The sequence below is a fragment of the Parasphingorhabdus sp. genome (assembly GCF_036964565.1).
Lineage (GTDB): Bacteria > Pseudomonadota > Alphaproteobacteria > Sphingomonadales > Sphingomonadaceae > Parasphingorhabdus.
Genome location: NZ_JBALTN010000004.1, coordinates 112,928 through 167,180, shown reverse-complemented (window position 1 = coordinate 167,180; position 54,253 = coordinate 112,928). Strand labels below are relative to the sequence as shown.

Here is a 54,253-nt window from a genome sequence, read left to right as displayed (position 1 = left end):
TTGAAATGGACGGCGATGATAAAAAGGCTGTGCCGCTGAAGGTGGTTCCGGCCGAGGGAGAAACCAAGGAATGATTTCCGGCAAGAAACTTATCGCCAGCCTGCTGGCCCTGTCGCTGCTCTCCGGGTGCGGCATATTGGGCGGCGGCGACGGCGAAGACAAAAAAAGCACGCCCACTCTCGGCAAGCGTACCCCGATCCTGAGCGGTGAAAGCGGCGCCGAAGTCGATCCTGCGCTGGCTTCGATCTCCGTGATCCTGCCCGCTCCGACGGCCAATAGCGAGTGGGCCCAGTCCGGCGGCAATGCAAGCAAATCGATCGGCCATGTCGCGCTGCCCGGTGATCTCGCACGGGTCTGGACCGCCAATATCAGCGGCACCTCCAAGCGCGAACGTCTGGCCGCAGCGCCAGTCGTGGCTGGCGGACGGCTGTTCGCGGTCGATACCAAATCAACCGTGCACGCCTTTGATGCCGCCACCGGGGCGAAAGTCTGGTCCACCCAGATCGAGGTCGCGAGCGGCATCCAGGATTCGCGCTTTGGCGGCGGTGCCAGCGTGTTCGAAAATATGGTCTATGTCACCAATGGCGTCGGCGACGTCGTTGCGCTGAACGCAGCGGATGGCAGCCAGAAATGGAAAGTGCGCCCGGCCGGGCCGCTGCGCGGATCGCCGACCATTTCCAATGGCAATGTCTATGTGATGACGCAGGACAACCAGATTTATGCGCTCAACATGCTGGACGGCTCCGTCCAGTGGAACGAAGCGGGGACCGTCGGTCTCGCAGGCATTTTCGGGGTGGCTGCTCCTGCCGCCGGCCAGGGCACCATCGTCGCCGGTTACAGCTCCGGCGAATTGACCGCCTATCGCTATGAAAACGGCCGCAACTTGTGGAACGACGCGCTCGCCCGGACCAGTATCTCGACTTCGGTAGCAACCCTGTCCGACATCGACGCGGATCCGGTGATTGATCGCGGCCGGGTGTTCGCGCTCGGGCAGGGTGGCCGCATGGCCGCCTATGAACTGGTCACCGGCCAGCGCATCTGGGAACTCAACATTGCCGGGATCACCACGCCGGTGGTCGCGGGCGAATGGGTCTTCGTGCTGACCGACGACGCCAAGCTGCTCTGCATTGCGCGGCCGAACGGCAAGGTTCGCTGGATCAGCCAGCTTGCCGCCTTCAGGAACGAGGAAAAGAAGAAGGATCCGATCAGCTGGACCGGCCCGATTCTTGCTGGAAACCGGCTGATCGTTGCCAGCACCGAAGGTGATGTGGTGGCGATTTCCCCGGCCGAGGGATCCAGCCAGACGTTGTTCGAACTGGACAACGGCATTTCCCTGCCGCCGATCGTCGCCGGTGGCATGCTCTATATTCTCGACGACAGCGGGCAGATTTCGGCGTACCGCTGAGTATCAGAACCAAAGGACAGGGACCGGCTTCATGCTGCCCAATATTGCAATCATAGGTCGACCCAATGTCGGCAAATCCACGCTGTTCAACCGTCTGGTTGGCAAGAAGCTGGCGCTCGTCGACGACATGCCGGGCGTGACGCGCGACCGGCGCGAAGGCGCGGCCAACCTGCTGGGGCTCGAGTTCAACATCGTCGACACCGCCGGTTACGAGGACGAGGATGCCAAGAGCCTGCCGGGCCGGATGCGCAAGCAGACGGAGCTCGCGGTCGCCGGCGCCGAACTGGCGATCTTCGTGATCGACGGCCGTGCCGGCCTCACACCGCTCGACGAGGAAATCGCGCGCTGGCTGCGCAGCGCAAAGACGCCGGTGATATTGCTGGTCAACAAGGCCGAGGGCAAGGCCGCGGACGCCGGGATCATGGAAAGCTATGCCCTGGGATTTGGCGACCCGATCCCGTTCAGCGCCGAACATGGCGACGGCATGGCCGACCTTTTCCAGGCCATCCAGCCCTATGTCGAGAATTACAAGGCGGCGGCCACCGACGAGCCCACCGATGAATCGGCGCCGCTCAAGCTGGCGATCGTCGGTCGGCCGAATGCCGGCAAGTCGACCCTGATCAACAAGATGCTGGACGAGGACCGGATGATCACCGGGCCGGAAGCGGGCATCACCCGCGACAGTATCACCGTCGACTGGGTCTGGCATGATGACGACCTGACCGAGGAAGAACAGCTCGATGGCATTTCGCCGGACCGTCAGGTTCGCCTGATCGACACCGCCGGCATGCGCAAGCGGGCTAAGGTCAACGACAAGCTGGAGAAGCTGGCGGTCGCGGATGCCCGCCATGCGGTCGACTTCGCCGAAGTGGTGGTGCTGCTGCTCGATGCGACCAAGGGCCTCGAGGCCCAGGATCTGCGGATCGCCGACCATGCGATTCAGGAGGGCCGCTGCCTGATCATCGGGATCAACAAGTGGGACGTCGCCGAAGGGCCGAGCAAGCTGTTCAACGGCATCCGGGCGGCGCTGAACGACGGTCTTGCACAGGTGCGTGACGTGCCGCTGGTCGCCGTATCGGCCTTTACCGGCAAGGGTATCGACCAGCTGATGAAGGCGGCCTTCCAGGCGCGGCGGATCTGGTCGCAACGCGTATCGACCGGCAAGCTGAACCGCTGGTTCGAGGATGCGATCACCGAGAACCCGCCGCCGGCGCCCGGCGGCAAGCGGATCAAGCTGCGCTATATCACGCAGGCCAAGACCCGGCCGCCGTCCTTCGTCATCTTCGGGACCCGAATCGACGATCTGCCCGAGAGCTACCGGCGTTATCTGGTGAACGGCATTCGCCGCGAGCTTGGTTTTGGCGGCGTCCCCGTGCGCCTGATCATCCGGGCGCCGAAAAACCCCTATCACGAGAAAGACTGAGGCTCAGCGCATCCGCCCGCGAAGCGCCTCGGGCCGGTTAATTCTTTTCGGAGCCGGTAACAAAGTTTTTACCGCTTTGGCCCTAGATTGCCCAAGGGTAGCATATCCTCGTAATTTGTCGGGAGCGGCTAGTGGAGCCATTGGACAGTGAATTGATCGACTGGACGGTTTGCGTTGCAACCCGGTCGGCGCTCGGCCCGAATTTTGTACGCATTCTTGGCTATTTTCGCGAAGACGGCACTGAATCCGTTGCCAAGATCGAGGACGCGATGCGGGTCAAGGATCCCGCGTCGATGGTGCTGGCCGCGCACAAGCTGAAGGGCGAGGCTCTGCAGCTCGGCGCCCTGCGGCTCGGATTGACGGCAGAACAGATCGAGATGACCGCACGCGCCTGCGTGGAACATCACGACACGCCGGAGGAAGTGATCGAGCTTGTCGTCGGATTGCAGGCCCTGTTTGACGAAACCCTGGCGATTCTGGAGGAGGAGGCAAGCCCGCTCGTTCAGCAAAGGAACCCGCTGGGCTCTGGCCGCCGTCTCGGCTGAACCAGAGCCGTCCGCCTATTCCGCCGGCTTCGACTGCAGCTGGATGTAATTCTCTATTCCCATGCGTTCGATCATGTCGAACTGCTGCTCAAGCGTATCGACATGGTCTTCCTCGCTCTCGAGGATCTCGGCGAACAGGTCGCGGCTGACATAGTCGCGCACGCTCTCGCAATGTTCGATCGCGTTCTTGAGCATCGGCAGCGCCTCATATTCCAGCTCGAGGTCGGCCTTGAGAATTTCCTCGACCGTTTCGCCGATCTTCAGCCGTCCAAGCAGCTGGAAATTGGGCAGGCCGTCGAGGAAGAAGATTCGCTCGGCCAGCTTGTCCGCATGTTTCATCTCGTCGATCGATTCGTGGCGCTCGAATTCGGCCAGTTTCGACACGCCCCAATTGTCGAGCATGCGGTAGTGCAGCCAATATTGATTGATCGCGGTGAGTTCGTTCTTGAGCGCTTCGTTGAGAAACTCGATGACTTTGGTATCGCCCTTCATGGCAGTGTCCTTTCCGGTTTTCGGCCAGTTGATTGCTGGTCGCTATACAGCAATGACCGGCCAAGCGAAAGGGCGCCTGCGATAAAAAGTCTATCTATTTCAATGATTTGATAACGAGAATGCTAAGCGGTTGCAACTTCGGAGCGAATGATCGTCTGGGCAAAGGCCAGGCATTGCCCGCATTTCGGCTTGCGACCGAGCTGAGCGTAGACCTGCGACGGACGGTCCGCCCCGCTGCGAACAGCGGCTCTCAGGTCTTTTTCCTTGATCGCATTACAGACGCAAACAACCATTTCCGTTCCTCTCGGCGATTCGTATATCGCTATTGAGAATAGATCGCAATAGCGAAAATGCCCTCAATCGAATTTCCTTGGCAGGCGCATCGGCTGCAGGCTCTTTCGCGCCAGGCTCCGCCAGAGCCATTCCAGCGGTCCGTAACGAAAGCGCTCGAGCCAGGGTTTCGACCAGATCAGCATGAGCACCCAGACGCCCGCCACAACCAGATAGAGTTCTGCCCGCCCCAGAGTGCCGAACAGGCCCAGCCCCCAGCCGTAGAAGAGAAAGGTCATCAACAGGCTGGTGCCGAGATAGTTGGAGAAGGCGGCACGGCCGACTGCGGCGATCCGCTGCATCCAGGCAGTCGCGGCACATGTCCGGATCAGACCGATCAGCAGCGCGGCATAGCCCAGCGTCATCAGCATCTGCGAAGGCCAGTTCCATGCATAATGCGCGTTGATCATCAGCAGTATCTCGAAATCCCTCCAAATCAGGCCGACGGCGATGGCCGCGAGGACAAGCCCGCCGATCGCGGTCAACCGCAGCCCCCAGCGGCGATAGTCGGCCGCGCTCCACGCGCCGGTCAGGAAGCCGTTCTTGTACAATGCCATGCCGACCATCATTAGCGGCAGCGTTTCGGGCAGATTGTAGGCCAGAAGGATCAGCGGCTGGAACAGATCATTCTCGATCTTGGCGTGGAGGATTGCAGCAAATCCCGACTGGTGCAGCGCGATATCTGCGGCGATGGCGGTGGCGTCGGGGTCAAAGTCGGCCGCTGCCTGCAGATAACTGTCGATCGTGGCGGCGCTCGCCCCCGGCAGGCCCGCCTGATATTGCAGGTAGAGCAGGCCGCCGAACATGAAGCCATAGCCGACAAAGCCGATGGTGAAGATCAGCAGCGCGCGCCGCATCAGGTCCTCGGCATCCAGATGCCGGAAAAAATAGGCGATACAGCCGACTGCGGCATAGAGAAACAGGATGTCACCGACCCACAGGAGAAAGAAATGGGCGAGCCCGAACGCCGCCAGCCAGGCCATGCGGGAAAAATGGACCGTCGCGGGATTCTGCCCCCCGGTCTCGGCCCGCTCGACGACCAGCATCATGCTGGCTCCGAATAGCACGGTGAACAGGCCCCGCATCTTGCCGTCGACAAATATGTAGGACAGCGCCCAGGCAAGGACGTCGGGCGTATCGGTCCCGCCATAGACCGCGGGGCTGACATAGGCCATTTCCGGCATCGAGAAGCCGACGATATTCATCAGCAATATCCCCATCACCGCAAAGCCGCGCAAGGCGTCGAGTTCGAGATAGCGGGGCATTGGCGCTAGGCTCATGGGTTCGATGTTTGGCATGGGTATACCGTTCGTCCTGAGCCTGTCGAAGGACCAGAGCCAGAAGAAGCCCGTGCGACAGGCGGTGCTTCGACAAGCCCAGCGCGAACGAAATGCTGTAAAATCAAAGGATTCACAACCAGCTGGCGATCTGGTCGAGCGGCTTCTTGATCGTCGCATGAACCGGAATGGTGGCGTCGGCTGCGGGCTTGCCGACGACCAGCACCATCATCGGTTTCTCGTTTGGTGGCCGCTCGCAGAGCCGGTTGAGGAATTTCATCGGATTGGGCGTGTGGGTCAGCGTGGCCAGCCCTGCATCATGCAGCGCGGTGATCAATATTCCGGTGGCAATGCCGACGCTTTCGCTGACATAATAATTCTGCTTCATCTCGCCGGGGTTCATGCCGCCCTTGCGCTGGCCGAAAATGACGATCAGCCAGGGTGCGGCCTCCAAAAACGGCTTGTCGGCATCGGTGCCCAGCGGCGCCAGCGCCTTGAGCCATTCTTCGCTGCCCTTGCTCGCGTAAAAGGCGCGCTCTTCTTCCTCGGCGGCAGCGCGCAGCGCCTTTTTTCGTTCCGGGGACGCGATCACGGCAAAATGCCAGGGCTGGTGATTGGCTCCGTTGGGCGCGGTGCCCGCGGCGAGAATGGCATTTTCGATGACCGCGCGAGGCACGAGCTCCTCGCTGAAATAACGACAGGTCCGGCGCGTTCCGATCGCCTCGTAGAAGGCCCGCGAGCGGGCAACCCGCTCGGCGTCGGAATAGGTCGGGAGATCGGTATAGGGCAGCGTGTCGTGGGGCTTCAAGTTCCTGTCTCCGGCGTCCGGTTCTGGGCAAGCTTTTTCAAGTTCGGGACCGGACGATGATTAGCGGAGCCGGCTTGTGGTGGAAAGCGATGAATCTATATTGACATTAATGTCAGTAAGTCACATATGGGCGGTATGAAAATTGACCATGACTTTGCCGCCCCCGCTGATTCGCAACGACCGTTCATCCATCCGGAACGGCCCGCGGCCCGCTTTCGTCCGCTGAAGGCGCTGCATCATTTCCGCGAGCTGATCAAGGACAAGGAAGATACCGAGCAGGTGTTCCATATCTTTGAATCGCTGCCGCGTCCCGGCTTCCGCAAGGATGCCAGGGCCTTTGTCGAGAGCGACAGGGGCAGGGCACTGCTGGCCAGCGAACCGGAGCTGGCGCCGATGCTCGACGACCATGACCGCCTGCGCGAGATGCCCGAGGGCAGCCTCGCTCATGCCTATTGCGATTTCATGGAAAAAGAAGGCCTGAGCGCCGCCGGACTGATCGCCGAATATGACCGGTTCAGCCCGCGCAAATATAATGACCTGATCGAATGGTACGGGTTTCGCCAGCGCGACACCCACGACCTGCTGCACGTTCTGACCGGCTATGGCCGCGACGCGCTGGGCGAGGCCTGTGTGCTGGCGTTCACTTATGGCCAGAACCCGTCCCTCGGCAATATCTTCATCGCCTATGCGGCCGGTTTGAACATGAAGAGGCAGATCAAGAGCGACGCGCCGATTTTCAAGGCGATCCGCGAAGCCCAGAAAATGGGCAAGGCCTGTCCGCGGATCACCGAGGAATCGATTGTCGACCTGCTCGCCCAGCCGCTGGATACCCTGCGGCAGCGCATGCACATCCGGACACCGCATCATTACCACGAAGCCCATGCCCGCTTCCGGGCGCGGGATATCGACCCCTATGACATGCTCGCCCAGCCGGCGTAAATTAGCTTCGGTCCTGAGCCTGTCGAAAGACGCCGCAAGGCGATAAGCGCACGTCGACAAGCGCCGTGCTAACCGATGAGGCGTTCAGCGTAATTCCCTGCGGATCACCAGCTTCAGCCCCGACCAGGTCGCGTCCACTGCGCAGACCTTGATATCGACAAAACCCATGGGCAGGGCGACCTCGCGAATCGTGTCCTCGCTGATGTCGGTTTCGACTCTGGCGGATTTTTTTGGCCAGCTGACCCAGACCTGGCCGGCGGGGTCGATCATCTCGCGCAGCGTGGTCAGCTGCTTTGCCATCTCCGCCCTGTCGCTGACGAAAATATGGGCGCTGTGCAGGCCAGGGGTCGGCACCTCTTCCTCGGACAGGGTAAGCTCGGCCGCTGCGATTTCCGCGCGGACGCTGTCCGGCATATCGGCAAACCAGACGCGCATCCCGTCCTTGAGGGAGAGTTTGTCGGCGAGCGGGGTGTTGGAATAGCCTGAGGTCATGATGGATAGGCAATATCAAGACGCTGCGCCTGTTCCAACAAGTTTCGGTCCTGGGTCAGCAAACACCCATTTTCGACCATGCGCGCCGACACCAGCAAATGGGTGTCGACATAGCCGATTCCGGTTCCCGCGAGACCGGCCCATTCAATAAAGGCCGCCACCTCCGACGGATCGGCCACCGGTGCCGGCTGCAGATCCGCAAGCAATTCCCGGACCGCATCATCTTTCGGCAGGCCGCCCAGCAGCAATTCGCCATAGACAAAGGGATGGAGCAGCCGCCGGACCGATTGCACCGGCGGGCTGTCGAGCAATGTATCGATGCCGCGGAAATGATCGACCCATGTGGATGTATCGATGAGGATCATTTTTGAACTAGTCGGAATTGACGAAGCGCGGCTGCCGGCGGCGGGGTGGTGCTTCCAGATCTGGCAAGCTGCCCTTCAGCCTGGCGAGCCGCTTTTCAGCGCCGATGGCAACAAATTGCTCCAGTGCCAGCCGCAGGATGGTCGCACGTTCGCTGATGCCGGTATATTCCATTGCCCGGTCCATCAGATCATCATCAATGGTAACCGTTGTTCGCATGACATCTTTGATAGCATCATTTGATGCTATTGGCAATCAGTCCTCCATCCAGTCGCGGAAGAAACTTTCATGGGCAGAGCGCAGATCGTCCACCGCGATCGGCTTGCCGTTCAGCACCAGCTTGTCGCCTTTGACCTCGCCAATCTTCTCGAACGGCACCTGCTCGCGATCCAGTTCGGCGTCGGCGCGATAGGTGATGACATAGCGGCCCTGCGCCTCGCTGAAGGCAAAGGCGCTGGTCATCTGGTCGATTTCCGCGCCCAGATTGCCAGCGAGCGCCATTTCGGCCAGCGCCACGGCAAGGCCGCCATCGCTGATGTCATGCACCGCGGTGACCTTGCCTGCGGCGATCAGCTCGCGGATCACTCGGCCCGCCCATTCTTCGTCCTTGAGGTCGACCTTCGGCGGCGGGCCGTCCTGCAGGCCATGGATTTCGCGCAGCCAGGTCGACTGGCCGAGCTCTTCATAATGAAAGCCGATGGTGGCGATATGATCGCCCTCATTCTTGAAACCGATGGTCATCATGGTGTCGAGATCGTCGATCAGGCCGACCGCGCCGATCGCCGGGGTCGGCAGGATCGCATGGCTGATGCCGTCGGCACCGGTGGTCTCGTTATAGAGGCTGACATTGCCGGAGACGATCGGCATGTCGAGCGCCTTGCAGGCTTCCGCCATGCCCTCGATGCAGCCGACAAACTGGCCCATGATATGCGGTTTCTCGGGATTGCCGAAATTCATGCAGTCGGTGGTCGCAAGCGGCTTGGCGCCGACCGCGCAGAGATTGCGATAGGCCTCGGCAATCGCCTGCTTGCCGCCTTCATAGGGATCGGCCTTGCAGTAGCGCGGCGTGCAGTCGGTGGTGATGGCGAGGCCCTTGTTGGTGCCGTGCACGCGGACCACTGCGGCATCGCCGCCGGACCGCTGGGCGGTATCGGCACCGACCTGGCTGTCATATTGTTCCCAGATCCAGCGGCGCGAAGCCAGCGCCGGGCTGGCCATCATCTTCACCAGGTCTGCCCCGATATCGTCACTTTCGGGGATATCCCCAAGCGGCTGGATATTGACATGCGCGGCATATTCCTCGCGGGTCAGATGCGGCCGGTCATAAAGCGGCGCGTCGTCGGCGAGCGGGCCGAGCGGAATGTCGCAGACGGTTTCGCCCTTGTGGGTCAGCACCATCCGGCGCGTGTCGGTAACCTCGCCGATCACCGCGAAATCCAGCTCCCATTTGGTGAAGATCGCCTCGGCCATCTCTTCCCGGCCGGGCTTCAGCACCATCAGCATGCGTTCCTGCGATTCGCTGAGCATCATTTCATAAGCGGTCATGCCGGTTTCGCGGCACGGCACCTTGTCCATGTCGAGGATGATGCCGACTTCTCCATTGGTCGCCATCTCGACGCTGGAGCTGGTCAGGCCGGCCGCGCCCATGTCCTGGATCGCGACAATCGCGTCGCTCGCCATCAGTTCGAGGCAGGCCTCGATCAGCAGTTTCTCGGTGAACGGATCGCCGACCTGCACGGTCGGGCGCTTCTCGTCGCTGTCATCGTCAAATTCGGCGCTCGCCATGGTCGCGCCGTGGATGCCGTCGCGGCCGGTCTTCGACCCGACATAGACGATCGGATTGCCGACGCCGCTGGCTGCCGAATAGAAAATCTTGTCGGCATCGGCGACGCCGACGGTCATCGCGTTGACAATGATATTGCCGTCATAGGCGGGATCGAAATTGGTCTCGCCGCCGACCGTTGGCACCCCGACGCAATTGCCGTATCCCCCGATCCCGGCAACCACGCCCTTGACCAGATGCTTCATCTTCGGATGGTCGGGCCGGCCGAAGCGCAGCGCGTTGAGGTTCGCCACGGGCCGCGCACCCATCGTGAAGACATCGCGCAATATGCCGCCAACGCCGGTTGCCGCACCCTGATAGGGCTCGATATAGGACGGGTGGTTGTGGCTCTCCATCTTGAAGATCGCTGCCATTTTTTGTCCATCAGGGCCGTCGCCAATATCGATCACCCCGGCATTCTCGCCAGGGCCGCAGATCACCTGCGGTCCGGTGGTCGGCAGCTTCTTGAGATGCAGGCGCGACGACTTGTAGGAACAATGTTCCGACCACATCACCGAAAATATCCCGAGCTCGGTGATATTCGGCTCGCGGCCGAGCGCGTTCAATATGCGCTGATATTCCTCCGCGTTGAGGCCGTGCTCGCGCACGGTTTCGGTGGAGATCTGGGGCTCTGCGATCAGCGTGTCTGTTGTCATGCAGACCCTTTAACGAGGCACAGCAATTTCGACCAGAGGGAATTGATGTTTCGTGGCGCTGCTTTATGAGGTCTGTATCCCCGCCTCCGCAGGAGCTTGATCATGGCAAAGACGATTGAACTGATTTTCGATTTCGTGAGTCCCAACGCCTATCTCATCTGGTCGCCGCTGCGGGCGCTGGCAGAAAAATATGGCGCGGCCATCGCGATCACGCCGGCCTTTCTCGGTGGCATGCACAAGCTGACCGGCAACGCGCCGCCCTTCGTCCGCGATGCGGAGGTGAAGGGCAAGAATGACTATGCGATGCTGGAAATGAACCGCTTCATACAGAAGCATGGGCTGACCAAATTCCGGATGAACCCGAAATTCCCGCTCAACACCATCACCCTGCAGCGCATGCTGGTCGCGCTGGAACCCGAGAAACAGGCTGGGTTCATCGAGACGTTGCTGCCGGCGATCTGGGAGCAGGGACTGGATGTCACCGACGCCGACACGCTGGGCAAGATTTTGCACAATGGCGGATTCGATGGGCAGGCGCTGCTGGCCATGACCCAGGATCCCGCGATCAAGCAAGGGCTGATCGACAATACGGAAAATGCCGTCGAGCGCGGCGCCTTCGGCATCCCGACGATGTTCGTCGACGGCGAGATCTATTTCGGCAAGGAACGGCTGGGCCAGATCGAGGAGCAGCTGTCCGCGCCATGAAATCGCCCTGCAACGATATCTGCACCATCGATCGGCCAACGGGCCTGTGCGTCGGTTGCGGGCGAAGTTTGTCGGAAATCGGCGAATGGGCATCGGCCAGCGAGGCTAGGCGCCAGGCCATTTTTGCGCTCCTGCCGGCGCGGATCGCGGCGCTCGGCGATAAATTCCGGGGATGAAATGCCCGAACCGGCGAATCCAGCCTAGGCCTTCACGAACCGCAGCACCAGAAACGCGGTCAGCGCCGCCGTCGTGCCGGTCGCGAACGTGCCCCAGATCATGTCGATGATCGTCAGCTTGGTCGACCAGGTCTTGAACACCGCCTGGCTGGTCAGGTCGAAGGTCGCATAGCAGAAGAAGCCCAGCAGCGCTCCGTTGAGCAGCGCGGTGGCCCACTGGCCGTCGACCAGCGCCGGGCGCACGGCAAACCACATCATGCCGCAAAGATAGAGGGCATAGAAGGTCAGCGCCGGCGCCAGCCGGAACTTGTCGGCCATGATGTCGCCGATGATCGGGCGATAGAGCGCGGGCGCCGCATTGCTCAGCCAGAGGGCATCGAGAATCCCGAAAATCAGCGCGGCGATGAAATAGGCAGCAATATATTGGGTCATGTGCGGTTCGTCCTCAAGACTGTTTCAATCTGCGCGTCCGGCCGACCCACCAGGCCGCGAGCGCGGCTATCGAGAAGGCAATCAGTCCGGTCAGCTTCATCGCCATGTCCGCGGATTGCGGTTCCGGCCCGAACCAGTTGACCGACTGCATCGCCAGCAGCAATACGGCCAAAAGGCCAAGCGCATATTTCGACTGGGGGGAAATCGCTTTCGTCCGGATCGCGTAAAAGGCCAGCGCGCCAAAGGTGATGCCCAGCTCCAGCGGCATCTCGATCAGCGGATGGTTCCACAGGCCGAAGCCCAGTTTTGGCGGCGCACCGGCCAGCGTCAGGTCCGGCGCATGGACCAGCAGGTCGAGAAACCAGTGCGACAGCACCACGGCGCCGCCGATCAGCGCGCCGGTCCGGTTGCGCGTGACCAGCCAGATCAGCAGCGCGAAGGCCGCCGCCAGCACCGCGCTGCCGAGCAGGCTGTGGGTATAGGGCATGTCATAAAGGTCGAGCGGCACCATCCGGGTGATCCCGGGTGTGATCCGGAAATTCTCCACACCGACCAGCGCCAGCCCGAAAAATCCGAAATCGAGCAACTGGCCGGCGACAAACAGCGTGCCGAGTCCCGGCGCCCTGGGATGGGCGGCGGCGACCATCGCTGGCGCAAAATGACCGATGAACATCCTTTTCTCCCCCTTTTTGCCAAAGCTACACCGGAAGTTGACGATAGTGAAGCGCCAAGCCCTTGACCGCGGCCCAAAGCCCCGTCATTGAATTTCGCCATGAGCGAAACCCATGAAGACCTGACCGCATTGAGTTTCGAGGACGCGCTGAAGCGGCTCGAAGACATCGTCCGCAAGCTGGAAAGCGGCGACGTGCCGCTCGACCAGTCGATCGAACTGTACAGCGAAGGCGAGAAATTGCGCGGCCTGTGCCAGCAGCGGCTGGAAGCCGCGCAGGCCAAGATTGAGAAGATCACGCTGGACCGCGACGGCAAGCCGCAAGCCACTGCCCCCTTTGACGCGGACTGAAGCGTTGGCGGCCAACAACAATGCGGATCTTTTCCGCGAGATGGGCCGGGTCGCCACCGCGGTCGATCGCCAGTTTGATTCCCTGCTGCAGGTGCCCGACGATGCCCGCAGCCAGCTCTACGAGGCGATGCGCCATGCCGCGATCGGCGGCGGCAAGCGGCTGCGGCCGCTGCTGGTGATGGCGACCGCCGGCCTGTTCAACGTCGATGAATCCTGCGCCATCCGCGCCGCCACCGCGGTCGAGGCGCTGCACGTCTATTCGCTGATCCACGACGATCTGCCCTGCATGGATGACGACGATCTGCGCCGCGGCAAGCCGACCACCCATATCGTCTTTGGCGAGGCGACGGCGGTGCTCGCCGGCGACGCGCTGCACGCGCTGGCCTTCGGCCTGCTCGCCGACGAGCGCACCCACCATGATCCGTTTGTCCGCGCCGAGATGACCGCCTGCCTCGCCCGGGCCGCCGGTCCCGCTGGCATGGCGGGCGGCCAGATGATGGATCTGGTGGCGGAAAATGCCACCTTCGACCTGCAGACCGTCACCCGGCTGCAGCAGCTCAAGACCGGCGCGCTGATCGCCGCCTGCGTCGAGATCGGCGCGATCCTCGGCCGGGTCCCCGAGGAAGGCCGCACCAGCCTGCGCGGCTATGCCCATGACCTGGGCCTCGCCTTCCAGATTGCCGACGACATCCTCGACGTCGAAGGCGACGAGACAAAGGCCGGCAAGGCGCTGCAGAAGGACGCGGAGGCGGGTAAGGAAACCTTTCTCAGCCTGATGGGGCTGGAGCGCGCGCGAGAGCAGGCGCAGATGCTGGCCGACCAGGCGAGGGCCCATCTGAACGGCTATGGCGCGGAAGCCAATCTCCTCCGCGCCATCGCCGAATATACAGTCGCAAGAGACCGCTAGGCGGGGGAGCAATATATGAGAATCGGCGTTTATCCGGGGACATTCGACCCCATCACCCTGGGCCATATGGACATCATCAAGCGCGGCATGCGCCTGGTCGACAAGCTGGTCATCGGCGTCACCACCAACCCGTCGAAATCGCCGATGTTCTCGGACGAGGAGCGGCTGGCAATGGTGCGCCGCGAGACCGCCGAGCTGGGCGACGGCGTCGAGGTCGTCGGCTTCAACATGCTGCTGATGAAATTTGCCGAGAAGCAGGGCGCCAGCGTCATCGTCCGCGGCCTGCGCGCCGTTGCCGACTTCGAATATGAATATCAGATGGCCGGCATGAACCAGCAGCTCAACGGCGATATCGAGACCGTCTTCCTGATGGCCGATGTCTCGCTGCAGCCGATCGCCTCGCGCCTGGTCAAGGAAATCGCCATGTTCGGCGGCGAGATCCACAAGTTCGTGACGCCGCCGGTCGCCGACGAAATCACCGACCGCGTCCGCGCCATCGGCCTCAAGGGCGATCAATAGCCCTCACCAGCAATTCATTGCAGTGAAAGGTGGAATCGTCCAAAGGCGGGTAACGTCTTCCAACCCCTGATACCAAATGAGTATGCCATGCTGCGCAATATCATTCTGACTTTCTCCGCCCTGTTCCTCGCTGCCTCCGCCGCCCAGGCGCAGGACGCGGAACCGCCCGCGCCGGCGCCGGCCTCGGTCCCGGCGGCGGAGAATATCCTCTATCTCGACCTGTCCACCGGCGGCCGTGTAACGATCCAGCTGTTCGCCGATCTCGCCCCCAACCATGTCGAGCGGATCAAGACCCTGGCCCGCCAGGGCTTTTACGACGGCCAGATTTTCCACCGCGTGATCGACGGCTTCATGGCGCAGACCGGCGATCCGACCGGCACCGGCACCGGCGGCTCGGAGCTGCCCGACCTGCAGCCCGAATTCGGCAAGTTCCCGCACGTCCGCGGCGTCGTGTCGATGGCCCGTGCGGCCAGCGAGGACAGCGCCAACAGCCAGTTCTTCATCGTCTTCTACCCGCGCTTCTCGCTCGACGGCAAATATTCCGCCTTCGGCCGGGTCACAGCCGGCATGGAACATGTCGACAAGATCGCCCGCGGCGAGCCGCCGATGAACCCGAGCCGGATCCTGCAGGCCTCAATCGCCGCCGACAACAAGCCGCCGGTGCTGCCGGGCCCCGGCGCCGCCGCAACCGAGGCGCCGATCACCGTCGATGACCTGAACGCGCCGATCAATCCCTAGCCCGTCCCATGCGGGTAGATCGTTTCGACTTTGAACTGCCGCCGGAGTGCATCGCCCTCCGGCCGGCGGTGCCGCGCGACAGCGCCAGGTTGCTCGCGGTCACCGGCGACCGGCTGTCCGACCATAGCGTGACCGATCTCCCCGGCCTGCTCGGCCCGCGCGACATCCTGGTGTTCAACGACACCAGAGTGATCCCCGCCCAGCTGACCGGCACCCGCGGCGACGCCCGCATCGGCGCGACGCTGCACAAGCGCGTCGACCTCCGCCGCTGGCAGGCCTTCATCCGCAACGCCAAACGCCTGCGCATCGGCGAGACCGTCGATTTCGGCAGCGACGTCTCCGCCGAGGCCGAAGCCAGGCTCGACGACGGCAGCTTCATCCTGCGCTTCCTCGGCGACGAGCCGGTCGAACTGCTGCTCGAGCGCGCCGGCACCATGCCGCTGCCGCCCTATATCGCCAGCAAGCGGGCGATCGACGCCCGCGACGCCGACGACTATCAGACGATGTTCGCCAGGGAAAAAGGCGCCGTCGCCGCCCCGACCGCGGCGCTGCACTTCACCGAAGGCCTGCTCGCCAGCCTGGCCGCCGCCGGCATCGGCAGCGAGACGCTGACCCTGCACGTCGGCGCCGGCACCTTCCTGCCGGTCAAGGTCGAGGAGACCGACGACCACCGGATGCACAGCGAATGGGGCAAAATCGACGCCGCCACCGCTGACCGCCTGAACGCGGCGCGGCAGGCCGGCGGCCGCGTGATCGCCGTCGGCACCACCAGCCTGCGCCTGCTGGAGAGCGCCACCGGCCCCGACGGCCTCATCCGCCCGTTCGAGGGCGATACCGATATCTTCATCACCCCCGGCTACAAGTTCCGAGCAATCGACGGCCTGATGACCAATTTCCACCTGCCGAAGTCGACCCTGTTCATGCTGGTCAGCGCGCTGATGGGGCTGGAGACGATGCAGGCGGCTTACGGTCACGCGATCAGGAAAAACTATCGCTTCTACAGTTACGGTGATTCGAGCTTGCTGCTGCCCTGAACCAGTCGTTGGTGATGTGGGTTTGCGCCAAAACTAAATATTGTCAGATACAGAATTCAGTTGAAAAACCATCGAGACAATGACTGTTCGAAATTAACGGAAGCCACCAACCTTTTCGTCGAATGCGGCCACTTCCTTGAGCAAGAATTCTACATCGGAATACTCGTCATCAAACGGGTCTCTTATCCTAGGTAAAGATATTTGAGCACCGCTGTGGACCAAGCCTCCTCTCCGACTACCAAAATTCTCAAGTTGGATCGAAAGAGCCTCATCGACATGGTTTTTGGTTACACCGAGCGGTGAAAAGAGATTTGAAAAATTATCTGGCTTAATTCCATTATTCGTCTGGATTATTTTCTCTTGTGACGCGATGCTAAAGCATATGCAGTACTCTAAAGTCTGTCGATCGCCGGGTTTAGCGATATCTGACGCAATGGTAGCTTTGGAATCGTTGCGAAAGGCTAGTAGTCCTGAGATTACCGTGCCGGCCCTTCCAGACTTTTTCCAATTCTTTTTAGCTCGTGTCAAAATATTATCAGCAACTGATTCGAAGTAACTTTCAAATTCAGCATGCACGAAAGCGACGAATGCTCGGCAGTTTAATAGCTCTTGCCGCGTGTAGCGACCATTAACTCTCTTTTCGAAATTTAGGAATTGTGATTTGAGTAAATCAATATTTCGTTTGAGACTCCGAAATTCGCGCGTAGCCATGTCAGTCTTTAAACTCCAGCCGCGGCACTGTGATTTCCGAAAGCTCTGACAGAATCTGAGCCCATTTGTTGAAGCGGATCAGATTTGCTTCCATTGACTTAGTTGTCCGCTCAATTGAACCCATGAACTCATCGTCTTTGTCGCATAAGTCTTTGAACGCCTGACGGACTTCTGGACCCTTGGTGGCCAGCGCGTCTCGGAGCTCAGGAATGGAGAAATAGTGCAGCATTATATCAAAAATTGCTCGATTTTTCCGACGCTCAAAATTTTCACCATTCCACTTTCGGAGATAATTTTCCTCTCCAAAAACTTCCCTTGTGAATTCAAATGCATTTTCCATTTCGGAGACTTGCTTTTCGATCGTTTGCTTTTTAATTTCCCAAGCATCATTTAAAACCATTGTAGCGTTATCTAAAAACAATTTTAGATTGCCGCGATATTCGTTCGCAAAATTTTTATATGCCAAATAACGAAGTAGTATTTCAGCATCCCGCATTCTAAAGTCAGGTTCTTTTAATTTTAGAGCTGATTTTAGTTCAATAGAATCTGCTGAAGCATCGTCGATATATGAAGAAAATAAACCTGGGTGAAGAGCTTGTCTTAATTCTTGAGGAGAGAGTTGTACGCTTCCTGTATTAATACGTAAAAATACTTCGTATAGGTAAGCCTCACTTTTCCAATTCCGTATAACGACGGTCCTTATCGTCGAGTTCTGAAAGGCCGAAAGATCTTCGGAATCATCTTCCAGTAAATCTGCATAGGTCTTACCATTAAGATCGTGCCTTTCGTTCAATTGGCGCAATTTTAGAGGCTTAAACCCTTCATCCTCTTCTTGCGCGGAAAAGCGCCGTACCGCGAGCAGCCTTTGTTTGCCATCAATCACGATAAAGGAGCCCTTACGATTCTTGTCTTCGGCCAAGATCAATTGCGGGATTGGTAAACCGAGAATTAGCGACTCAATGAACAGACTCTGCTTTTTATCTGTCCAAGCAGAACGCCGCTGAAAGCTAGGATTTAGCTCGATATTTCCACGTTCTAGTTGAGATACGACCGTTTCCGCTGTCCAGTCTGTTGACCACAAAACTGCGCCTTCAGCCCAATCATCTTGATGCTCTAAATCCTCCAGACTTTCGTCTATTTCCTGGTCGTCTAGGGGGTCATCAATCATAGCTGAATCCTCTGCGAAATTTCATGATCACGTATTCATATCCGAGTATGGCCAAGTCAGCAAAAGTTGGTGAAACATCCCCCATGTCACTGAAAAAGATGCCTCTGGATATCGAAGAAGGCTTGCCTGATCTCCGTGACTGAACCTAGTTTCTTCTTAGCATCATTCGTGCCGCCATATCGTATGCGAAGGAAATCTCCCAGTCGTCCAGGTTCGAGTTCGCGAATGCCTTGAACGGAATAAGACTGCAGAACAAAATCGAGAAACTCGCGCATTTCGACTTCGTATCCGTCCATCCCGTTTGTTCTGGCCATATCGACCCGGTCTGTTCGCGCCAGGGGTGCCAGGGTGAAGCGGATGTAGGCCAGCACGTCGAAAATGTCGGAGTTAGGCGCATCTATCAGGCGACGCATATCGTCCAGTCGGTCGCGGTCGTAACCCATTTCGGACAAGCGAGCGATGAAAGCGGTCCGGGCATCGGGATCGCTCCAGACGCTCCGCAATTCATCCTCATCGGCTACCAGACTGCCCAGATCGCCGAAAAGGTTGTCCATGAACTCTTGCGCACTGATCGGTCTGCCATTGAACATATAGGTTGTGGCGGAGATATAGCGAATCTGGCGTTCCTTGCCGTCGGCTAGCTTGACGACTATTTTTTCCTTCATCTCTGCCAGCGGATTAAGATCGCCGGGCTGTTCCGGCGTGAACGGATATTCAACATCATCGACAACCGGCCTTGCTGGGCCACCGACGTCTGGCGGCAGAGGTTCGCCATCCCATTCCGGATCGTTGAAATGCTCATAGGCCTTCACGAAGTCATATACGGTAAAAAAGTCCTTCCCGTCGAAGGTGCGTGTGCCGCGCCCGATGATTTGCTTGAACTCGATCATCGACTTGACCGGGCGCAGCAGCACGATGTTGCGGATATTTCGCGCATCCACCCCGGTCGAGAGTTTCTGCGAGGTCGTCAAAATGGTCGGCAGCGTTTTCTCGTTGTCTTGGAACTCACGCAGATGCTGTTCACCCAGCTTTCCGTCATCCGCCGTCACTCGCTCGCAATAATGCGGATCGGGATTGTCCTTGATCTGATTGATGAAATTGCGCACCCGCGCCGCGTGATCCTGCGTGGCGCAGAACACCAACGTCTTCTGCCGCTGGTCGATCTGGTCCATGAACTCGGAAACCCGACTCTTTTCGCGCTCGTCGATCACCAGCTTGGTGTTGAAATCGGCCTCGCTATATTCCCTCTCCGGATCGATTTCCCCGCTCAATATCTCGTCGTCATCGCTGAAGGTGTAGCTGTCCATCGTGCTGGCCATCTGCCGCACCTTGAAGGGTGTCAGAAAGCCATCGCCAATCCCTTCCTTCAACGCATAGGTGTAAACCGGATCGCCGAAATAGGCATAGGTGTCGGTATTGGCATCGCGCTTGGGCGTGGCGGTCAGGCCTAGCTGAACGGCTGGCGCGAAATATTCAAGGATGCCACGCCAGGTGCTTTCATCCTTCGCCCCGCCGCGATGGCATTCGTCGATGATGATGAAATCGAAGAAGTCGGGCTCATATCCCTCAAAGGTGAACTCGCCCTCGCCTGTCATGAAGGTCTGAAAGATGGTGAAGAAGATGCTGGCGTTCTTCGGTACCTTGCCCTGTTTGCGAATTTCATCGGGGCTGATCCGCATCAGCGCATCGGGCGGAAAGGCGCTAAAGCTATTGTAAGCTTGGTCGGCCAAGATGTTGCGATCGGCCAGAAATAGGATACGCGGACGGCGTACCGGATCGCGGCTGAGGTTCCAGGAGGATTCAAACAGCTTCCATGCGATCTGAAAGGCGATGGAAGTCTTTCCGGTGCCTGTGGCCAGCGTCAACAGGATGCGTTCCTTGCGCTGCGCTATGGCCTCCAGGACGGCTGTGATCGCGTTGTGCTGGTAGTATCGCGGTTGCCACTTGCCGCCATCGGTCTGGAACGGAATGGCGCCGAACCGTTCGCGCCAGTCATTGCCTTGGGGGAAGCATCGCTGCCACAATTCTTCCGGCGTCGGGAATGGAAGGGCCAGATCGCCCTCGCTTCCACTGTGCATGTCAATGCCATACCAGCCGACGCCATTGGTCGAATAGGCGAAACGTGCCTGCAGCATATTGGAATAGTTTTTTGCCTGGCCGACACCGTCGGTATGGCCCAGCCCGGCCCGCTTGGCCTCGATCACCGCAAGCTGCCGCCCGCGATGGCTTAGCACATAATCGGCGGACAAGGCCCCGGCCCGTTCCCCGCCGCCAATAATCCGCCCCGGCGCAATGGTCAGCTCGCGTTGGATGGTCGAGCCTTCGACCACATTCCATCCGGCTTCTTTCAGAACCGGATCGATACGATTGGCGCGGGTATCGGCTTCTGTTTCCTGCATGGGTTCAGGTCAGCTCCCCGGCGAAGGCTTTCTGAAGGAGGGATTGGCGGAGGTCGCCGAGATCTTTGAGCCTCAATTGGCATGCTTCTCGGAGCTTCGAAATCCTGACCTTCAGTCCTTCTAATTCAGTAACCATCGCTTGTTGTCGATTTATGCTTGGCACTGGAATTTCAATGGTTTGTAGGTGCTTTATGGACATTGAAGGGATCAATGATCGTTCGGAGTGCCGCAACAACTCTCCTTGAACAAAGTCAGTAGGGATAATTTCAAATAAATAGTCATTCAAAAGGTGCTCCTCCGACTTGCTCGAAATCTTGCAAAGGGCGACATTAAAGGCCCCTTCAGCCCCTCGAAACACTTCTCCAATATGTCGATAGGCAGACATAAGTATTTCATGCGGCGCAACTTTGTGAAGTTTTGTATTGTCCGGAACATATACTGCATGTTTGTCCGTCTTCCGATCTCGAATTTGATAAAATCGCACATAACCAGTCTTTGGCTTGTAGATGAAGTCCGTTTTTGGTGGATTTTGGCCTCGATCAAGGTTGGCAATTTCGGAAAGTTTGACAAGCGGATGACTATCTGAATGTGAGGCAAACACCCGGGTCGCTGACCTATCAAACAACTCTTCCGCATCCGCCAGATTGGCCTCGGCAAGGGCGCGGGCGCGGTCTAGGGCAGCGAAGGCCTCATTCAGCACCGCAACAATGCGCTTCTGCTCCTCCAGCAAAATATCCGGGAATGGCAGCGATTTGATGAAGGGCAGTTTGATGCCTTGGACCGTCGCTCCCGAGCCGGTCGCGATTATTTTCTCTTCGATACTTTGCAGCCAATAGAGACAAAACCGGCGGTCCACTTTATCTGTCTTGCGTGGGATAAGCGCCCGAATATCCTGGTTGATGGCAGTATCTTGCGCCAGCAAACATGCCTTGCCTAGTCCAACGCGGCTGGCCATGATGACTTCGCCGCTCGGTATCACTCTCGCTGAGGATGCACGCAGTCCCTCCTCTGTAATTGAATGGTCTGTCTGTGAGAGAACATCCGAATGCATGTCCCGGATAGTCGCCCACGGTATGCTGCCATCGAAGTAAGATGCCATCTTCTTTGACGGTGTTCCCCCGCCTAATACTTCAAACACTTCATCTACGGGTTTGGTATTCCACGGTCTTGGTGAATTGATTGTTGCGGGTACGGTCACAACATCCCCCGAATGTCTTCGAGGATCAGCCGTGTTTCATCATCCCGCGCCAGCATATCAGCGATGATCTGCTCCGGTTCGCGCAACGGCTCTTCTTCGGGTGCATGCGGGTTCTTAACCGATAAATCCCAAGTCGCCTTGTCGAGATCATCAACCGCAACAGTCCAGCTTTTCTCGCCACCTGCTTTGTCCGGCTGGAGCGAGACAAACTCCTTGAGATCGTCATCATTGAGCGGATTAGTTTTGCCCATATTGCGGCCCGGATCAAGCTGGTAATACCAGACCTGCCGCGTGGGCGCGCCTTTCTCGAAAAACAGAACCACCGTCTTCACGCCCGCGCCCTGAAAGGTGCCGCCGGGGCAATCGAGCACGGTATGGAGATTGCAGCTGGTCAGCAATTCCTTGCGCAGCTCCACGCTGGCATTGTCGGTATTGCTGAGGAAGGTGTTCTTGATCACCACCGCGCCGCGCCCGCCCGCCTTCAGCTTGCGCATGAAGTGTTGCAGGAACAGATAGGCCGTTTCGCCGGATTTGATCGGGAAGTTCTGTTGCACTTCCTTGCGCTCGCCTCCGCCAAAGGGCGGATTGGCCAGCACGATATCATGCTTGTCCGCCTGACTGATATCCATGACGTTTTCGGTCAGCGTGTTGGTGTGGCGGATGCTTGGTGCCTCGATCCCGTGCAGGATCATGTTCATCACGCCCAGCACATAGGCGAGCGACTTCTTCTCTTGCCCGTACAAGGTCTTGCGCTGGAGAATGTCCCATTCGACAGAGGAAAGATCATCGCGGCGCATGTGGTCCCACGCCTCGCACAGGAAGCCGGCCGAACCACAGGCACCATCATAGATCGTTTCGCCAATCTGCGGATCGACCACCTTGATCATCGCGCGGATCAGGGCACGCGGCGTATAATATTCGCCGCCATTGCGCCCGGCATTGCCCATTCGCTTGATGCGGGTTTCATACAGGTCGGACAGTTCGTGCTTGGCCTCGCTGCTGCCAAAATCGAGCGTGTCGACAATATCGATCACCTCGCGCAGCGAATAGCCGGAGCGGAACTTGTTCACGATCTCTGCGAATATCTCGCCGATCTTGTACTCCAGCGTATCGGCATCGGTGGCGCTGGTCTGAAAGGTCTGGAGATAGGCAAACAGCTTGCCGTTGACGAAATCGATCAGATCCTTGCCGGTCTTGGCCTTGTTATGATCGAGTTCTCCCTTGGAAGTCTTTGGCGATGCCCAGACACCCCAGCGATAGTCGGGATCGAGGATGGCAGTATAGTCCCGGCCTTCCAGCGTGGCTTCGTCCTGCCGCTCGCTTTCCAGATCATCTAGATATTTAAGGAACAGGAGCCAGCTGGTCTGCTCGGCATAGTCGAGTTCTGACGCTAGCCCCTCGTCGTTGCGCATGGCCCGGTCGATATTATTGAATGAGTTTTCGAACATTTGGCGACGCTAGCGAGATTTGAGTTCTGCGCCAAGATTTTCCTAAAGCATTAGGAAGGTTTCGGATTCTGGATTCCAGAATGAAGCACCTAGGGTCATGATCGGATGGCAAATTTGACTAGCTGTCCACCGCATTTTCCAAGGAAAGAAAAAAGAGCACAACAATGGGACATTGATAATGTTCTTTATATGTTCCAACTCGCTCGGATGGACAATCGACTCAGGAACATGGCACTCGAAGCGTTGGAGCAAGTCTGCGCTGAAAGCCGATTGGGTCCAGCCGAAAAGACCAGAGCGCTTGCCTTTGCGCTGGCCTATCTCTTTTCCATCAGTGACCGGGACCGATGGCGATATGATGAGTTCTGGCAGGTGGCAACTGGTCCTCCTGACACCTACAGCGGCTGGTCCCGGTTTAACCTGGTCACGAGATCGATATCGGGAATCTATCACTCAATCGGGTTGACCAGAACAGCCGACATCCAAACCAAGTTTGACGCGATGTATCATCCTGATAGACTGCCTGAGATGTGCAACCACTACCGCAATGATCCTGAGGCGATAGCTACGCTGCAAACGTGGCGAGAGTATATATGAAAAGCAGCACTAATCAGTCCAACAGGTCGCCCATTGAGCAATCCAGCGCGTTTGCGATCCGGCCAACAACCGTGATTGTGCAGTTCTTTGTCCTGCGCTCAATGCCGGAAATATAGGTCCGATCCAGCTCGGCTTCGTGTGCCAACGCCTCTTGTGACCAACCGCGCTCTTTGCGCAGTCGCTTCATATTCACAGCAAGTCTTTGACGAACATCCATCCGCCAGAATGGAACGGAATGTTGATGTTTATACCACGGACTATGAATGTCATTTTTACTGGTATCACCCGAAGCAATCAGTAAACATAAACTCTAGATCAAAGGAAAGCCAATGAAAATGTTTGACCGGCTACGCTCTATATTGAGTCAACAAAATGAGACTCTGGCAAACGCTCGTAAGGCTTGGCGGGACGAGAAATTGGACAATAAAGAGGTCCATATCGATGAGCGTATGAAGGAACTTCTTACTCAAGAACTTATGATCGATACGAAGCTTAAAGAGCTAAGAAGCTTAGAACAAAGGACGTTTTGGCGCAAACTCCGATCTATAGTGCTTATGGCATTTTTTAGCATATCGGGTTTGTTTTTGGGTTTGGCGGTATCTCCTGCTGAAAGTGAGAACACCACGCAACTTAGCAACGTTGTAGCGGACAAAGGTGTTGCCAAAGAAGCCAAACAGCGGGAGATTATCGAGGGCAATGAACTATCCATAATTGATTTGCCGTCTGAACCGCCACATGCACGTAAAAGTTACCCAGACCCCGACAAAGCAGCGGAAGAGGGCAAATATGGAAGCGGTAAAAATTTCGACGTTGGCAGCTATTGTTTGGATGTTGAAAAATATAGCTCAATGTCATTCGAACAATGTCTAGGAACAGCCGTTGTAGCGTTCGCACAATAACTCAGCGGAATGCAAGGAAAAGCAGTTAATTGATGGCGGTGGAGAAGAAATATTCATCCGACATAAAAGTGAGGCGACGCCAGAGCGTTACACCGACATTCGAGACTAACTGGATTTCAAATTACTGCGAATGGACAAGGTCGTCCAGCCTTCGCGTTGGGTTTTCTGCTAACTTTCGAAAGGTGCATCTGAATGGTCTGGGGAGTTTTATTCGTTTTTGTTCTAGGGATTTTAGCCTTTCGCGCAGCAAACCGGGGTAGTGATTTAGCTGTGATTGTGTGGGCTTTGCTCAAATGGCTATTTTTTATCCCCTTGGGGATTTTCTGGGTTTCAATGGTCCTGTTTAAGCTACCTTTGCTACTTCAATGAGCGGGCAATCAGATCACTATATGGCGTCCCGGTTGATCTGGTCGATGGTCTCGATCGTGGGATTGAATTTTACCGGTTTCCTGTGAGCGACGTCAGTCTGCTGAACCTCTAAGCACGATTTCCGCCATCTAACTAGGTGCCGGTGGTAACTGCGAAGAGTCGCGCTGTACGCGTCTGGGTCCCTGCCACCCGCGTCACGCCTAAAGTCAAATGAGGTGTCGATTTTCATTGCCTTATATTCATTGCACCGGGATCGAAATGACTTGTAGTAATAAAATCCATTACTGACAGTCTGGTGGCGATGGAAAAGAGCTAGTTCATCACATTCCGAAAAACCGCCGTGCGCAAGCACGAGTAACTTATATGGTACAATACTATAATTAAAAGTACCAATTAAGTTCTAAATCAACCAACAACCCACACGGGCCCTCGGATGAATTTCCGGGGGCCTTTTTCATGCCCGAAAGGAATTACCCATGATAACCCTACGCACAGCTGCGGCGGTCAAAAGCACCCTGGACCTGCTCGCCGACAATGAATTAAGGCAACTTTTAAATGAGCGCTTGGCGCAACTCGCGGACGCATGGGAAGAAATCGAAATACACTTCCTGATCGTTCAAGCCGGTGACACCATCGGACAAATTGAAGAACTTCTGGGGTGGTCTCCGCTCGTCAACTTTGTGGATCGCACACGCTTCGGTCGACCAGACTTCAGCCCATCAACAGAATATATAGAAGCCCATTCAGGCCTTTTTTGGGAACTGACCTTCATTCTGAGTGAAGATGGCGGCGGGACCAGTATCATTGTCTGTGACGATCCCGAGACGGACGCAGACTTGTCGGCGATGTGCCGAGAGTTCGCGGAGAGCCAACCATGAGCTTCCTCAGCAAGCTGGTGTTTTTCTGCCTGCTCATCGGCCTATTTCAGAAGACGGTCGAGGTACTGTTGGTCGCACTGGCACTGGCTTGGATTTATGGAGCCATTGCAAGGCCCGCGGAAACGTTCACCCTGCTGTTTCTGCTCACACTGGCGGCGTGCATTCGGGCTTATCCCGGCTGGTCACTGATCGGCTTCTTTGCGCTGGCCGTTGTGACGGTCGGCGTTGCGACAGGAAAAACAGGAGAATCGAATCCGTAGGTTGGTGGGGGCAGGGGCGGCAAATTCGGCAAACATTTTCTCGATGGAGCAATTGCTCCGCGTTTCTTGCGGCGATCGTCCAACGGTTTTTGCCCCCCCCCTCCCTCCACCGGCACGACGCAAACTGCAAGATTGATAAGGAGAAAGGCACTTCCGCTAGCTAGTCCCGCATGAACAGCCGTTCGGTAGGAATCGATGCAAGCATAAGGTTTGCGTCATATACGCTTATGAAGCGACATTTCTGCAACACATTGAAATATATGCTAAAAAATGCTTGATCTCTGAGGATGATGGGATTATCTACACCGACGGACGCCAACTTCCCCCGTGAAGAAAAAGCGGCGTCGCTCTACGTTAAGGCCTTTTGCAAGATCTTTGGCGGCTCGGATTTATCCACCGAGTGCAGCAACCGCTTGCATGGCTGAGATTCAATTTCCTTCATGCAAGTTTTCAAACGAAATTTGCATACAAAGGAAATAGTCATGCAAAATAATAGTACCGATCAGGGAGGCAAAGGCTTTCCCGGTCAACGGCGGATAGACCCATTTCGGTTCCCGTCTCCACCACGTCCAGGATCAATCAGCATTCCCACGACAGTAGAGAACGTTGCCTTTTTGGTGGACGAGCTGGGATATACGGTTCGTCAAAATGTGATCAAGAAGACGATAGAGATCACCACGACGGACGAAAACGGCAATAGCGTTCCTGTTCACAACAGTACCATCGCCAGTGCTGCAATCTTCCATGGCATGAATGTGAACATGTTATCGTGGTTCATGCAGCCGATCGCCGAAGCCAATCCATCCAATCCAGCAGCGGAGTGGATCAGGAGCAAGAGTTGGGATGGCGTGGACCGATTACCGGACTTCTATAATACAGTGACCACAGCGGAAGGTTATCCTCCTGGATTGAAGGAGATCTTGCTGTATCGTTGGATGTTGAGCATCGTGGCTGCTGCTTTGGAACCGTTCCGGTTTAAGTCCAGAGGGGTGCTTACCTTTCAGGGCAAGCAGGGGATTGGCAAAACGCGATGGGGCCAGCGTCTGGTCAATGATGAAAAGCTTCGGGCGGACCTTGTGAAAGAAGATCATCACCTCAACCCCACGAATAAAGATTCCGTTCTTGGCGCGATATCGCATTGGATAGCGGAGATTGCGGAGCTGGAGGGATCATTCAAAAGGGACATGTCTAAGCTGAAGGGTTTTATCACCAAAGACTGTGATAAGATCCGAGCACCGTACGGTCGTGAGCCAATTGTTAGTCCAAGGCGAACGGTGTTTTACGGTACGGTAAACGATCCTAAGTTTCTGGTGGACACTACCGGCAATACCCGCTGGTGGACGATACCGGTAACGGCTCTGGATCACACGCATGATATCGACATGCAGCAGGTCTTTGCGCAGCTTGCGATCGATCATGGCGATGGGGTGCAGTGGTGGCTGACCGATGATGAAGAGGCCATGCTGGAACGTCTCAATCGCGATCACCGTGTCGTCAGCGCGATTGGGGAACGGATAGAAGATGTGCTGGATCTGGAACTGAAAACGGACCCGCATAATCCCGCCATGACGCCGACTGAATTTTTGACGACCATTCTCGGCATGGCTCGGCCAACCAATGCGCAGTGCCGTGATTGCGGGGCTGCTTTGCGGGAATTGCTCGGTGATCCGAAACGCATTCAGGGACGTGACAAATGGCGCATACCGCTTCGACGGGGCAGTACCGGGGAAGGGCCACCCCCCGCGCCCGGCGAGGTTTACTAAGCGGATACACTGCGGTTGGTGGGGGCAGGGGCGGCAGTTTTTCCGTCTCTGCTCCCGGCGGTGGCTCAATCTATCTGCGGCTCGGCCAGTTTGGAAAGTTTGCTACCACCTCCCCCCACCAGCCGAAATCTGTCCCGCTGCGCACCCGTTCACCCTGCCGATGGCTGCCGTACCCCAGCCGCCGGTTTGGCTCTGGGCGGGGGCGCTCTGGCGGACCTGCGAACAAATTCACCGACGGATCACCGCGCAGCTGCGGGTCGTCATCACCGTCATAATCAGGAGAATCGTTATGCCTAGACAACAATTCATCATCCGGCCGGACCACGATGGACTGGCCAATATCCGGCAGCGCTACGGGAGAAAAAATCTGACCTCTCGGCGCGCAGTCCATCCCAACACTTCGGCTTCCGAGAGCCGCCAACGCAATCGCCAATTTATGGAGAACCACCATGGCAAAAGTACGACTTGATAATATTACTGTTCAAACGACGTTCTGTCCCGAGGGCAAGAACTATATCCGCCTATACTGCGACCGTATACCCGGCTTCATCTGCGAAATTCGAAGCTCTGGAACGAAGGTTTACGGGTTGCGGTATCGTGACGATCATGGTCGGCAGCGCCAATACAAAATTGGCAATGTCGAGGATGTGTCCTTCGATAAGGCCCGCAAACAGGCGATGAAAATCCGCTCTCGCGTGGTCGTCGGCGACAATCCAGCCGAAGAACGCTTTGTAACAAGGCGCATCTCGACGGTGCAAGAATTGTCAGAGCGATATCTTGCCTATGTTCGTGGTTATAAGCGATCGCATGATATCGATGAGCGCTATTTGCGCATCCATGTCCTTCCGAAATATGGAACCATGAGGCTCGATGAATTGGTCCAGGAAGAAGTGGTCGACTGGCTGAAGTCGAAGGTGGATGGTGGTTATGCGCAATCAACAGTGAACCGCTGGCAAGTGATTCTTTCGCACATGTTCAAGATGGGAAAGAAGTGGGAAATGCCGGGTGCGGAGAAAAACCCGCTCGAAGGTGTTCCTCAAAAGCCGTGTGACAATGAAATCGAAAGATTTCTGACCGCCGAAGAAACGCAGCGATTGCAGGAAGCGGTGGAGGCCAGTCCCAATAAGCAGCTCAAATTCATTGTTGCGATTCTGATTTTAACCGGGTGCAGGAAGCGAGAATTACTTGATGCCACGTGGGATGAGTTTGATCTCGATCGGCAGGCATGGCGTATTCCGATGGAACGCGCCAAAACGTCCAAGGTTCGGCATGTCCCACTGTCAAAAGCTGCCATCGAAGTGCTGCAGCAAATCCCGCGTTGGGAAGGGTGTGATTACGTTGTTCCAAACCCTAAGTATCTCAAGCCGTATTGTTCGGTTTTTCATGCTTGGGACAAGGCCAGAAAACAGGCCGGGTTGCCGGACGTAAGGATGCACGACCTGCGTCATAGCATGGCCTCCAACCTAGTAAATGCAGGCCAGTCGCTATACGTCGTGGCCAAAATTTTAGGCCATACGCAAACCCGCACGACGCAGCGGTATGCTCATCTGTCTCAGGATACACTTCTGGCAGCCGTGGATTCCGCTGCCAGTTCCACAGGGACCGATTGGGCTCGTAGCAAAGTGGTTGCCACTCCATCGTCTGTATAGCTGATCACAGGACCAGCCGCCCCTTGCTCAATTTCGAAAACTATCTTTTTTGAAATTGGGCAAGGGGTGGGTGATTCTGGTGGCGCACAATCTACCGAAAGAATTTTCGCTTTGTATTTTCTGCCACCCGATCAACCGTTGCCGGTGGGAGGTCTGTGGTAAGTGGCAAAATACCGGCCGGAAACCCAAGGTAATCAGTTGAAAAATATCAAGAAAACAGAAATATATCCTGCTCCTGTTCATGCTGGTCAGCGCGCTGATGGGCCTGGAGACCATGCAGGCCGCCTATGGCCATGCGATTGCGGGGGGGTATCGGTTTTATAGCTATGGGGATTCGAGTTTGCTGTTGCCTTGAGCGGCCGACCTGAGTGGTATTGTGATACCCAAGTCCAAATATTCGATCCTCTGAAAACAGGCAAGGAAGTACTCTACTTCCCCCTTTCCTACACCACCCGAAATCGGCTATATTCCCCCTTCGGCCACCACCGCTCGCCAAGCCCCGGCCCGGCCCGCGCGCTGCTTGTCGCCGCCCCGCGCGAAAGGTCACACTCGGCGGCGGGGGACTGGCCGGGAAATGGCGAAATTTGGCGGCTTTCAGCGAAAGGTCACGGAAATTAAAAGCGCATGTTTTTGTCAGGATCGCCGCGGCGGGGCGCGGAATATTTTCCGGCGCGCCGGGGCGCGCGCGGCCGGGCGGGACTGTCGAACTTGCTACTGGCACCGCTGGCGGAATCCGGGCATAGCCGCGGCAATCGGATAAAAACAACGGAGAGATGACCATGGACAGCTACGAACAGAATTACATCAATGGCCAGTGGGTGGATTCGATCGGCGGCACGCCGCACCAGGTCATCAATCCCGCCACCGAGGAACCGGGCACCAGGATCGTGCTCGGCACCGCGGCCGATGTCGATGCCGCCGTGGCCGCTGCCAAGGCGGCGTTCAAGACGTTCAGCCAGACCTCGCGCGAGGACCGGCTGGCGCTGCTCGGCCGGATCATCGAGGAATATAAGAAGCGCATGCCCGATATCGCCGCCTCGCTGGCGGTGGAAATGGGCGCGCCGGTCAGCCTCGGCAACGCCGCGCAGGCGCCTGCCGGTCTCGGCGGCTTTCTCGGCACGGTCGAGGCGCTGAAGAATTTCGAATTTTCCGAACAGCTCGGCGCCAACACCATCGTCTATGAACCGATCGGCGTGGTCGGCATGATCACGCCGTGGAACTGGCCGCTCAACCAGATCGCGCTGAAAGTGGCGCCGGCGCTGGCCGGCGGCAACTGTATGGTGCTGAAGCCGTCAGAGGAATGCCCCGGCAGCGCCGCGATTCTCGCCGAGGTGATGGACGCCGCCGGCGTGCCGCCGGGCGTGTTCAACCTGGTGCAGGGCGACGGCCCGACGGTCGGCGCGGCGATTGCCTCGCATCCCGACGTCGACATGGTCAGCTTCACCGGCTCGACCCGCGCCGGCATCCTCGTTGCCAAGGCGGCCGCCGACACGGTCAAGCGCGTGCATCAGGAGCTGGGCGGCAAGTCGCCCAATCTGGTGCTGCCCGGCGCCAAGCTGGAAGAGGTGCTACCGCCGACCATCGCCGGGGTGATGGTCAACACCGGCCAGAGCTGCATCGCGCCGACCCGGGTGCTGGTCCACAAGGACCAGACCGGCGACGCGATCACGGTGGTCCGGCAGATCGTCGAGAGCCAGCAGGTCGGCGACCCGACGGCCGAGGGCGGGCATCTGGGGCCGGTGGTCAACAAGGCGCAATATGGCAAGATCCAGGACCTGATCCAGTCGGCGATCGACGAAGGCGCGACGCTGGAGGCCGGCGGTACCGACCTGCCGACCAACGTCAACCGCGGCTATTATGTCAAGCCGACCCTGTTCAGCGGCGTCACCCGCGACATGCGGATCGCGAAGGAGGAAATCTTCGGGCCGGTGGTGACGCTGATGAGCTACGACAGTCTCGAGGAGGGAATCGAGATTGCCAATGACACCGAATATGGCCTGTCCGCGGTGATTTCCGGCGACCCGGCGGAGGCCGCCGCGGTGGCACCGCAGCTCAAGGCCGGGATGGTCGTGATCAACAACTGGGGCCCGGCGCCCGGCGCGCCCTTCGGCGGCTACAAGCAGTCCGGCAACGGCCGCGAGGGCGGCGTCTACGGCCTGCGCGACTTCATGGAAGTGAAGTCGATCAGCGGCCTGCCCGGCTAGGGTAAAGGGCGCGGGCGGGGCGGCCCCCGCCGGCCCGAACGGGGTCCGGCGAGGGCGCTGGCAGCCCCTGGTCTGGTTTGGCCTGGCGCCTAGCCTGCGACCGGATCGACCGCGGGCGCGACCGGCGGGTCATTGTCGGCGACGGCGGTGAGCGAGCCGCCCATCGCCTCGCACTCGCCCGGCGCGGTATATTTCCAGGCGTTCCCCTGGTAGTCGAGCACCGCGGTCCCGGCGCAGCTGGTGCCTTCGCCGGCGGCGCAGTCATTCTTGCCGGCGAGGGCGATGCCGTAGCATTTCTCCTTCTCGGCCGCGGCAACCTCGGTCGCTTCGCTGGTCGAGGCTTCGGCGCTGTTGCCGGTCGCTTCGCTGGCGCCGCCGGAGCAGGCGGACAGGGTGGCCGCAGCGATCAGCGCGGCGGCGGCGGAACCAAGTCTGGTGGCATGTGTCATGGGAGTCTCCCGATTTAGGTCTTTGAAAACAGGCTGCCATCCTGCACAGCAACTGGCAAATTCGAACAGGACTCAGCCATGCTTGCACGCCCGACGCCAAAATACAAACCCGAAGCTGTCAAATCCGGTATCACCACCGGGTCAGGCCATGATCATGGCTGAGCGCTTCGCCTTCTCGATCGCCGCCACCGACGGCAAGGCCCGCACCGGCACCATCTCGATGCTGCGCGGCGACATCCGCACGCCCGCCTTCATGCCGGTCGGAACCGCCGCCACGGTCAAGGCGATGAAGCCGGAAAGCGTCCGCGCGACCGGCGCCGACATCATTCTCGGCAACACCTATCACCTGATGCTGCGCCCTGGCGCGGAACGGGTCGCGCGGCTCGGCGGGCTGCACAAGTTCATGAACTGGGACCGCCCGATCCTGACCGACAGCGGCGGCTATCAGGTGATGAGCCTGTCGGAGCTGACCAAATTGAGCGAGGACGGCGTCGAATTCCAGAGCCATCTCGACGGCTCGCGCCACATGCTGACGCCGGAACGGTCGATGGAAATCCAGCGGCTGCTGGGCAGCGATATCGTCATGGCCTTTGACGAATGCACGAAAAATGGTGCCACCCGCGACGAGGCCCTCGCCTCGATGGAGCGGTCGATGCGCTGGGCCAAGCGGTCGCGCGACGGCTTTGACAGTGGCACCGACCATGCGGCGAAAGCGGCGCTGTTCGGCATCCAGCAGGGTTCGCTCGACCGCGACATGCGCGCCGCCTCGGCCCGGGCGCTGATCGACATCGGCTTTGACGGCTACGCCATCGGCGGCCTTGCGGTGGGCGAGGGACAGGAGGCAATGTTCGGCGTGCTCGACTATGCGCCGGACCAGTTGCCCGCCGACAAGCCGCGCTATCTGATGGGCGTCGGCAAGCCCGACGATCTGGTCGGCGCGGTGGCGCGCGGCGTCGACATGTTCGATTGCGTGCTGCCCAGCCGCTCCGGCCGCAACGGCCAGGCCTTCACCGCGCGCGGCGCGATCAATATCCGCAACGCCAAATTTGCCGAGGATCTGGCCCCGCTCGACGAAAGCTGCGCTTGCTCCGTCTGTGCCAGCCACAGCCGCGCCTATCTGCACCATCTGATCCGGGCGAAGGAGATATTGGGCGCGATGCTGATGACCGAGCATAATATTGCCTATTACCAGTCGCTGATGGCCGGCATGCGCGCCGCCATTGCCGAGGGGCGTTTCGCCGCCTTCGCCGACGCCTTCTCGCGCGACTATCTGGCGGACGCCGGCACCGGTTGATTTCGCCTTGCGGGGCCAGTAACAATGGCGCCATGACCGAGACGCTGGCCGAGGGAACCGTCCATCAGGTGGCGGACGACCTGCGCGCTGCCCTTGAGGCAGACACGGAGATCCGCGCGCTGTGGCAAGGCCTCACGCCGCTTGGCCGCAACGAGTTCATCTGCTGGGTAGAAGATGCCAGGCAGGCCAAGACCCGGGACAGGCGGATCGGGCGAACCGTCGAGGAATTGAAGGAAGGCAAGCGCCGGCCCTGCTGCTGGGCGGGCTGCATCCATCGCACCGACAAGGCGCCCGGCGCCTGGCAGCAGGCGGTGCTGATCGACAAGACAAAAGCATAGGCCAATCCCTGCGGTCGATACGGCGAGGCGTGACAAATCCGCGCGAGACCTTAAAGCTCGTCGGATGACCCTATCGTTGCTTCCCCAGCCAGGCCTGCTTTCCGACGCCTTGAGGCGCGCGCGCGAACATGCGCCCTATCTGAAGATGCTGCTCGAAGTGCAGCCGGACCTGGCCGACCTGCTGGCGGCGGAAAATCTCGATGGTGCGTTCGACTATTGCGCGCAGGCCGGAGCGAAAGCCGCCAATGTCCGGCAGAAACTGCGCCAGGAAAAACGGGCGCTGGCGCTGACCCTCGCAATCGGGGATCTGGCCGGGCAGCTGTCGCTGACCGATGTGATCACCCGCTTGTCCGATTTTGCCGATCGGGCGCTGGACGAGGCGCTCGCGGATATCTACGCGACGCGCTATCCCGATGCGCCGCTGGAAGGCTTCTCGATCATCGCGCTCGGCAAGCATGGCAGTCGCGAACTCAACTATTCGTCCGATATCGATCCGATCTTCATCTATGATCCGGAAAAGATTCCGGTCCGCGGCAAGGAAGAGCCCAGCGATGCGGCCCGGCGGATCGGCCAGCAGCTGGTCGAGGCGCTCAACAGTCGCGACGCCGAGGGCTATGTGTTCCGGGTCGACATGCGGCTGCGGCCGTCGCCGGAAGTGAGTCCCGTTGCGCTGCCGGTCGAGGCAGCGATCAGCTATTATGAATCGAGCGCACTCGCCTGGGAGCAGGCGGCTTTCATCCGGTCGCGGGCGGCAGCCGGCGACCAGTCGCTGGGCCGCAATTTTCTTGAGACCATCAATCCGTTCATCTGGCGGCGGTCGCTGGATTATGGCGCGATCCGCAATATCGGATCGGTGACCGCGCAAATCCGCGACCATTATGCCGCGGGGCAGAAATTCGGGCCCGGCTTTGACCTCAAACGCGGGCGCGGCGGGATCCGGGAAACCGAATTCTACGCCCAGATGCACCAGCTGATCTTCGGCGGCCGGCAACCCGATTTGCGCGTCCCGGCAACCCGCGATGCGCTGGCCGCGCTGGTCAAGGCGGCAAGGATCGATGCCGAGAAGGCCAACGTGCTGAGCGAGGCCTATGAAATCTACCGGGTGATCGAACACCGCTTGCAGATGGTCAATGACCAGCAGACCCACAGCCTGCCCGACGGCATGGCGGAGCTCGACCGGGTGGCGCGGCTGCACGGACTCGAAGACGGTCAGACATTGCTCGATCTGCTGGCCCCGCATGTCGATGCCGTCGGCAATATATACGACGATCTGATCGAACCCGAGGATAGCGCGCGCCTGCCGACGGATGAAGGAAAGCTGGCCGCTGCTATAGCCGAAAAAAATCTGGTGGAAGGCGACAGCTTTGTTCAGGCGATCAAGCGCTGGCGGAGCGGCAAGGTAACGGCGCTGCGATCCTCGGCGGCGCAGGAATCGTTCGAAGCAATCTTGCCGGACCTGGTGGACGCGATCGCGACCGCCCCCAATTCGACCAAGGCGCTCGCCCGGCTCGACAGCCTGATCGACAAATTGCCCACCGCGATCAACTTTTTCCGGATTCTCGAGGCGCGACCAGGCCTGCTCCAGTTGCTCAGCCAGATCCTCAGCCACGCACCGGTGCTGGCGGATGAACTGGCCCGGCGAGCGGAACTGTTTGACGGGCTGATCGACACCACGGCGCTCGACCTGCCGCCCTCGGTCGACAGTCTCGCCGCACAATTTTCCCGTACCGAACCCGGCGACGATTATCAGATTCTGCTGGACCGGGTCCGTGAGCGGGTGGGCGAGAAACGCTTCGCTCTCGGCGTGCAGCTGATCGAGGGTCGCCATGATGCGCTCGACATATCGGAGGGCTATGCCCGGGTCGCGGAAGCGGCGATCCAGGTGCTGACCGATGCAACCATTGCCGAATTTGAGCTGGCGCACGGAAAAATCGACGGCAGCGCGCTGACCATCCTGGCCCTCGGTCGCCTCGGCGGCGAAGCACTGACCCATGCCTCGGATCTTGATCTGATTTTCCTGTTTTCCGGCGATCACAGCGCCGAGTCCGACGGGGAGCGCCCGCTGGGCGCAACCCGCTATTATAATCGTCTGACCGCGCGGATCGTGACCGCCTTGTCGGTGCCGACCGCTGCGGGTCCGCTCTACGAGGTCGACACCCGCTTGCGCCCGTCGGGAACGCAAGGGCCGCTGGCGGTGTCGCTGGAGAGCTTTTACAAATACCAGCGGGACAGCGCCTGGACCTGGGAACATATGGCGCTGACCCGGGCGCGGCCGGTCTACGGCAGCTCTGACGCGCGGCAGGGTCTCCGCGAGCAGATGCACGAAATCCTGCGCGATCACCGCGAACCGGAAGAATTGCGCAAGGCGGTCCGGAAAATGCGGCTGGATATTGTCCAGCACAAGCCGCCGAAGGGGCCGCTCGACACGAAACTGATGGAAGGCGGGCTGGTCGACTGGGAATTCATCGTTCATTTTTTGCAGCTGAAGACTGGCGAAGCGCTGCATCCGCAGCTGGGCAAGGCAGTGCGCGCACTGGTTGCCGGCGGTCATCTGGGCGAAGACATGGTGACCGCCCATGACCTGATGACGCGGCTCCTGGTAGCCTTGCGGCTGATGTCGCCGGATTGCGACTATCCTCCGGAAACCAGCCGCGCGCTGATCGCCAAGGCAGCGGGGCAGGCAAGCTGGGAAGCCCTGCTGGATGGCTATGACAAGGCCAGGCAATGCGTTATTGACGAGTGGAATCGGCACCTGCGGCCGGACCCGGATGAAATATTAGGAGATATCAAATGATCGATGTGGGCGACAAAATTCCGGATATGGAGCTGGTGGCACCGGACGGCAGCCCGGTGAAGATATCCGACTATGCCGGCAAGAAACTGGTGCTGTTCTTTTACCCGAAAGCGAGCACGCCCGGATGCACGACCGAATCAAGGGATTTTTCCGCGCTTCTGCCGGAGTTTGAAAAGGCCGGCGCAGCGGTGCTGGGAATGTCTGCCGATTCGCCAAAGCGGCAGCAGAATTTCATCACCAAGCAGGAGCTGACCGTCGATATCGCCTCGGATGAAAGCACCGAATTTCTCGAAAAAATCGGTGTCTGGGCGGAAAAGCAGATGTACGGCAAGACCTTCATGGGCATCATCCGTTCGACCTTTTTGATCGGACCCGATGGCACCGTCCTCAAGGCCTGGCCCAAGGTGAAGGTCAAGGGCCATGCCGAAGAGGTTCTGGCTGCGGTGCAGGCGGCCTAGAATTTCGGCAATGATAGAGCAAGCTGGCGTCGGTGCGGCCGTTCTGCGCGTGCTGCAGACCGCCAATCCGGCCGCAAAGGTCATGGCTGCACGCCATGCCGCCCGGCAGTGGCGACTTGGACGCCTCTCCTTCGATTTCTGTGACAGCATGCCAGACATGCCGGCGCGGCCGGATCGGCCGATCCTGATGCGGCCACGCGATATGCCGAGGCGAGGCACGGGCACCTCGATACCTCGCCGCGTCGCGCTGATTCACGCTTTGGCGCATATCGAATTCGTGGCCATTGACCTTGCGTTTGACATGATCGGACGATTCGGATCGCAATTTCCCCGCGAATTCACCGACGACTGGATGCGGGTCGGTGCGGAAGAGGCCATGCATTTCGTGCTGCTCGACCGGCGCCTGCGGGAGATGGACTGCTGGTACGGCGCGCTTCCCGCCCATGACGGCCTCTGGGACAGCGCCCAAAACACCGCGCATGATGTGTCCGCCCGGTTGGCGATCGTGCCGATGGTGCTCGAAGCGCGCGGGCTGGACGTCACTCCGGAAACCGTGGAACGGTTCAAGCGACAGGGCGACATTCTGACCGCTCGGGTGCTGGGCCGAATCTATCAGGATGAAATCACCCACGTCGGATTTGGCACGAAATGGTTCGAATATGAGGTCCGCAGACGCGACCTGTCGCCACATGACCACTGGCAAAAACTGGTAAAAACCCATTTCAAAGGCGGATTAAAGCCTCCATTCAACGACTCAGCGCGCCGAACAGCCGGTCTGACCCGGGAATATTATTATGGTGTTGAATAATTAAACGGAATGAATTTACAACACCACTCGATCAACAAATGATCGACAGGGGCAAAGGTTCCAAAAAAAATTCAAGCCATGGATTGCATGGGTCGCTAGTAAAAGGTTCGATCATTTTATGAACGAAAACATAGTCGCTTTAATTCGTAAATCTGTGAGCAAGATCACAGCCATTGCATTCCTTGGCTCGGCAATGATTTTTTCCACCGCTGCATCAGCAGAAGCATCCTCCGAAGCCAGCATCCCCGTCGATGTTCTCAAGAGCCAGGCCGCGGAAAGCGCGCTTGGCGAATCGGATCCCGCCTTCAAGATGATTTTCGAGAAGTGGGCCGGACAGGGCAAGCAGGAAGCGGTCAAGCTGACCATTCCATCGCGCAAGCCGGTAACCGACTTTACCCTGACCAGTTCCTACGGCTTTCGTGCCGATCCATTTCGCGGTCGCCGCGCCAATCACAAGGGTCTTGATATGGCCGGACCGATTGGCACCCCGATATATGCTACGGCCGACGGGATCGTCGGTCGTGCGCAGTGGGTGAACGGATATGGGAAGTATATCGAAATCAACCACGGCAACGGGATCCAGACCCGCTATGGCCATATGTCGCGCCTCAACGTCGATGCCAATGCACGCGTCAAGAGCGGCGACCTGATCGGCTTCATGGGTTCCACCGGCCGGTCGACCGGCAGCCATCTTCATTATGAAGTGCGTATCGCCGGAGAAGCCGTCAATCCAATCCCGTTCATGCAGTCCAATGAATTCCTGATCGCCCAGAAGCTGAATTCCGGCGTTGCATTGGGTGGCCCAGCCGAATAAGATAGATTCAACACCTTTGGGAGAGGGTGCATGAAGGGGCGGTCAGAGCTTAGGGCTTGCCGCTCCTTTTGTTTGTCCCTATCTTGAAAGCATGAACCAAGTTCTTGCACCCGTCGAACAGGATATCATCCTGACCCCCAATGCTGCCAAGCGCGTTGCTGCGATCGCTCAAAAACAGGGCAAGTCCGCAATATTGCGATTGGCCGTCGAAGGCGGGGGCTGTTCCGGCTTTCAGTATCGTTTCGGTCTCGCCGACGGCATTGAGGACGATGATGTTGCGGTCGAGGAATCGGGTGTCACGCTCGTCGTCGATGAAATCAGCCTGGATCTCGTGCGCGGCAGCGCGGTCGATTTCGTGGAGTCGCTGGGCGGCAGCGCATTTCAGGTTACCAATCCCAACGCCGCCTCGGGTTGCGGCTGCGGTTCCAGCTTTTCCATTTAAGTGAAGATCGCAAGCTTCAACATCAACGGCATCAAGGCCCGGCTGCCGCGCCTGCTGGAATGGCTCGATGAAACCCGGCCGGATGTCGCGTGCCTGCAGGAAATCAAGACGCAGGACGAGGGCTTCCCGGCCGACAAGTTCGAAGAAATCGGCTATGGCGCGATCTGGCACGGGCAGAAGAGCTTCAACGGTGTCGCGATATTGGCGCGCGACCAGGTACCGGAAGAGGTCAAGCGTGGTCTGGACGGGGAACCGGAAGACGAGCACAGCCGCTATATAGAGGCCAATATCAGCAGCAAGGACGGACAGAAGGTTCGCGTCGCGAGCATCTATCTGCCCAACGGCAATCCGCATCCCGGCCCGAAATTCGATTTCAAGCTGCGCTGGATGAAGCGCTTGCGCGACCGTGCCGCCGAAATCTGGGCCGAAGAGGTGCCGGCGGTGCTGGCCGGGGACTATAATGTGATCCCGCGCGACAATGATGTCTATTCGGTCCGGGCGATGCAGGATGATGCGCTGATGCAGCCGGAAAGCCGGCAAGGCTATCGTCGCATCCTGAATGACGGCTGGACCGATGCGTTGGGCGTGACCTATCCGGCGGGTAAAATCTGGACCTACTGGGATTATCGCAGCGGCGGCTGGCAACGCGACCAGGGGTTTCGCATCGACCATCTGCTGCTCAGTCCGCTGGCGGCCGACGCCCTGAAGAGCTGCGGTGTCGACAAGGAGCATCGCGGTCGCGAAAAGGCCAGCGATCACACGCCGGCATGGGTGGATCTGAATATCTAGACTGTCACCGGTTGGCGAATGATCAAGGCTGGGTCGGACCGACCGTCTTTTGGTAGATCAGATATTCCCGGTTGATTGCGGCGCCGATCGCGTCGGCAATCGCGACCATTCCCTGGTTGTCTTCCAGTATCCAGCCGATCTCCGCATAGCGGGTGCCGAAATCGGCGACCGCGTCGCGGCGGATATATTCGATCATCATGAAGGCCATCTGGCTCGCCAGGCGGGTGTTGTGCAATTCCTTCTTGACGCCCATCAGGGGCACCCGCATCGACTGCGCCTTGGGGAATTTCAGCCACCAGAGCAGCTTCGCCCAACCAAATGGCAGCAGCGAGCCCCCCAGTCCCCGGATCACCTCATTCATGTTGGGCAGGGTCATCATGAAGGCAACCGGTTCGCCGTCGAGTTCGGCAATCCGGATCAGCGCCTCATGGACAATCGGCTTGAGGCTCTTGCCGGCATGATCGATCTCGTGATCGGTCATCGGCACAAACCCCCAGTTGGTCGACCATGCGTCGTTCAGGATGCCCATGATGATTGCGGCATCGCGGTCAAAATGCTTCTTGTCCACCTTGCGGATCACGAGCTTCTTGTTGCGTTCTCCGGAGGCGACAATGCGGTTGATCAGGTCCGGAAATCCGTCCTTTACCGGCAGGTCATAGGTCACCAGACGCTTCGCCACCTCGTAGCCCAGCGCTTCTATCCAGCGCTGATAGGCGGGGTTGTGATGGCCCATCATGATCATCGGGCTCTGCTCGTGACCCTGTGTCAGCAATCCCGGTTCCTCCCAGACGGACAGGCTGAGCGGGGCGAGGACGCGGGTCATGCCCTGATCGCTCAGCCATTGTTCGGCCGCGCGGATAAGGGCATGCATGGCGGCTTCGTCTTTCGCTTCCATAATGCCCCAATTGCCGGTTCCTGGGCCCATGCCCTGCTCGGGCGGTTGCTGGAGCGCCAGTTCGTCGATATGGGCGCTGATCCGGCCAACCACTTTTCCCGCGCGCAACGCCAGAAAAAACTGCACTTTGGCATGTTCGAAGAACGGGTTTTTGCCGGGGGTGATGAGCTTGGAGACTTCGGATCTCAGCGGCGGAACCCAGTGCGGGTCACTGGCATTGAGTTCATAGGCGATATCTATAAACTGTCCGATCTGGGCCTTGGTAGCAACCGGCACGATCACTATATCCTGATTGGCCACCATATTCTGTCCTTCGATATTCACGGCTGGCTGAGACGTTAATCGCGGCGCAATGTCAAGGGCGACAACGTTGCCGCTGTCTTGTCCTTGCCATGATGTCGCCACGATATGCTGCTCTATACAGGCTCAACAAACATGCAGGTATTTATGAGTTCGACAACGATCTTCACGAAAAATGCGCCGGAAACGGCTGCCGATCTGCGCCAGGCCTCCACGCGCATTCCTGTAGCGGAGGACAATGAGCTGATCCGGGCTGCCGCGAAAGTGACCCGCGACCTCAATACGCCCAAGCCGGCCATCTACTGGGCCGACTTCCTAGCGTCGGTGGCCGTCGGCTACGGCGCGCTTGCGGGTGCGATCCTGAGCCCCTCCACGGCGCTTGCCATCGCCTTCGGAGCGGTGGCGATTCTCGCCCTGTACCGGGCCGGAAGCTTCATTCACGAATTGACCCATGTGCGCCGCAATGCGTTGCCCGGCTTCCATTTTGCGTGGAATGCCCTGTTTGGCGTGCCGATGCTGATCCCGTCGTTCATGTACGAGGGCATTCACAGCATCCATCACCGGACCAAGAAATACGGCACGATCGAGGATCCGGAATATTTGCCGCTGGCCCTGATGAAACCCTGGTCGGTGCCGCTGTTCGTGGTCGTGGCGGCGCTGGCTCCGGTCGCACTGCTATTCCGCTACGCGATATTGTCGCCGCTTTCGCTTTTCATTCCGCCGCTGCGCCGTGTCGTCGTGGAGCGCTATTCCGGCCTGATCATCAATCCCGAGTTTCGCCGCAAGCCGGCGGAAGGCGAGCTCAGGCGCCGCTGGATCGCCTGCGAGATCGCTGCCAGCCTGTGGGCTATTGCCCTGATTGTCATGGTCTCGACCGGCATCCTTCCGGTGCGGGCCTTTCTGATATTCATGGCGATCATGTCCGGCAGCGTGATCCTCAACCAGATCCGGACCCTGGTCGCGCACTTGTGGGAGAATGACGGCCAGGAGATGAGCGTGACCGCGCAATATCTCGACAGCGTCAACGTTCCGCCACCGTCAACGCTGCCAGCCTTGTGGGCTCCGGTCGGACTCCGCTATCATGCATTGCACCACCTGCTGCCGGGCGTGCCCTATCACAGCCTGGGTGAAGCGCACCGGCGCATCGCCGCCGAATTGCCGACCGAGTCGCCCTTTTACCGGGCGAACCATGGAAGCCTTCGAACTCTGGTCGTCGGTCTGGTACGCGGCAGCACCGGACGCGCCTGAGCCGGCTATTCTTCGGTTCGGATAAGTACGGTTTCACCGATCAGGAAAAACAGCAGGAACGGTGCCCATGCCGCCAGCAGCGCGGGATAGGCGCCGATATTGCCCATCGCGAGTGCAAAATTGTCCGCCACGAAATAGGCAAAGCCGAGGGCCATGCCGATCACCGCCCTGATGAACAGCTGTCCGGAACGGGCAAGGCCGAACGCCGCGACAGCGCCCAGCAGCGGCATCAGGATCGATGACATCGGCCCGGAAATCTTGTGCCACCAGCCCGCCTCGAGGCTCATCGTCGGGCGTCCCGCGCGCTGCAGTTCTTCAATCGCCCCATGCAAGGCAAATATCGACAGGCTGTCGGCGCTGACATTGCTGAGGGTGAACTGATCCGGCCTGATGGAATCGCCGATCAGCAGTTCCGGCCTTTTCTCCTCGGTGCCGGTGGCCACATCGAACTGGGTGACCCCGGTCAGCAACCATCCTTTACCGGTAAACCGGGCCTCCTCGCCCTGGAGCAGGCTGTTCAGCTCGTTGGCGCTCCGATTGAAAATCCTGACATCTTGCAGCCTCACATTGTCGGCGCGCCCGGTTACCAGCCGCGCGTTGATCAGGTTGTTGCCATCCTTGACCCAGACATTGGTTCGCACGTTGCTTTCGGCCGGAATGGGGCCGAATTCCACTTTTTCCCATTGCGAAAGGCGGGCGGTCGCCGGGGCCACTAGTGTTACATTGAACACGAAGGACAGGACGGCCACGCCCATGCTGGCGACGATAAGCGGAGCGAGTATCTGATGGGCCGAAAGACCCCCGGCCTTCATCGAAATGACCTCGCTGTTCTGGTTCAGCGTGGCCAGCGTGATGATCGTTCCCAACAGCACCGAAAAAGGCAGGAAGCGCGCGATCAGCTGTGGTGCACGCAACGAGACATAGGTCCACAGCTCGGCTTCGCCGTTGCCGGGATGCGCCAGAATTTTGCCGCTTTCTCCGAGCAGGTCCAGTGCCTGCAGGACGAGGACCAGCAAGGCCAAGACCGCCAGCGTGCGGATGACGAACATTTTCGCCATGTAGATGGCAAGCGTGCGGGAAGGGAAAAAGTCCATGGCCGGCTATTCCTCCACCATCGCGCGCTTGCGGTTGAAGCTGAGCAGGCCTTTGAACACCCCGCCGAACTTCGAAAATGCCTTTTCCAGTGCCCCGATCGGCTGGCCACCCGGAACATGGGCGGCGACATGATACATCCAGATGATCAGCGCGGCGAACAGGCAAAAGGGCAGCCAGAGGGCAATGATCGGATCAACGAGCCCGAGGGAACCGATGTCCTCGCCATATTCATTGACCTTGTGATAGGTGACAATCATCACGATCGACAGAAAGACCCCGAGCGCCGAGGTCGAACGTTTCGGCGGAACCGCCAGCGCAACGGCCAGCAACGGCATCAGCAACATCATCACCACCTCGACCATGCGAAAATGGAAATTGGAACGGGTTTCGTTGCGTTCGGCCTCCGGGCGCTTCGTGTCGAGACCGACCCGCACCAGCTCCGGTATCGTATATTCAAGATTCTTGCCTCCCCGGGAGCGAAAGGATTCGATCGTGGGCAGGTCAATCGGCAGGTCATGATTGCTGAAGCTCAATATCCGCGGCTTCTGGTAATTTGGCGCATCATGGATCAGCACCCCATCGGTCAGGCGCAGGATGATCGTGTCGGGGTCGTCGGTCGCCAGAAACTGACCGCTTTTAGCGGTGACCGAGACGGTCTGGCCCGTCTTGCTTTCGGCCCGGACAAACATCCCGCTGAGCTTGGTGCCGTTGTCGCGGCTTTCCTCGATCCGCAGCGTCATCCGGCTGCCGAGACTGGTAAATTCCCCGACCTTGATCGAGGCACCGAGTGCGCCGGACCGCAATTCGAAACGCAATTCTTCGTAATAATAGCGCGACAGCGGCTGGATGAAGCCGACCAGGGCCAGGTTTACCAGCATCAGCGCCGCCGCAAACATGTACGGCACCCGCAGGAGCCGCCCGTAGCCTTGGCCGACGGCACGGAAAACATCGAGTTCGGAACTCAGGGCCAGCTGCCGGAATGCCAGCAATATGCCGAGCAGCAAGCCGATCGGGATGCCCAGCGACAGATATTCGGGAATCAGGTTGGCCAGCATCCGCCAGACGACGCTGACGGGGCCCCCTTCGGCAGCGACAAAATCAAACAGGCGCAGCATTTTTTCGAGCACCAGCAGCATGGCCGCTATCACCAGCGTGCTGAACAGGGGCACGGCAATCAGCCTCGCCAGATAGCGATCAGCGGAAGTCAGCAGTTTCAACTTGTTGTCTCCCTCTCACCATGTTTTCGCCGCAAATCAATTCCATAACAATCTGCGGATCGGGGGCTGATTCTTGACCGTGTCGGAGTGATGGCGCGGGTATAACGACTAGGAGTAACTTCGTCATGTTGAAATTTGCGGCTTCCATCGCATTATCGACCACCCTTTTGCTTTCCTCTGCCCCTGCCTTTGCAGGTGGCCGGGAAATACCCAATGACATGCGCCCCTGCCGGACGGGCAAAGGTCCTGCGGTGAAAGTGGAAATTGCCGGGCTGAAAGAGGCGACCGGCAAGATCCGGGTCCAAAGCTACCGCGGCACCAAGGACGAATGGCTGAAAAGCGGTGCGTGGCTAAACCGCATCGAAGTGCCCGTGACCGCCCAGAAGATGACCTTCTGTCTGCCGTTCGGCAAGACCGGCGAATATGCGATTGCCGTGCGTCACGACCTGAACGGGAATGGCAAGACCGATATTTCCAGCGACGGTGGCGGCATGTCGAACAACCCGAGCATCAGCATCTTCAACCTTGGCAAGCCAAGCTACAAGAAGACCAAATTTGCGCTTGGCAATGAGGTCAAAACCATCAGCATCAGCATGAAATATATGTGATCTATCCTGTGCACTGCGTAATTTGGGGCTAATTTATGGCAAATGTCGCGCTTCTTTCCAATCCGAATTCAACTGGAAATCGGGCGATTTTGCCAGAAGTCAGATCCTATTGCGTCAAGAACAGCGACGTTTTCCACTATGAAGTGGATCATGTTCACGAAATTGCCAAGGCACTGGAAACCATTGCCCGGGTGAAGCCGAAGGTGCTGGTGATCAACGGCGGTGACGGAACCGTGCAGGCTGCGCTGACGGAATTGTATCAGGGCGGCCATTTTGGCGATAACCCTCCACCGGTCGCCGTGCTGCCAAATGGCAAGACCAATCTGATCGCGCTCGATCTGGGCGCCGAGGGCAACCCGCTGAAGGCACTGGAGCGGATCGTCGAGCTCGCCAAGCATGACCTGCACGAGCATCTCGTGTCCCGCGAGCTGATTGCGCTTTCCGATGGCGGCAAGGACAGCAAGGTCGTCCTCGGCATGTTTCTCGGCGGTGCGGGTCTGTCGGAATTCATTCTCTACTGCCGCCACAAGATTTATCCGCTGGGACTGCCCAATGCCGCAGCCCATGTGCTGACGGTGTTCGCCGCGCTCGCCTCGGTCCTGTTCGGGATTCGGGGCAAGTTTCTGCCCAACCGGTCGCGCCCGATCAAGATATCGCTGATCCGCGACGGTCAGTTTCAGGGCAATTTTGCCGTGCTGATCGTCACCACGCTGGAACGGCTGCTGCTGATGAAGCGGTCGATGCGCAACCAGAACGCGATCGGCCGGATGCAGTTTCTGGCGATCGACCAGCGCGCCGGTGCGATTGTCCGTTTTCTGCTGTCGGTAATATTCGGACGGCTCGGCAAAAATGTTCAGAAGGGCATTCATCTGGAACGTGGCGACACGATCCGGATCGAGGGAGAAGGCAGCAACGTGCTGATGGACGGTGAACTCTTCTGCGCCCAGCCCGGCCATCCGATCGTGCTGAAGTCGACCAAGGCAGTTTCCTTCCTTCGGCTGGCCGCTTGAGCTAAGGCGTTTCGCGTGAGCGAACTCGAAACCCTGATTGCAGACGAACTGGCGCAGCCGGTGGATCCCCGCGTTTCGGCTTTTGCCGCATCGATTGCTGCCTCATATGGCGCGGCCGCGCGGGCCGTGCTCTTCTATGGCTCCTGCCTGCGCACCACCGAGCTCGAAGGGCAGATGCTCGATTTCTATCTGATCGTTTCCAGCTACGAGGAGGCCTATGGCAAGAGCTGGCTCGTCGGGGCCAACAGGCGGCTGCCGCCCAATGTCTTTCCCGCCGAACATGGAGGTCTGGTGGCCAAGGTGGCAGTGCTCAGCGACGAGGATTTTCACAGGCTGAACCGCATTGCAGCCAGCGCGGTCAGCGTCTGGGCGCGATTTGCACAGCCCGCGCGGCTGGCATGGCATGCGGATGGGCCGGTACAGGCGCAGGTGGTCGAGGCGATTGCCGGGGCGCCCGTCACTCTGTTCGACCTGACTCGTCCGATGATGGACACGGATACCGAATATGGGATTCTGGACCTCTGGAAGCGCGGCTTTGAGCTGACCTACGGAGCGGAACTGCGGGCAGAGCGAAAGGATCGTTCGGGTTCGGTGGTCGATTCCGATCCCGAACGCTATGCGCGCTTCGGATCAGCCGTCGCCGCCACCATCGCCGAACGGGACCAAGGCCGGGGCAGGGGGCCGACATCCCCTGACTCGCGGAAAGCGGCCGAAAAAAGATGGCGGCAATTGCGGCGCAACGGCAAGCTTTTGACGCTCGCCCGGCTGGCCAAGGCCTCTGCCACCTATGCCGGGGGGATCGACTATCTGGCATGGAAGATCAATCGCCATGCCGGAACCGACTATGTGATCCGGCCGTGGCAACGCAAATGGCCGATTCTGGGCGCGCTGGTGATGCTACCGCGGCTGGTCATGGGTGGGGCAATCAAGTAGAAGGTGACTGCAAGGAGAAGGCATATGCCGCACAGGCTGGCAAGCAATCCGATCCATCTGGGTCTCGGCGCAACCGCAGTGGTTCAGCCCGAAATGACCGGCGGGATGGAATGGTATGCGCAATATGGCGCGCGACACGATGATGACGGTGCCGAGGGCCGACTGGTGGCGATGCACACGTTCACCGAAAGCTGGGATGCCTGGGAAATGCATCCGAACGGTGCGGAAGTGGTCCTGTGTGCCGCAGGTGAAATCACGCTGATCCAGGAAATGACCGACGGGATCCTGCAACGCACGACATTATCGGCGGGCCAATATGCGATCAACGCACCGGGTGTCTGGCACACGGCCGACGTCGAAGGCTCCGCCACCGCGGTCTTCATCACCGCGGGAGAGGGCACCGAACATCGGGAACGATGATGAGCGCTACCGGTCCTTGTAGTCCGGTTTCCGCTTCGCGAAAAACGCCTTTGCCGCTTCCCGGCTGTCTTCGGTCATTGACAGCATCACCTGCTGCCGGTCCTCGATCGCGAGCGCGGCCTCGAAACTCTGTGCATCGATATTGCGGTTCAGGGCATCCTTGGACAGGCGCAGGCCCATGGGCGCGGTGTCCAGCATTTCTCCGGCCAGCGACAGGCCGGTCGCGAGCAGCTTGTCCTCGTCCACGACTTCGCTGATCAGCCCGTATCTTTCCGCCCGTTCGGCATGGATGAAGCGCCCGGTCAGAATCAGTTCCGAGGCGATAGAGGCACCGACCATGCGCGGCAGGAAATAGCTCGACCCCATGTCGCAGCCACCGAGGCCGATCTTGATATAGGCCGCGTTCATCTTCAGGCTGGCCGCGCCATAGCGGACGTCGCTGGCAAGCAGCAGCGAGAAGCCGCCGCCGCAGGCCGCACCCTGCGCCAGCGCGATGATCGGCTGCGGGCATTGCCGCATCAGCTGCATCACTGTCGCGATGGAGCGCTGCGTGTTCCAGACATGCTGGACCTGTCCGCGGGAACCGTCATTCTTCCAGCCGCCAATGTCGAGCCCGGCGCAAAAGGCCCGGCCCTCGGCACGGAAAATCACCACCCGCACATCCAGACGCTTCTGCAGGCCCCGGAAATAATCCTGCAGCGCATAGATCATCGCCTCGTTCATCGTATTCAGCTTGTCGGGGCGGTTGAGCGTCAATATCTCGATCGCGCCGCGCTGTTCGATGAGTATGGGGTTGGTCATAGCTGCTTTCCGATATTGACACAGTGCTTGTAGTTACATATTTGTAGTGCCAAATGAAATGGCGCTGGGATCAACGCAAGGCTGCTGCCAACAAAAGCAAACATGGCGTTTCGTTCGAACTTGCGGCTCTGGTATTTGATGATCCTCTGCACCTGAGTCAACTGGACTCGCATCCAGACGAAAATCGATGGAAAACGATCGGCCGGGTCAGCACGGCAACATTGCTGGTCGTCCATACATATTTTGATGACGAAAGCGGCGGCAGAATCATCAGCGCCCGGAAAGCGACCGCATTTGAGAGAAAGGCCTATGAAGAAGAAACCTGAAAATTATGCTCCCGATTTGGAGAAGCAACTGGCCGCATTGGACGCGATGCGTGAAGAGGATATCGATCTTTCCGACGTGCCCGAGGAGACAAACTGGTTGGCTGCTGAGCGGGGCAAATTCTATCGACCGGTGAAGGAGCAGGTGACCTTGCGGCTGGATGCGGACGTGTTACGCTGGTTCAGGGAGTCCGGCAGGGGCTATCAGACACGGATCAACGCGGCGCTCAGGCAATTTGTCGACGAGGATGATCGCAAGGCGGGATAGGCTAGCCCAACAAATCAGCCAACACACAGGGGTAGATCAGCTAAATCGCGCCAACCGCTTTGCCCGCCGCTTCAAACATCCCCAGGATCTGGTCAACCTGCTCGCTCGTATGTTCCGCGCACAGCGAACAGCGGAGCAGCGTCATGTTCGCCGGGGTCGCCGGCGGTCTCGCCAGGTTCACGTAGAGCCCCTCCGCGAGCAAAGCCTGCCACATCATCGCGCCTTTCTCGAGGTCGGGCATGATTACCGCGATGATGGCGCTCTGCGCCTCGGATGTGCCAAGGGTGAAACCCAGGTCGCGCAGGCCCTGGTGCAGTTTCTTGCTGTTCTCCCAGAGATGGGCGCGCTTGTTGCCGCTGTGCATCAGCTTGCGGATCGACGTGCTTGCCGTTGCCATCACGCTCGGCGGCAGGCTGGCGGTGAACACGTAGGGACGGCAGACCAGCCGCAATATCTCGAATTTCGGATGGTTGGAGACGCAGAAGCCGCCGACCGTGCCGACGCTCTTGCTGAACGTGCCGATGATGAAATCGACGTCGTCGATCACGCCCTGCGCTTCACAGACGCCGCGGCCATTTTCGCCGATGAATCCCATGCTGTGCGCTTCGTCGACCAGCACCATGGCACCGTTTTCCTTGCAGACGCGGACCATCTCCTTGAGCGGCGCAACGTCCCCGAGCATCGAATAGACGCCTTCCAGGACCACCAGCTTGCCGGCTTCTGCGGGCAGCCGTTTCAGCCGCTTTTCCAGCGCCTCGACATCATTGTGGCGAAAGGCGACGATCTCGGCATTTCCCATCGCGCAGCCGTCATAGATGGACGCATGGCTGTCGATATCGAGGATGACATAGTCGCCCTTGCCGGCGAGCGTCGAGATGATACCGAGATTTGCCTGATAGCCGGTGGAAAAGACCATCGCGTGGTCCATCGCGTAAAATTCCCTGAGCGCATCCTCGCAATCCCGGTGCAGGCTGTAGGTGCCGTTGAGCACGCGGCTGCCGGTGGTGCCGGAACCGAATTCCGCGAGCGCCTTCAGGCCGGCTGCGCGCACGTCGTCGTCAAAGGTCATGCCCATGTAATTATAGGTGCCCAGGAGAATGGTTTCCTTGCCGTTGCACACGGCGACGGTTGGCGAGAGCACTTCCTCCATCACCAGCGAAAACGGGTCCTTGACGCCGGTGGCAAGGAGGTTTTCGCGCTCCCGGATGAGCGGATCGAATTTACTGAGTAGATCGGTCATTTTTGCTTCCGTTCTTGCTGAGCCTGCCGGAGTACCAACCACCCGCTCGTGCGACCCTTTGACTAGCTCAGGGCGAACGGGTGTCGGGCGTCAGCTGTCCATCAACTTTGCTACCGCATCGGCCAGCTGGCCGACGTTCTCGATTTCGGCCTGCATGTTCATGGTGATGATGATATCGAATTCATCCTCGACCGCGGCGACAAAATCCATGACCGTCAGGCTGTCCCATTCCAGATCGCCCTGAAAGGTGGTGGCGGCCGACAGATCGACGCCCTTGTTGTTGAAGGGGCCGATCAGTTCGCTGATCTTGGCCATGATTTCATCGCGATTTGCCATTTGTTGCTTTCCTCGTGTCACTGGCCAAAATGCCTTCGCAGACCTTTGCCAAGGGATGCGCCCCAATGGCAAGCGAATAAGGCGCAAAAGCGGCATCAGCTTGCCCAAATGCGTCGATTGTGCCACTTTCCCGGAAGCGGAGGGGGTTACCTATGGTGGAAGACAGAAAATGGCCGGATGACGCGGTTTATGCGCTACGGACGACCCAGCAGCATCATGTCCAGTTGAGCATGATGGCGGACCACAAGGCCAATATGCTGATCGGCGCGACCTTCATCGTTTTCACCCTGGCAATCGGACAAAGCCAGGCCGGCAATCTTTCGCTGCCGCTGCTGATCCTGGCCATCGCCGCCTTTGCATCGGCTGGGCTGGCCGCGATTGCCGTCATGCCATCCTTCACCACCCCCAAGGGCGGGCCAACCAACATGCTGTTTTTTGGCGGCTTCGGCACGCTGTCGGAAGAGGAATTTGTCGACCGCCTGCTGGATCACGAGTTCCAGAGCCAGGAAAGCGTTTATCGCGCAATGCTGCGCGACATCTACCAGATGGGCACCCTGCTGGGGCGCAAGAAATACCGTTATCTCGCCTGGGCTTACCGGATGTTTCTGGCCGGTCTGACGCTCACCTTCATCATCTATGTCTATGAGCAGTTTGCCGGTTCGATCCTCTGAGGCTGATCACAGCCAGTCGTTCTGACGATACCAGCCTGCCGTGTCCTTGAGACCCTGGCCGGTTTCGATCCGGGGCTGCCACAGTTCGACCGGCAGGCGCTTTGCCGGATCAATCGTCCAGTCGTCATGGCAGAAATAATTGACCCGGTCGCGGGTGAGCTTGGCCTTGTCGCCCCTTAGCAGGCGATCGGCCCCTGCACCGAGCCGCAGCAGCGATTTGGGCATGCCCACCGCAGAGATTTTCTTGCCGATTGCCCATCCGATCGCCTGCGCGAAACCAGCCTGCGTCCAGCCCCCGGCAAGGCCGTCGTCAACCTCGAATATCCCGGCGGTCAGGTCGTCCTGTTGGGGCAGGGCGGCAAACAGGGCGCAGCAGAGGTCCTCGACATGAATGACCGACAGCCGCCCGTCGGCATCGGGGGGCAAGGGGACAAATCCCAGTCTCGCCATCTTGAACAGGTCGAGAAACTCGCGGTCGCCTGGTCCATAGACCGCGGGCGGACGGACAATCGTCCAGTCGAGGCCGCTGGTGGCGACGATTTTTTCAGCCTTGGCCTTGGTTTCGCCGTAGACGGACAGCTGCGGCTGGGTGGCGGCCAGCGAGGAAACGTGAAGAAACCGCCGCGCTCCGTCTTGCTTGGCAGCTTCCACCATGGCCAGCGTCCCGGCGACATTTCCGGATTCGAAGCCGCTCCGGTCGGCAGCATTCACGACGCCGGCAATATGCAGAACCATATCCGCGCCCGCACACAATTGGTCGAGGCTTTTGCTGTCGTCCAGTGCGCCAGCGACCCACTGGACACCCGGACGGACATCCTGCCTGCGGCGGGTCAGCGCCTTTGCCTCATAGCCTTCGCGTACAAGCAGATCCAGCATCCTGCTGCCGACAAACCCTGTCGCGCCGGTGATCGCGACTGTCTTTCTTTGCGTATGGGTCATGGTGGCTAGACCAGCACCATCTGGTTGCGGTGAACCACGGCGCTGCGCGGCGCATAGCCGAGCAGGGCTTCCAGCTCCGAACTGCGATGGCCGATGATCTTGGCGCAATCGAGCGCGCCATATTCGGTCAGTCCGCGAGCGATGGTCACCCCTTGCGCATCCCGGATCTCGATCACGTCGCTGCGCTCAAACTGCCCCTCGATGGTGATAATGCCGGCCGCCAGAAGGCTGCCGCCCGACTGCAAGGCAGAGATTGCACCGGCATCAATGGTGATCGTTCCTGCCGAAGTCAGTCTGCCGCCAAGCCAGGCCTTGCGGGCATTGGCGCCGTCTCCTGCCTGGAACAGCGTGCCGACATTGGTCAGGGCATAGCGTTCCAGCGGATGGTCTTCCCGGCCCGATATGATCGACAGCTCGATTCCGGCAAGATTGGCAATTTTTGCGGCTTCCAGCTTGGATGTCATCCCGCCGGATCCCAGTCCGGAAGAGGAGCTGCCGTCTGCCATCGCCATGATCGACGCATCAACGCTTTCCACCAGGCCGATAAACTGTCCGTGCGTTTCGCTGCCCGGCCTCCGGTCATACAGGCCATCGATATCGGATAGCAGCATGACGCGATCGGCTGCCGCCGCTTGCGCCACGCGCGCGGCGAGCCGGTCATTGTCGCCAAAGCGGATCTCGTCGGTTGCCACGCTGTCATTTTCGTTGATGACCGCTATCGCCCGGTTTTCGAGCAGTTTTTCGAGCGTCGCGGTGGCGTTGAGATAGCGTTTGCGGTCTTCCAGGTCATCCAGCGTGAGCAGCATCTGGGCCGCGGTGATGTCATGTTCTGCCAATAGCTCGGACCACAGGCTGCTCAGGGCGATCTGCCCCACCGAGGCCGCCGCCTGGGCATCGGCCAGACTGGCCCGTCCGCCTTTTTCGAGACCGAGCCTGCGCGCGCCAAGGGCAATCGATCCGGAAGAAACGATGATGACATTATGGCCCGCCTGGTGGCGCTTTGCGATATCCGCAACCAGCGTTTTGAGCCATGGCCGGCGCGCCTGTCCGTCCTCGCCGACGAGCAGCGAGGATCCGACCTTGACGACGATCGTTTCCCGCTTTGCGCCATTCACAGCGGCGACCAGTCCTTGGCTTTGTCCTCTTCGCCCGAGGAATTTTCTGGCTGGCCCTTGCGTTCGATCGAGCTGTTTTCGCCCACCGCTTCCAGAATCTTGTCCAGTGCCGCGTCCAGTCCGGCACCGGTCGCGCCCGAAACCGGCAGCACATGCTCCGCTCCGGCCGCCCGCAACTGGCTGGCGATATCGGCCATCAGCTCGTCGTCGAGCAGATCGGCCTTGTTGAGCGCCAGAATCTGGGGCTTTTCCGAAAGGCCGCCGCCATATTTCTCGAGTTCCTTGCTGACCGTCTGCCAGGCCGAGACCGGATCATCACCGGTCGCATCGACCAGATGCAGCAGGATCTTGCAGCGTTCGATATGGCCGAGGAAGCGGTCGCCAATGCCCGCGCCGTCGGCTGCGCCCTCGATCAGTCCGGGAATATCGGCGAGCACAAACTCGCGGCTCTTGTGGCGGACCACGCCAAGCTGCGGATGGATGGTGGTGAACGGATAGGCACCGACCTTGGCGTCGGCGTTGGTCACCTTGTTGATCAGCGTCGACTTGCCGGCGTTGGGCAGGCCGACCAGACCCGCATCGGCGATCAGCTTGAGCCGCAACCAGACGGCTGCTTCCTCACCGAGCTCGCCGGGCTGGTGCTGGCGCGGGGCACGATTGGTCGAGCTTTTGTAGCTGGCATTGCCGCGTCCGCCGATGCCGCCTTCCAGAAAGGTCGCGCGCTGACCCTCCTGCGTGAAGTCGAGCAGCACATGGTCCTTGTCTTCCGACAGGATCTGGGTGCCGACCGGCACCTTGATGACCAGGTCTTCGCCGCCGGCACCGGTACGGTTGCGGCCTGCGCCGCCCCTGCCGCGCGGGGCTCTGAAATGCTGGGCATAGCGAAAGTCGATAAGGGTGTTCAGGCCTTCCACCGCGAGAAAGACGATATCGCCGCCCTTGCCGCCATTGCCGCCGTCGGGGCCGCCATATTGAATATATTTTTCACGCCGGAAACTGACAGCGCCGGGCCCGCCCTGACCGG

62 protein-coding genes and 1 pseudogene (2 of these 63 cut by a window edge) are annotated in these 54,253 nt (G+C 59.1%); 36 read left to right on the top strand and 27 right to left on the bottom strand.

Annotated features, from left to right (window positions below; all coding sequences use genetic code 11):
• The 4 genes from V7650_RS06795 to V7650_RS06780 all read left to right on the top strand — a co-directional run.
• Window positions 1–74, top strand: the 3' end of a protein-coding gene (locus V7650_RS06795) for a tetratricopeptide repeat protein (RefSeq protein ID WP_335655498.1). Its footprint begins 697 nt before the window's first position; the window shows 74 of its 771 coding nt (coding positions 698–771); its start codon lies off the left edge, out of view; its stop codon occupies window positions 72–74.
• The gene (locus V7650_RS06790) at window positions 71–1,405 is read left to right on the top strand and encodes a PQQ-binding-like beta-propeller repeat protein (protein ID WP_335655497.1); all 1,335 of its coding nucleotides are present in this window, start codon (window positions 71–73) and stop codon (window positions 1,403–1,405) included. The genes V7650_RS06795 and V7650_RS06790 overlap by 4 nt, the downstream gene beginning before the upstream one ends.
• A 31-nt stretch (window positions 1,406–1,436) precedes the next feature.
• Window positions 1,437–2,828 (top strand): ribosome biogenesis GTPase Der, encoded by a 1,392-nt coding sequence (gene der, locus V7650_RS06785; protein ID WP_335655496.1) that lies wholly within the window; start codon window positions 1,437–1,439, stop codon window positions 2,826–2,828.
• A 140-nt stretch (window positions 2,829–2,968) separates the two neighbouring features.
• Window positions 2,969–3,373: an Hpt domain-containing protein gene (locus V7650_RS06780; protein WP_442955271.1), complete on the top strand. Its 405-nt coding sequence runs from the start codon at window positions 2,969–2,971 to the stop codon at window positions 3,371–3,373.
• Between the two features lie 15 nt (window positions 3,374–3,388).
• Here the strand turns inward: V7650_RS06780 and bfr are convergent, their stop codons facing one another.
• The 4 genes from bfr to V7650_RS06760 form a co-directional block, all read right to left on the bottom strand.
• Window positions 3,389–3,865: a bacterioferritin gene (gene bfr / locus V7650_RS06775; protein WP_335655494.1), complete on the bottom strand. Its 477-nt coding sequence runs from the start codon at window positions 3,863–3,865 to the stop codon at window positions 3,389–3,391.
• A 122-nt stretch (window positions 3,866–3,987) separates the two neighbouring features.
• Window positions 3,988–4,158 carry a (2Fe-2S)-binding protein gene (locus tag V7650_RS06770; RefSeq protein WP_335655493.1) on the bottom strand — a complete coding sequence of 57 codons (171 nt, stop codon included), beginning with the start codon at window positions 4,156–4,158 and terminating at the stop codon, window positions 3,988–3,990.
• Window positions 4,159–4,221: 63 nt separating this feature from the next.
• Window positions 4,222–5,475: a DUF418 domain-containing protein gene (locus V7650_RS06765; RefSeq protein ID WP_335655492.1), complete on the bottom strand. Its 1,254-nt coding sequence runs from the start codon at window positions 5,473–5,475 to the stop codon at window positions 4,222–4,224.
• A gap of 130 nt (window positions 5,476–5,605) precedes the next feature.
• On the bottom strand, window positions 5,606–6,280 hold the full coding sequence (locus V7650_RS06760; RefSeq protein WP_335655491.1) for a nitroreductase family protein: 675 nt from the start codon (window positions 6,278–6,280) through the stop codon (window positions 5,606–5,608).
• 126 nt (window positions 6,281–6,406) lie between these two features.
• Here V7650_RS06760 and V7650_RS06755 point away from each other — a divergent pair, with 126 nt between their 5' ends.
• Complete coding sequence (locus V7650_RS06755) at window positions 6,407–7,219, top strand: Coq4 family protein (RefSeq protein WP_335655490.1); 813 nt, start codon at window positions 6,407–6,409, stop codon at window positions 7,217–7,219.
• An 84-nt stretch (window positions 7,220–7,303) separates the two neighbouring features.
• Here the strand turns inward: V7650_RS06755 and V7650_RS06750 are convergent, their stop codons facing one another.
• From V7650_RS06750 to purL, 4 genes are read right to left on the bottom strand one after another with little or no spacing between them, the layout of a single operon-like run.
• Window positions 7,304–7,711: a hypothetical protein gene (locus V7650_RS06750; RefSeq protein ID WP_335655489.1), complete on the bottom strand. Its 408-nt coding sequence runs from the start codon at window positions 7,709–7,711 to the stop codon at window positions 7,304–7,306.
• Window positions 7,708–8,076 carry a type II toxin-antitoxin system VapC family toxin gene (locus tag V7650_RS06745; protein ID WP_335655488.1) on the bottom strand — a complete coding sequence of 123 codons (369 nt, stop codon included), beginning with the start codon at window positions 8,074–8,076 and terminating at the stop codon, window positions 7,708–7,710. The genes V7650_RS06750 and V7650_RS06745 overlap by 4 nt, the downstream gene beginning before the upstream one ends.
• Window positions 8,077–8,083: 7 nt before the next feature.
• A complete protein-coding gene (locus V7650_RS06740; RefSeq protein ID WP_335655487.1) occupies window positions 8,084–8,293 on the bottom strand; it encodes a type II toxin-antitoxin system VapB family antitoxin in 210 nt (69 codons plus the stop codon).
• A gap of 36 nt (window positions 8,294–8,329) precedes the next feature.
• On the bottom strand, window positions 8,330–10,552 hold the full coding sequence (purL, locus tag V7650_RS06735; RefSeq protein ID WP_335655486.1) for a phosphoribosylformylglycinamidine synthase subunit PurL: 2,223 nt from the start codon (window positions 10,550–10,552) through the stop codon (window positions 8,330–8,332).
• Window positions 10,553–10,654: 102 nt separating this feature from the next.
• On the opposite strand from purL, the gene V7650_RS06730 reads away from it, so the two are divergent.
• Window positions 10,655–11,257: a 2-hydroxychromene-2-carboxylate isomerase gene (locus tag V7650_RS06730; protein ID WP_335655485.1), complete on the top strand. Its 603-nt coding sequence runs from the start codon at window positions 10,655–10,657 to the stop codon at window positions 11,255–11,257.
• Window positions 11,254–11,433 carry a DUF1289 domain-containing protein gene (locus tag V7650_RS06725; protein ID WP_335655484.1) on the top strand — a complete coding sequence of 60 codons (180 nt, stop codon included), beginning with the start codon at window positions 11,254–11,256 and terminating at the stop codon, window positions 11,431–11,433. The genes V7650_RS06730 and V7650_RS06725 overlap by 4 nt, the downstream gene beginning before the upstream one ends.
• Before the next feature lie 24 nt (window positions 11,434–11,457).
• On the opposite strand, the gene V7650_RS06720 is transcribed toward V7650_RS06725, so the two are convergent.
• On the bottom strand, window positions 11,458–11,865 hold the full coding sequence (locus tag V7650_RS06720) for a DUF2177 family protein (protein ID WP_335655483.1): 408 nt from the start codon (window positions 11,863–11,865) through the stop codon (window positions 11,458–11,460).
• Window positions 11,866–11,878: 13 nt separating this feature from the next.
• A complete protein-coding gene (locus V7650_RS06715; protein WP_335655482.1) occupies window positions 11,879–12,538 on the bottom strand; it encodes a hypothetical protein in 660 nt (219 codons plus the stop codon).
• Window positions 12,539–12,637: 99 nt separating this feature from the next.
• On the opposite strand from V7650_RS06715, the gene V7650_RS06710 reads away from it, so the two are divergent.
• From V7650_RS06710 to queA, 5 genes are all read left to right on the top strand, one after another.
• Window positions 12,638–12,886, top strand: coding sequence for an exodeoxyribonuclease VII small subunit (locus tag V7650_RS06710; RefSeq protein WP_335655481.1), 249 nt, complete (start codon window positions 12,638–12,640; stop codon window positions 12,884–12,886).
• A 40-nt stretch (window positions 12,887–12,926) separates the two neighbouring features.
• Window positions 12,927–13,793, top strand: a complete 867-nt coding sequence (locus V7650_RS06705; protein WP_335655695.1) for a polyprenyl synthetase family protein — start codon at window positions 12,927–12,929, stop codon at window positions 13,791–13,793.
• 15 nt (window positions 13,794–13,808) lie between these two features.
• The gene (gene coaD, locus V7650_RS06700; RefSeq protein WP_335655480.1) at window positions 13,809–14,312 is read left to right on the top strand and encodes a pantetheine-phosphate adenylyltransferase; all 504 of its coding nucleotides are present in this window, start codon (window positions 13,809–13,811) and stop codon (window positions 14,310–14,312) included.
• A gap of 87 nt (window positions 14,313–14,399) precedes the next feature.
• Window positions 14,400–15,050: a peptidylprolyl isomerase gene (locus tag V7650_RS06695; RefSeq protein ID WP_335655479.1), complete on the top strand. Its 651-nt coding sequence runs from the start codon at window positions 14,400–14,402 to the stop codon at window positions 15,048–15,050.
• Between the two features lie 8 nt (window positions 15,051–15,058).
• Window positions 15,059–16,084, top strand: coding sequence for a tRNA preQ1(34) S-adenosylmethionine ribosyltransferase-isomerase QueA (gene queA, locus V7650_RS06690; RefSeq protein WP_335655478.1), 1,026 nt, complete (start codon window positions 15,059–15,061; stop codon window positions 16,082–16,084).
• 93 nt (window positions 16,085–16,177) lie between these two features.
• On the opposite strand, the gene V7650_RS06685 is transcribed toward queA, so the two are convergent.
• From V7650_RS06685 to V7650_RS06665, 5 genes are all read right to left on the bottom strand, one after another.
• The gene (locus V7650_RS06685; protein ID WP_335655477.1) at window positions 16,178–16,795 is read right to left on the bottom strand and encodes a HEPN domain-containing protein; all 618 of its coding nucleotides are present in this window, start codon (window positions 16,793–16,795) and stop codon (window positions 16,178–16,180) included.
• 1 nt (window position 16,796) lies between these two features.
• Window positions 16,797–17,963 carry a DUF262 domain-containing protein gene (locus tag V7650_RS06680; protein WP_335655476.1) on the bottom strand — a complete coding sequence of 389 codons (1,167 nt, stop codon included), beginning with the start codon at window positions 17,961–17,963 and terminating at the stop codon, window positions 16,797–16,799.
• Window positions 17,964–18,049: 86 nt separating this feature from the next.
• The gene (gene hsdR / locus V7650_RS06675) at window positions 18,050–20,362 is read right to left on the bottom strand and encodes an EcoAI/FtnUII family type I restriction enzme subunit R (protein WP_335655475.1); all 2,313 of its coding nucleotides are present in this window, start codon (window positions 20,360–20,362) and stop codon (window positions 18,050–18,052) included.
• A gap of 4 nt (window positions 20,363–20,366) precedes the next feature.
• Window positions 20,367–21,560 carry a restriction endonuclease subunit S gene (locus V7650_RS06670; protein WP_335655474.1) on the bottom strand — a complete coding sequence of 398 codons (1,194 nt, stop codon included), beginning with the start codon at window positions 21,558–21,560 and terminating at the stop codon, window positions 20,367–20,369.
• Complete coding sequence (locus V7650_RS06665) at window positions 21,557–23,008, bottom strand: class I SAM-dependent DNA methyltransferase (RefSeq protein WP_335655473.1); 1,452 nt, start codon at window positions 23,006–23,008, stop codon at window positions 21,557–21,559. Before V7650_RS06665 ends, V7650_RS06670 begins: the two co-directional genes overlap by 4 nt.
• A gap of 105 nt (window positions 23,009–23,113) precedes the next feature.
• On the opposite strand from V7650_RS06665, the gene V7650_RS06660 reads away from it, so the two are divergent.
• Entirely contained in the window at window positions 23,114–23,602 is a 489-nt protein-coding gene (locus V7650_RS06660; RefSeq protein WP_335655472.1) for a hypothetical protein, read from the top strand.
• 13 nt (window positions 23,603–23,615) lie between these two features.
• Here the strand turns inward: V7650_RS06660 and V7650_RS06655 are convergent, their stop codons facing one another.
• The gene (locus V7650_RS06655) at window positions 23,616–23,789 is read right to left on the bottom strand and encodes a helix-turn-helix domain-containing protein (protein ID WP_335655471.1); all 174 of its coding nucleotides are present in this window, start codon (window positions 23,787–23,789) and stop codon (window positions 23,616–23,618) included.
• A gap of 142 nt (window positions 23,790–23,931) precedes the next feature.
• Here V7650_RS06655 and V7650_RS06650 point away from each other — a divergent pair, with 142 nt between their 5' ends.
• Window positions 23,932–24,501, top strand: a complete 570-nt coding sequence (locus V7650_RS06650) for a hypothetical protein (RefSeq protein ID WP_335655470.1) — start codon at window positions 23,932–23,934, stop codon at window positions 24,499–24,501.
• A 385-nt stretch (window positions 24,502–24,886) separates the two neighbouring features.
• On the opposite strand, the gene V7650_RS18205 is transcribed toward V7650_RS06650, so the two are convergent.
• The gene (locus V7650_RS18205) at window positions 24,887–25,099 is read right to left on the bottom strand and encodes a DUF6994 family protein (RefSeq protein ID WP_442955268.1); all 213 of its coding nucleotides are present in this window, start codon (window positions 25,097–25,099) and stop codon (window positions 24,887–24,889) included.
• Window positions 25,100–25,346: 247 nt separating this feature from the next.
• On the opposite strand from V7650_RS18205, the gene V7650_RS06645 reads away from it, so the two are divergent.
• The 6 genes and pseudogenes from V7650_RS06645 (at window position 25,347) to V7650_RS06620 (ending at window position 31,624) form a co-directional block, all read left to right on the top strand.
• Window positions 25,347–25,748, top strand: coding sequence for a hypothetical protein (locus V7650_RS06645; RefSeq protein WP_335655469.1), 402 nt, complete (start codon window positions 25,347–25,349; stop codon window positions 25,746–25,748).
• Window positions 25,745–26,008, top strand: a complete 264-nt coding sequence (locus V7650_RS06640; RefSeq protein WP_335655468.1) for a hypothetical protein — start codon at window positions 25,745–25,747, stop codon at window positions 26,006–26,008. The genes V7650_RS06645 and V7650_RS06640 overlap by 4 nt, the downstream gene beginning before the upstream one ends.
• A gap of 482 nt (window positions 26,009–26,490) precedes the next feature.
• The gene (locus V7650_RS06635; RefSeq protein WP_335655467.1) at window positions 26,491–27,771 is read left to right on the top strand and encodes a VapE domain-containing protein; all 1,281 of its coding nucleotides are present in this window, start codon (window positions 26,491–26,493) and stop codon (window positions 27,769–27,771) included.
• 449 nt (window positions 27,772–28,220) lie between these two features.
• Complete coding sequence (locus V7650_RS06630) at window positions 28,221–29,420, top strand: tyrosine-type recombinase/integrase (RefSeq protein WP_335655466.1); 1,200 nt, start codon at window positions 28,221–28,223, stop codon at window positions 29,418–29,420.
• A 235-nt stretch (window positions 29,421–29,655) separates the two neighbouring features.
• Window positions 29,656–29,775 (top strand): annotated as a pseudogene (locus tag V7650_RS06625) (S-adenosylmethionine:tRNA ribosyltransferase-isomerase); the annotation flags it as partial.
• Window positions 29,776–30,199: 424 nt separating this feature from the next.
• Window positions 30,200–31,624 carry an aldehyde dehydrogenase family protein gene (locus V7650_RS06620; RefSeq protein ID WP_335655465.1) on the top strand — a complete coding sequence of 475 codons (1,425 nt, stop codon included), beginning with the start codon at window positions 30,200–30,202 and terminating at the stop codon, window positions 31,622–31,624.
• Window positions 31,625–31,713: 89 nt separating this feature from the next.
• Here the strand turns inward: V7650_RS06620 and V7650_RS06615 are convergent, their stop codons facing one another.
• Window positions 31,714–32,073, bottom strand: coding sequence for a BufA1 family periplasmic bufferin-type metallophore (locus V7650_RS06615; RefSeq protein WP_335655464.1), 360 nt, complete (start codon window positions 32,071–32,073; stop codon window positions 31,714–31,716).
• Window positions 32,074–32,227: 154 nt separating this feature from the next.
• On the opposite strand from V7650_RS06615, the gene tgt reads away from it, so the two are divergent.
• The 8 genes from tgt to xth all read left to right on the top strand — a co-directional run bounded on the left by tgt (window position 32,228) and on the right by xth (window position 39,810).
• On the top strand, window positions 32,228–33,367 hold the full coding sequence (gene tgt / locus V7650_RS06610) for a tRNA guanosine(34) transglycosylase Tgt (RefSeq protein ID WP_442955267.1): 1,140 nt from the start codon (window positions 32,228–32,230) through the stop codon (window positions 33,365–33,367).
• A 32-nt stretch (window positions 33,368–33,399) separates the two neighbouring features.
• Window positions 33,400–33,705, top strand: a complete 306-nt coding sequence (locus V7650_RS06605) for a YdeI/OmpD-associated family protein (RefSeq protein ID WP_335655463.1) — start codon at window positions 33,400–33,402, stop codon at window positions 33,703–33,705.
• A gap of 64 nt (window positions 33,706–33,769) precedes the next feature.
• Window positions 33,770–36,499 (top strand): bifunctional [glutamine synthetase] adenylyltransferase/[glutamine synthetase]-adenylyl-L-tyrosine phosphorylase, encoded by a 2,730-nt coding sequence (locus V7650_RS06600; protein ID WP_335655462.1) that lies wholly within the window; start codon window positions 33,770–33,772, stop codon window positions 36,497–36,499.
• Window positions 36,496–36,957 carry a peroxiredoxin gene (locus V7650_RS06595; protein ID WP_335655461.1) on the top strand — a complete coding sequence of 154 codons (462 nt, stop codon included), beginning with the start codon at window positions 36,496–36,498 and terminating at the stop codon, window positions 36,955–36,957. The genes V7650_RS06600 and V7650_RS06595 overlap by 4 nt, the downstream gene beginning before the upstream one ends.
• 10 nt (window positions 36,958–36,967) lie before the next feature.
• Complete coding sequence (locus tag V7650_RS06590) at window positions 36,968–37,765, top strand: ferritin-like domain-containing protein (protein WP_335655460.1); 798 nt, start codon at window positions 36,968–36,970, stop codon at window positions 37,763–37,765.
• Between the two features lie 193 nt (window positions 37,766–37,958).
• Window positions 37,959–38,579 carry a M23 family metallopeptidase gene (locus tag V7650_RS06585; protein WP_335655459.1) on the top strand — a complete coding sequence of 207 codons (621 nt, stop codon included), beginning with the start codon at window positions 37,959–37,961 and terminating at the stop codon, window positions 38,577–38,579.
• A 91-nt stretch (window positions 38,580–38,670) separates the two neighbouring features.
• On the top strand, window positions 38,671–39,021 hold the full coding sequence (erpA, locus tag V7650_RS06580; RefSeq protein ID WP_335655458.1) for an iron-sulfur cluster insertion protein ErpA: 351 nt from the start codon (window positions 38,671–38,673) through the stop codon (window positions 39,019–39,021).
• Window positions 39,022–39,810: an exodeoxyribonuclease III gene (gene xth, locus V7650_RS06575; RefSeq protein ID WP_335655457.1), complete on the top strand. Its 789-nt coding sequence runs from the start codon at window positions 39,022–39,024 to the stop codon at window positions 39,808–39,810. It abuts the gene before it with no gap.
• Window positions 39,811–39,832: 22 nt separating this feature from the next.
• On the opposite strand, the gene V7650_RS06570 is transcribed toward xth, so the two are convergent.
• Window positions 39,833–41,008, bottom strand: coding sequence for an N-acetyltransferase (locus tag V7650_RS06570; RefSeq protein ID WP_335655456.1), 1,176 nt, complete (start codon window positions 41,006–41,008; stop codon window positions 39,833–39,835).
• Window positions 41,009–41,152: 144 nt separating this feature from the next.
• On the opposite strand from V7650_RS06570, the gene V7650_RS06565 reads away from it, so the two are divergent.
• Window positions 41,153–42,253: a fatty acid desaturase family protein gene (locus V7650_RS06565; RefSeq protein WP_335655455.1), complete on the top strand. Its 1,101-nt coding sequence runs from the start codon at window positions 41,153–41,155 to the stop codon at window positions 42,251–42,253.
• Window positions 42,254–42,258: 5 nt separating this feature from the next.
• Here the strand turns inward: V7650_RS06565 and lptG are convergent, their stop codons facing one another.
• Window positions 42,259–43,347, bottom strand: a complete 1,089-nt coding sequence (lptG, locus tag V7650_RS06560; RefSeq protein WP_335655454.1) for an LPS export ABC transporter permease LptG — start codon at window positions 43,345–43,347, stop codon at window positions 42,259–42,261.
• Window positions 43,348–43,353: 6 nt separating this feature from the next.
• Window positions 43,354–44,559, bottom strand: coding sequence for an LPS export ABC transporter permease LptF (gene lptF, locus V7650_RS06555; RefSeq protein WP_335655693.1), 1,206 nt, complete (start codon window positions 44,557–44,559; stop codon window positions 43,354–43,356).
• Between the two features lie 131 nt (window positions 44,560–44,690).
• On the opposite strand from lptF, the gene V7650_RS06550 reads away from it, so the two are divergent.
• Genes V7650_RS06550 through V7650_RS06535 form a run of 4 tightly spaced genes read left to right on the top strand, consistent with a single transcriptional unit; the run spans window position 44,691 to window position 47,536 of the window.
• Window positions 44,691–45,173, top strand: coding sequence for a DUF2141 domain-containing protein (locus tag V7650_RS06550; protein ID WP_335655453.1), 483 nt, complete (start codon window positions 44,691–44,693; stop codon window positions 45,171–45,173).
• Between the two features lie 35 nt (window positions 45,174–45,208).
• Window positions 45,209–46,183, top strand: coding sequence for a diacylglycerol/lipid kinase family protein (locus tag V7650_RS06545; RefSeq protein WP_335655452.1), 975 nt, complete (start codon window positions 45,209–45,211; stop codon window positions 46,181–46,183).
• A 15-nt stretch (window positions 46,184–46,198) separates the two neighbouring features.
• Window positions 46,199–47,116 (top strand): hypothetical protein, encoded by a 918-nt coding sequence (locus V7650_RS06540; RefSeq protein ID WP_335655451.1) that lies wholly within the window; start codon window positions 46,199–46,201, stop codon window positions 47,114–47,116.
• Window positions 47,117–47,140: 24 nt separating this feature from the next.
• Complete coding sequence (locus V7650_RS06535) at window positions 47,141–47,536, top strand: cupin (protein WP_335655450.1); 396 nt, start codon at window positions 47,141–47,143, stop codon at window positions 47,534–47,536.
• Window positions 47,537–47,542: 6 nt separating this feature from the next.
• On the opposite strand, the gene V7650_RS06530 is transcribed toward V7650_RS06535, so the two are convergent.
• A complete protein-coding gene (locus V7650_RS06530) occupies window positions 47,543–48,337 on the bottom strand; it encodes an enoyl-CoA hydratase/isomerase family protein (protein ID WP_335655449.1) in 795 nt (264 codons plus the stop codon).
• A 53-nt stretch (window positions 48,338–48,390) separates the two neighbouring features.
• Between V7650_RS06530 and V7650_RS06525 the strand changes: the two genes are divergently transcribed.
• Entirely contained in the window at window positions 48,391–48,663 is a 273-nt protein-coding gene (locus tag V7650_RS06525; protein WP_335655448.1) for a BrnT family toxin, read from the top strand.
• A complete protein-coding gene (locus tag V7650_RS06520; RefSeq protein WP_335655447.1) occupies window positions 48,647–48,928 on the top strand; it encodes a BrnA antitoxin family protein in 282 nt (93 codons plus the stop codon). Before V7650_RS06525 ends, V7650_RS06520 begins: the two co-directional genes overlap by 17 nt.
• A 40-nt stretch (window positions 48,929–48,968) precedes the next feature.
• Here V7650_RS06520 and spt read toward each other — a convergent pair whose 3' ends face one another.
• The gene (gene spt, locus V7650_RS06515) at window positions 48,969–50,168 is read right to left on the bottom strand and encodes a serine palmitoyltransferase (RefSeq protein ID WP_335655446.1); all 1,200 of its coding nucleotides are present in this window, start codon (window positions 50,166–50,168) and stop codon (window positions 48,969–48,971) included.
• 90 nt (window positions 50,169–50,258) lie between these two features.
• On the bottom strand, window positions 50,259–50,504 hold the full coding sequence (locus V7650_RS06510) for an acyl carrier protein (RefSeq protein ID WP_335655445.1): 246 nt from the start codon (window positions 50,502–50,504) through the stop codon (window positions 50,259–50,261).
• Between the two features lie 152 nt (window positions 50,505–50,656).
• Between V7650_RS06510 and V7650_RS06505 the strand changes: the two genes are divergently transcribed.
• Complete coding sequence (locus tag V7650_RS06505; protein WP_335655444.1) at window positions 50,657–51,175, top strand: Pycsar system effector family protein; 519 nt, start codon at window positions 50,657–50,659, stop codon at window positions 51,173–51,175.
• Window positions 51,176–51,181: 6 nt separating this feature from the next.
• Here the strand turns inward: V7650_RS06505 and V7650_RS06500 are convergent, their stop codons facing one another.
• The 3 genes in view from V7650_RS06500 to obgE are tightly spaced (at most 5 nt apart) and all read right to left on the bottom strand, a layout consistent with a single transcriptional unit that may run on beyond the window.
• On the bottom strand, window positions 51,182–52,114 hold the full coding sequence (locus V7650_RS06500) for an NAD-dependent epimerase/dehydratase family protein (RefSeq protein WP_335655443.1): 933 nt from the start codon (window positions 52,112–52,114) through the stop codon (window positions 51,182–51,184).
• Between the two features lie 5 nt (window positions 52,115–52,119).
• Entirely contained in the window at window positions 52,120–53,229 is a 1,110-nt protein-coding gene (proB, locus tag V7650_RS06495) for a glutamate 5-kinase (RefSeq protein ID WP_335655442.1), read from the bottom strand.
• On the bottom strand, window positions 53,226–54,253 hold the 3' portion of the coding sequence (gene obgE / locus V7650_RS06490; RefSeq protein ID WP_335655441.1) for a GTPase ObgE. 37 nt of this gene lie beyond the right edge of the window; 1,028 of the gene's 1,065 nt are visible here — the last part of the coding sequence; its start codon lies off the right edge, out of view; it ends in the stop codon at window positions 53,226–53,228. The genes proB and obgE overlap by 4 nt, the downstream gene beginning before the upstream one ends.

Excerpts from the sequence above, each read along its gene's own strand:
- V7650_RS06585 (WP_335655459.1), top strand. The coding sequence starts at position 37,959 with ATGATTTTTTCCACCGCTGCATCAGCAGAAGCATCCTCCGAAGCCAGC.
- V7650_RS06520 (WP_335655447.1), top strand. The coding sequence starts at position 48,647 with ATGAAGAAGAAACCTGAAAATTATGCTCCCGATTTGGAGAAGCAACTG.
- V7650_RS06740 (WP_335655487.1), bottom strand. The coding sequence starts at position 8,293 with ATGCGAACAACGGTTACCATTGATGATGATCTGATGGACCGGGCAATG.
- V7650_RS06640 (WP_335655468.1), top strand. The coding sequence starts at position 25,745 with ATGAGCTTCCTCAGCAAGCTGGTGTTTTTCTGCCTGCTCATCGGCCTA.
- V7650_RS06755 (WP_335655490.1), top strand. The coding sequence starts at position 6,407 with ATGGGCGGTATGAAAATTGACCATGACTTTGCCGCCCCCGCTGATTCG.
- V7650_RS06600 (WP_335655462.1), top strand. The coding sequence starts at position 33,770 with ATGACCCTATCGTTGCTTCCCCAGCCAGGCCTGCTTTCCGACGCCTTG.
- V7650_RS06620 (WP_335655465.1), top strand. The coding sequence starts at position 30,200 with ATGGACAGCTACGAACAGAATTACATCAATGGCCAGTGGGTGGATTCG.
- V7650_RS06530 (WP_335655449.1), bottom strand. The coding sequence starts at position 48,337 with ATGACCAACCCCATACTCATCGAACAGCGCGGCGCGATCGAGATATTG.
- V7650_RS06745 (WP_335655488.1), bottom strand. The coding sequence starts at position 8,076 with ATGATCCTCATCGATACATCCACATGGGTCGATCATTTCCGCGGCATC.
- V7650_RS06650 (WP_335655470.1), top strand. The coding sequence starts at position 23,932 with ATGAAAATGTTTGACCGGCTACGCTCTATATTGAGTCAACAAAATGAG.
- V7650_RS06665 (WP_335655473.1), bottom strand. The coding sequence starts at position 23,008 with ATGTTCGAAAACTCATTCAATAATATCGACCGGGCCATGCGCAACGAC.
- V7650_RS06535 (WP_335655450.1), top strand. The coding sequence starts at position 47,141 with ATGCCGCACAGGCTGGCAAGCAATCCGATCCATCTGGGTCTCGGCGCA.
- V7650_RS06685 (WP_335655477.1), bottom strand. The coding sequence starts at position 16,795 with ATGGCTACGCGCGAATTTCGGAGTCTCAAACGAAATATTGATTTACTC.
- V7650_RS06655 (WP_335655471.1), bottom strand. The coding sequence starts at position 23,789 with ATGAAGCGACTGCGCAAAGAGCGCGGTTGGTCACAAGAGGCGTTGGCA.
- V7650_RS06510 (WP_335655445.1), bottom strand. The coding sequence starts at position 50,504 with ATGGCAAATCGCGATGAAATCATGGCCAAGATCAGCGAACTGATCGGC.
- V7650_RS06635 (WP_335655467.1), top strand. The coding sequence starts at position 26,491 with ATGCAAAATAATAGTACCGATCAGGGAGGCAAAGGCTTTCCCGGTCAA.
- V7650_RS06705 (WP_335655695.1), top strand. The coding sequence starts at position 12,927 with ATGGGCCGGGTCGCCACCGCGGTCGATCGCCAGTTTGATTCCCTGCTG.
- spt (WP_335655446.1), bottom strand. The coding sequence starts at position 50,168 with ATGACCGATCTACTCAGTAAATTCGATCCGCTCATCCGGGAGCGCGAA.
- V7650_RS06595 (WP_335655461.1), top strand. The coding sequence starts at position 36,496 with ATGATCGATGTGGGCGACAAAATTCCGGATATGGAGCTGGTGGCACCG.
- V7650_RS06720 (WP_335655483.1), bottom strand. The coding sequence starts at position 11,865 with ATGACCCAATATATTGCTGCCTATTTCATCGCCGCGCTGATTTTCGGG.
- purL (WP_335655486.1), bottom strand. The coding sequence starts at position 10,552 with ATGACAACAGACACGCTGATCGCAGAGCCCCAGATCTCCACCGAAACC.
- erpA (WP_335655458.1), top strand. The coding sequence starts at position 38,671 with ATGAACCAAGTTCTTGCACCCGTCGAACAGGATATCATCCTGACCCCC.
- V7650_RS06525 (WP_335655448.1), top strand. The coding sequence starts at position 48,391 with ATGAAATGGCGCTGGGATCAACGCAAGGCTGCTGCCAACAAAAGCAAA.
- V7650_RS06630 (WP_335655466.1), top strand. The coding sequence starts at position 28,221 with ATGGCAAAAGTACGACTTGATAATATTACTGTTCAAACGACGTTCTGT.
- der (WP_335655496.1), top strand. The coding sequence starts at position 1,437 with ATGCTGCCCAATATTGCAATCATAGGTCGACCCAATGTCGGCAAATCC.
- V7650_RS06605 (WP_335655463.1), top strand. The coding sequence starts at position 33,400 with ATGACCGAGACGCTGGCCGAGGGAACCGTCCATCAGGTGGCGGACGAC.
- V7650_RS18205 (WP_442955268.1), bottom strand. The coding sequence starts at position 25,099 with ATGAAAATCGACACCTCATTTGACTTTAGGCGTGACGCGGGTGGCAGG.
- lptG (WP_335655454.1), bottom strand. The coding sequence starts at position 43,347 with ATGGACTTTTTCCCTTCCCGCACGCTTGCCATCTACATGGCGAAAATG.
- V7650_RS06790 (WP_335655497.1), top strand. The coding sequence starts at position 71 with ATGATTTCCGGCAAGAAACTTATCGCCAGCCTGCTGGCCCTGTCGCTG.
- V7650_RS06570 (WP_335655456.1), bottom strand. The coding sequence starts at position 41,008 with ATGGTGGCCAATCAGGATATAGTGATCGTGCCGGTTGCTACCAAGGCC.
- V7650_RS06680 (WP_335655476.1), bottom strand. The coding sequence starts at position 17,963 with ATGATTGATGACCCCCTAGACGACCAGGAAATAGACGAAAGTCTGGAG.
- bfr (WP_335655494.1), bottom strand. The coding sequence starts at position 3,865 with ATGAAGGGCGATACCAAAGTCATCGAGTTTCTCAACGAAGCGCTCAAG.
- V7650_RS06550 (WP_335655453.1), top strand. The coding sequence starts at position 44,691 with ATGTTGAAATTTGCGGCTTCCATCGCATTATCGACCACCCTTTTGCTT.
- V7650_RS06765 (WP_335655492.1), bottom strand. The coding sequence starts at position 5,475 with ATGAGCCTAGCGCCAATGCCCCGCTATCTCGAACTCGACGCCTTGCGC.
- hsdR (WP_335655475.1), bottom strand. The coding sequence starts at position 20,362 with ATGCAGGAAACAGAAGCCGATACCCGCGCCAATCGTATCGATCCGGTT.
- V7650_RS06710 (WP_335655481.1), top strand. The coding sequence starts at position 12,638 with ATGAGCGAAACCCATGAAGACCTGACCGCATTGAGTTTCGAGGACGCG.
- V7650_RS06770 (WP_335655493.1), bottom strand. The coding sequence starts at position 4,158 with ATGGTTGTTTGCGTCTGTAATGCGATCAAGGAAAAAGACCTGAGAGCC.
- V7650_RS06545 (WP_335655452.1), top strand. The coding sequence starts at position 45,209 with ATGGCAAATGTCGCGCTTCTTTCCAATCCGAATTCAACTGGAAATCGG.
- coaD (WP_335655480.1), top strand. The coding sequence starts at position 13,809 with ATGAGAATCGGCGTTTATCCGGGGACATTCGACCCCATCACCCTGGGC.
- V7650_RS06715 (WP_335655482.1), bottom strand. The coding sequence starts at position 12,538 with ATGTTCATCGGTCATTTTGCGCCAGCGATGGTCGCCGCCGCCCATCCC.
- V7650_RS06590 (WP_335655460.1), top strand. The coding sequence starts at position 36,968 with ATGATAGAGCAAGCTGGCGTCGGTGCGGCCGTTCTGCGCGTGCTGCAG.
- V7650_RS06730 (WP_335655485.1), top strand. The coding sequence starts at position 10,655 with ATGGCAAAGACGATTGAACTGATTTTCGATTTCGTGAGTCCCAACGCC.
- V7650_RS06615 (WP_335655464.1), bottom strand. The coding sequence starts at position 32,073 with ATGACACATGCCACCAGACTTGGTTCCGCCGCCGCCGCGCTGATCGCT.
- V7650_RS06565 (WP_335655455.1), top strand. The coding sequence starts at position 41,153 with ATGAGTTCGACAACGATCTTCACGAAAAATGCGCCGGAAACGGCTGCC.
- queA (WP_335655478.1), top strand. The coding sequence starts at position 15,059 with ATGCGGGTAGATCGTTTCGACTTTGAACTGCCGCCGGAGTGCATCGCC.
- V7650_RS06660 (WP_335655472.1), top strand. The coding sequence starts at position 23,114 with ATGGCAAATTTGACTAGCTGTCCACCGCATTTTCCAAGGAAAGAAAAA.
- V7650_RS06505 (WP_335655444.1), top strand. The coding sequence starts at position 50,657 with ATGGTGGAAGACAGAAAATGGCCGGATGACGCGGTTTATGCGCTACGG.
- V7650_RS06750 (WP_335655489.1), bottom strand. The coding sequence starts at position 7,711 with ATGACCTCAGGCTATTCCAACACCCCGCTCGCCGACAAACTCTCCCTC.
- V7650_RS06695 (WP_335655479.1), top strand. The coding sequence starts at position 14,400 with ATGCTGCGCAATATCATTCTGACTTTCTCCGCCCTGTTCCTCGCTGCC.
- tgt (WP_442955267.1), top strand. The coding sequence starts at position 32,228 with ATGGCTGAGCGCTTCGCCTTCTCGATCGCCGCCACCGACGGCAAGGCC.
- V7650_RS06725 (WP_335655484.1), top strand. The coding sequence starts at position 11,254 with ATGAAATCGCCCTGCAACGATATCTGCACCATCGATCGGCCAACGGGC.
- V7650_RS06500 (WP_335655443.1), bottom strand. The coding sequence starts at position 52,114 with ATGACCCATACGCAAAGAAAGACAGTCGCGATCACCGGCGCGACAGGG.
- V7650_RS06645 (WP_335655469.1), top strand. The coding sequence starts at position 25,347 with ATGATAACCCTACGCACAGCTGCGGCGGTCAAAAGCACCCTGGACCTG.